We start from the raw sequence: 55,514 nt of genomic DNA, 5'->3' as shown, positions 1-55,514 counted from the left end.
CCGCCATACCCATAATGAGGTCTTCTGCGTCTTCTACGCCTTCCTAAAAGTTCTCTAACTAATAATATTCTAAATAAATCATTTAGAGCTCTTCTTCTTCCATAGCGGCGTTGTCTGCTATAACATTTGTTATCCTTATCTTCATCCTTTTCATCCATTTCTTCTAAGTAATCTTTAATATTTTCATACATATCTTTGCAAGCATCATCTAGGTCATTATCACTTGGTACATACATCCAACCATATTTTCTTTCCATCATGTCACAATGCATTGTAACCATAGGATAAATTTTATGATAGATTCTAGGGTACATTCTTTCTAAATCTTCATTGTCATCGTACATGTTCATATACGGCATGCAAGGCCAATAACAATTATACATAAAAGTCCTCCATAGAAATTTGCTCTTCCATAAAATTATATGATTTAACTATAGATACTGTTACTAAAAATTAGTTATTTAACTTTCAGAGTTGTAAAATGAAAATTGAGAAATTAAGAAATTCCTTTGAAATTTTAATATTCATTTTAAATTTTGCATTTTAAATTAAAATATACTTAAGATTGCAAGATGCAGAATTTGCATGAAGCAAGCTTAAATTGGTATAATAAATACATATGATTTGATATAAAGAGAAGGTGAAAAGATGGATTTTCAATATGTGGAAGAATTAAAAGGTAGAGTAATTATAAAAAATGTTAGGAATTTCGAACTTACTCATGTGTTTGATTGCGGACAGTGTTTTAGGTGGATTCAGCAGGAAGATGGCAATTATATAGGTGTGGCTATGGGTAAAGTAGTTGAAGTTGAAAAAGCAGGAGATGACATTATAATATACAATTCTACTGAAAGGGAATTTAAAGATATTTGGGTAGAATACTTTGATTTATACAGGGATTATGGCACTATAAAGGAAATTCTAAAAAAGGATCCAGTGTTAAGGGAAGCAGTAGATTTTGGGGAAGGTATAAGAATTTTAAAGCAGGAGCCTTTTGAAATGCTTATTTCATTTATTATATCTGCTAATAATAGAATACCTATGATTAAAAGAGCAATAAATAACATAAGCAAAAAATATGGGGAAGAATTGCAATATAAAGGACAAAAATATTATGCTTTTCCTAATTTAGAAAAACTTCATGAAGCCACCATAGAAGATTTGGAGGAATGTGGAGTTGGATTTAGAGGAAAATATATTGTAGATACAGTTGAAAAATTGCATAGTGGAGAATTAAATTTAGAGGAAATAAAAAGTTTAAGTGATGATAAATGCCATGAAGAAATTCAAAAATTTTCTGGCGTAGGACCTAAAGTAGGGGATTGTGTTATGTTATTTTCTATGCAAAAGTATTCAGCATTTCCTGTAGATGTTTGGGTTAAAAGAGCAATGCATTATTTCTATTTAGCGCCAGATGTATCTTTAAAGAAAATAAGAGAGTTTGCTAGAGAAAAATTTCATGAATTCTCGGGATTTGCTCAGCAATATTTATTTTACTACGCTAGGGAAAATAAAATAGACATATAATATCTTTGATTTATCAAGGCTTAATGGGCTTGAAGGGTGATTTGTCAAAAGATTCGTCAAAAATAAAAGCGTTGGTAATATAATACCGATGCTTTTATTTTTATGTCAATAATACCAGGATTAATTAGAAAAATGTTTAAAAAAGGTGTAAACTATTTTTAACTTTTTACATTTAAATAAGTTATATAATATTTAATAGAAGTGTAGTGAGTTTTTTTATAGTATTATGCATTGGTAAAGTTTTTGTTTTATGGAGTTTTACTCTAACTGAAACTTACAAATTAAATATTAAATTCTTCTAAATATAAAGTATAGTATTTAGAAAAATCTTAAAACTATATAATGAGTAAGAATATAGCAGTTACATACTAATTTATTTGATGATTACTTATGGTGTGCTGCGGTAGGTATCTATGAAGTAAATTATATGGTTTAAGGCACATTTAAATAAATAATAAGTCAGTATGCTAGTCTATTTTGCGTTATATTGCGTCAGCAGAACTCGCCGATAGTCCTTCTAGTACGGAACCTGTTTCCTTGTTTCGCGCAAAATATACTAGCATCTTTAAATTGTTATTTCTTTTAATGTACCTAAGTCTATTAGGAAAGTTGGAGAGCTTATGAAAAAGATAAATGGAAGTTTAAGAAAAATTTTAGATTTTTTAATAAAATATAAGAAGACAACTGTGTCCATAATATTTCTGGTTATATTTGGATATATAACATATGAGTATTATAAGTATTTTTCCATTTTAAAAGATCCGGTGAAGATAAAAAAGGCCATATTATCCTATGGAAACTACAGTGTATTAGTTTTTTTGACATTACAGATAATTCAAGTGGTGGTTTTTTTTATACCAGGAGAAATAATACAAATTGCAGGAGGATATATATATGGAACTGTATTAGGAGGAGCGTTCTCCATATTAGGCATATTAATTGGAAGCTTTATGGTTTATTATATATCTAGATATTTAGGAAGAGACATAGTTCAAAAAATGGTCTCCAAGGATAAATTTAAACTTTTTCATAAAATATTAGATGCAAGCAGCCATGTGAAGATTATATTTTTATTATATTTAATACCAGGGATTCCTAAAGATGCATTGGCATATATATGCGGCATAGCAGATGTTTCCTTTAAGGATTTTATAATATTTTCTACCATTGGAAGAATACCAGCTATATTTTTATCTACATATTTTGGCAATAGAATAGAAGTTGGAGAGATGGGTTCTATTGTAGTTATAGCTATTGTAGTGGTGATAATATTTATTGTAAGCACTATTAAAGGCAATAGTATATTAAAAAAAATGTCAAAGAAAAAGAAAATTAATTAGTCTTTTTACTAAAAATAAGCATTATTATGGAATTTATGGATATCAATAATAATATGAAGAAAAAGCATAAGGCAAAAAAATTTTCTGGGAGTATGTTTATTATTGGATCTTTCTCAGGGGAGAAGATCCAATAATTATTTTTAAAAATAATTTTATGAAAAATGTCAAAAAACTTTTGAAAATTAATAAATATTAGGGCTATAGTTCCCATAAAACTTAATAGAAATGCAGAGGAAAGCTTTAAAGTTTCCCTTATAATAATTATTTTTTTATTTAATAATAAAAGATATATCCATAGAAAACCAAAATAAAATATATAAAAAACAGTGGTTATACTTTGAAAAATAGTCTTTACATCAATAAAGTGCTGAATTCCTTCCTTAGAAGATGAAAAAGAAGGTAGATTCAATTCATTATTATCAGAGTACACTAAATAATCTATTAGATAATCATAATTATTTTTTATTTCATTCTTTTCTAAAGAAGAAGCCTTAGGAATTTCAAATTTATCAATACAAAAATAATAAATAGGTCTAAAATTTATGGTAAACAATATACTCCATAAAATCACAATAAGGCATATTAATGTAGAGATTATAGTTTTATAAATAGTTTTCACCTAGAAACCACCTTCCAATATGAAGTATTAAATATAGTATATAATTTAATGAGTTATATGAAAACTCATAGTTTATTATGTAAATAATACATTAAAATATGCTTAAAGTATATGAAAAATTTAATACTATCTATAAATAGAAAAGTTTTATAAAGAAAAGTTTCAAAACTTCTGTTGTTTATATTTCAGGATTAAAAGTCTTTAATAAATATTAATTATTGTATACAATAGATAAAAGAAGAAAAAGTATGAAAAATACAAATATATATTTATAAATCCATATATCGTGGGGAAAATGCCAATTTTAAGAAGTTTATGAGATTTGATATTATTAACTTCATTAACTATCATAATAATTGTATTAGCACTCGATATTAATGAGTGCTAACAGATAAAGATAAATAATATGTTTAAATATAATAAGGAGGGGTTTAAATGAATATTAGACCACTTGGAGACAGAGTTGTTATTAAAAGATTAGAAGCAGAAGAAACTACTAAAAGCGGAATAGTGCTACCAGGTTCAGCACAGGAGAAACCACAAATGGCAGAAATTGTGGCAGTAGGTCCAGGAATGTATAAGGATGGACAAAAAATCGAAATGGAAGTAAAAGTAGGTGATAAAGTTATCTTCTCTAAATATTCAGGTAATGAAGTTAAATTCGAAGGAGAAGAATACACTATATTAAAACAAGAAGATATATTAGCAGTAGTTGAATAATAAATATTATTGTAGTTAAAAAAATAAAACTACATACAGGAGGGATTTATAATGGCAAAAAGTATTACATTTGGCGAAGAAGCTAGAAGAGCTATGCAAGCTGGTGTTGATAAATTAGCTGACACTGTAAAAGTTACATTAGGACCTAAGGGAAGAAATGTTGTATTAGATAAAAAATTTGGTTCACCACTTATAACAAATGATGGTGTTACTATTGCAAGAGAAATAGAATTAGAAGATCCATACGAAAATATGGGAGCTCAACTGGTTAAGGAAGTTGCTACTAAAACTAATGATGTAGCAGGAGATGGAACTACTACAGCTACACTTCTTGCTCAAGCAATTATAAGAGAAGGATTAAAGAATGTAACAGCTGGAGCTAACCCAATTCTTATAAGAAACGGTATAAGAATAGCTGTAGAAAAAGCTGTAGAAGAAATAAAGAAAATATCAAAACCTATAAATGGAAAAGAAGACATAGCTAGAGTTGCAGCTATATCTGCAGCAGATGAAGAAATAGGAAAGCTAATAGCAGATGCTATGGAAAAGGTAGGCAATGAGGGAGTTATTACAATAGAAGAATCTAAATCAATGCTTACTGAATTAGATGTAGTTGAAGGTATGCAATTTGATAGAGGATATTTAAGCCCATACATGGTAACAGATCCAGAAAAAATGGAAGCTGCATTAGATGATGTATATATCTTGATTACAGATAAAAAGATATCAAATATACAAGAAATACTTCCAGTACTTGAACAAATAGTTCAACAAGGTAAAAAACTATTAATAATAGCTGAAGATGTAGAAGGCGAAGCTTTAGCTACATTAGTTGTAAATAAATTAAGAGGAACATTTACTTGTGTTGCTGTAAAAGCACCAGGTTTTGGAGATAGAAGAAAAGAAATGCTTCAAGATATAGCTATATTAACTGGTGGTACAGTTATTTCAGAAGAATTAGGAAGAGATCTAAAAGATGTTACTTTAGATATGCTTGGAACAGCTGAAAGTGTTAAGATAAGTAAGGAAAACACTACAGTAGTTAATGGAAGAGGAAATAAGGAAGCAATCCATGATAGAGTAGCACAAATAAGAAGACAAATTGAAGAAACTACTTCAGACTTTGACAGAGAAAAACTTCAAGAAAGACTTGCAAAACTTGCAGGTGGAGTTGCTGTAATTAAAGTTGGAGCAGCTACTGAAACAGAATTAAAAGAAAGAAAATTAAGAATAGAAGACGCTCTAGCAGCTACAAAAGCAGCTGTAGAAGAAGGTATAGTTCCAGGTGGTGGAACAGCATATGTTGATGTAATACCAGAAGTAGCTAAATTAGAGAATGGAGTACAAGATGTTCAAATTGGTATTAACATCATAAGAAGAGCTCTTGAAGAACCAGTAAGACAAATAGCTACTAATGCTGGAGTTGAAGGTTCAGTAATAATAGAAAAGGTTAAAGAAAGTGCAGCTAATATAGGATTCGATGCTTTAAATGGTGATTATGTAGATATGATGAAAAAAGGCATAGTTGACCCAACTAAGGTTACTAGATCAGCACTTCAAAATGCAGCTTCAGTAGCATCTACATTTTTAACAACAGAAGCAGCAGTAGCAGATATGCCAGAAAAGAATCCAGCACCAGCAATGCCAGCACCAGGAATGGGCATGGACGGAATGTACTAATAGCATAAATTACAAGTAATTTATGGCTATAGGGCGGCCAGTATAGTGGGCCAGTGTGTCAGAGGGCTAGAGGGCCAAAACAGTGGGCTAGAGGGTCAGTTGGCTAGTGGGCTAGGGGAGGAAAATTTTCCTTTGCTTTGCTCAGAAAATATTTTATAGAATTGCGGTAAAAAAGTCTTTTACTTGAATAGTTGATAATTTACTAATCAAAAAACAAGGTTGTAGAATATAGAAACTAGAGTTATTCCATTGAATGGAAGGCTCTAGTTTTTAATATTTATAAATAAATTTGTAAGTTTCACATAATATTTTTATTTTGAATACAATTTAGAAATTAGTGGATTTTTTATTGATGTTTGAAATATATAATTTAGTGTTAGCATATTATATATGAAACTTATTTTATTAAAAGTATTATAATTGATACTAATGTTTCATAAAACGTTGCAAATTTGCAATTTTACATGCAAAAAAATAAAAACATGCAATTTTATTTTAATTAATTGTTGACAAATAGATTATTTTTAAATAGAATGTTAATAATAAGTTTTTATCCGATGACTACCTGCCGTAACACTCCCACTTCTAACAAAGTGGGAGATAACGGCAGCTACGTCCCTGGATAACGATCTCTAACCTTCAGTTGGAGTAAAAACTCCATCTGAAGCTAAGAGCTCTGTTTATGAATCGTGTAAAAAAACATGAATATTCGCTCATATATCCCTTAAATATGGTGAGGAGTTTCTACCGGGGGCCGTAAATTCCCGACTATGAGTGATTATGGTAAGCGAAAGCATACTATTTTCACTCGTACCGTTGACGTGATTTAGTGTGCTTTTTTTATTAAAGGGATATAAAACTATACCATTTTGGCTATTATAAATGTAAGTATAAATTATAAACTTGTTAAATATTATGAGTAATTATATAAAATATAAAAATTATGAAAGGGTGTGCATAAAGTGGCAATTATATTAAAGACAGGATATACTTTTGACGACGTTTTATTAATGCCAAATAAATCAGAGGTTTTACCAAAGGAAGTTATTTTAAAGACAAATTTAACAAAAACTATAAAGCTAAGCATTCCTCTTATGAGTGCAGGCATGGACACTGTTACAGAATCTAAAATGGCTATTGCTATGGCAAGAGAAGGTGGCATAGGAATAATACACAAGAATATGAGTATAGAAAGACAAGCATATGAAGTGGATAGAGTAAAAAGACAGGAAAATGGCGTAATATCTGATCCATTCTCATTATCACCAGATAATACTATAGAGGATGCCTTATCTTTAATGAGTCAATATAGAATATCAGGAGTGCCTATTACAGTAAACGGAAAACTTCAAGGGATAATAACTAATAGGGATATATTATTTGAAAATGATTATTCTAAAAAAATATCACAAGTCATGACTAAAGAGAACCTTATAACAGCTCCAGAAGGAACTACAGTAGAAGAAGCTAAGGATATACTTAAAAAGCATAAAATAGAAAAACTTCCATTAGTGGATAATGACAACAATTTAGTTGGACTTATTACTATTAAAGATATAGAAAAAGTTAAAAAATATCCAAATGCTGCAAAGGACTCAAAAGGAAGACTTTTATGTGGTGCTGCAGTAGGAGTTACTAAAGACATGATGGTTAGAGTAGATGCTTTAGTTAAAGCTAATGTAGATGTTATAACTTTAGATACAGCTCATGGACATTCTAAAGGGGTTTTAGATGCAGTAAAGACTATAAAGGCTAAGTATCCAGAACTACAAGTAATAGCTGGTAATGTGGCTACAGCAGAAGCAGTTAAGGATTTAATAGAAGCTGGAGCAGATTGTATTAAAGTAGGTATAGGACCTGGATCTATATGTACTACAAGAGTAGTAGCTGGAGTAGGAGTTCCACAACTTACAGCAGTAATGGATTGTGTAGAAGAAGCTAATAAATACAATGTACCTATAATTGCTGATGGTGGATTAAAATACTCTGGAGACGTGGTTAAAGCCCTTGCAGCAGGAGCTAAAATATGTATGATGGGATCTATGTTTGCAGGTTGTGAAGAATCACCAGGAGAAACTGAAATATATAAAGGAAGAAGCTATAAGGTTTATAGAGGTATGGGTTCCATGGCAGCAATGCAGTGTGGAAGTAAAGATAGGTATTTCCAAGAGGATAGCAAGAAATTAGTTCCAGAAGGCATAGAAGGAAGAGTCCCATATAAAGGATATGTATCTGAGACTATATTCCAAATGCTTGGAGGAATACGTTCAGGCATGGGATACCTAGGAGCTAAGACTTTAGATGATTTATATAAAAATGCAAGATTTGTAGTTCAAACCTCTGCAGGACTAAGAGAAAGTCATCCACATGATATTAATATGACAAAAGAAGCACCAAATTATAGTGTAAATAGATAATTGGAGGTAACTTATGAAAAGAGAATTAGTATTAGTTGTAGATTTTGGAGGGCAATACAATCAATTAATAGCTAGAAGAGTGAGAGAAAATGGAGTTTATTGCGAAATAATTCCCTATGATTATTCTATAGAAAAGATAAAAGAAAAGAATCCTAAAGGAATAATATTTACAGGCGGGCCCAACAGTGTGTATGCAGAAGGTGCTCCTAGAGTGGATGAAGGAATATTTAGCTTAGGTGTTCCAATACTTGGCATATGCTATGGTGATCAACTTATGGCTCACAGTTTAGGCGGTGAGGTTACAAGTCCTGACAAGAGAGAGTATGGAAAAACAGAATTAGATATAAGCAAGGATAATTTATTATTTGATGGTGTAAAGGAAAAAGATCAATGTTGGATGAGCCACACAGACTATATTTCTAAAACACCAGAAGGATTTAAAGTTATAGCTACTACAAAAGAATGCCCTTGTGCAGCTATGGCTAATGAAGAGAAAAAATTATATGGAGTGCAGTTCCACCCAGAAGTAGAACACACTTTATTCGGAAAACAAATGCTTCACAATTTTTTATTTAACATTTGTAATTTAAAAGGCGACTGGTCTATGTCTTCTTTTGCAGAAGAACAAATAAGCAAGATAAAGGAAATAGTTGGAGATAGAAAAGTTATATGCGCTCTTTCTGGTGGTGTAGATTCATCAGTGGCAGCAGTACTTGTGCATAAAGCTATTGGAAAACAATTAACTTGTATATTTGTAGACCATGGTCTTCTTAGAAAAGACGAGGGAGATCAAGTAGAGACAATATTTAAAAAGCAATTTGACATGAATTTAATTCGTGTAAATGCTCAAGATAGATTTCTTGGAAAGTTAAAAGGAGTTTCTGATCCTGAAAAGAAGAGAAAAATAATAGGTGAAGAATTCATAAGAGTATTTGAAGAAGAAGCTAATAAGCTTGGAGACATAGATTTTCTAGTACAAGGAACTATTTATCCAGACGTAGTAGAAAGCGGAACAAAAACTTCTGCTACGATAAAAAGCCATCACAATGTAGGTGGACTTCCAGAGGATATGCAATTTGAATTAATTGAACCTCTAAGAGAGTTATTTAAAGACGAAGTAAGAGCCGTAGGAGAGGAGCTAGGCATTCCACATAAATTAGTTTGGAGACAGCCATTCCCAGGCCCAGGTCTTGCTATAAGAGTTTTAGGAGAGATTACAGAAGATAAACTAGAAATAGTTAGAGAAGCAGATGCAATTTTCAGAGAAGAAATAGCTAATGCTGCTTTAGACGAGACTATATGGCAATACTTTGCATGTCTCCCAAATATCCAATCTGTTGGAGTTATGGGAGATGAAAGAACCTATTGCCACACTATAGCCCTAAGAGCAGTAACCTCTTCTGACGCTATGACTTCAGATTGGGCAAGAATCCCATATGAAGTTTTAGATCTAGTTTCTCGTAGGATAGTTAACGAAGTTAAAGGAGTAAACAGAATTGTTTACGATGTAACGAGTAAACCACCAGCAACTATTGAGTGGGAATAGAAATCAAAATTTATATAAGCCTTATATATAAATGTGTTTGATAATTATAAATTTAAAAACGTACTGAAAACGTACTAATATAAATCGTTAAGCTTATTTGCAACAACATCACCTTTATTGGGATATAAATGAGAGTAAGTGTCAAGAGTAGTTTGTACTTTCTCATGTCCTAGTCTTTCAGAAATTAGAAGTGGAGTAAAACCAAGTTCGATTAAAAGAGAAGCATGTGAGTGCCTTAAATCATGTATTCGGATTTGTTTTACCCCACTTTTTTTACATACTCTTTGCATTTCATGTTTTAGAAAAAATTTTGTAAAGTTGAAAATCCTATCAGTTTCCTTATAATCATATAATTTATCTTTATATTCTTTTATATCTTCACATAAAGAATCAGATATAGCAATTACTCTTTTACTCTTAGGAGTTTTAGGTTCATTTATTATATCTTCACCATTAAGTCTTGTATAAGTTTTATTAATACTTAACGTTTTATTAACTAAATCAATATCTTTGAATGTGAGAGCCATTAATTCTCCACTTCTTATCCCGGTCCAAAATAATACTTTAAAGGCTAATGCTGATATAGGTTTATTATTAAATTCTATAAATTTTTTAAATTCATCAACTGTCCAAAATTGCATACTTTCAGCATTCTTTTTTCCCATAGAACCAGCTTTTAGTGCTGGACTAGAACTTAAATTGTAATATTTAATTGCAAAATTAAATATAGCACTTATTTGATTATTTATAAGTCTTAAATACGTTGATGAATATCCTTCTTTAATAAGCTTGTTTTGCCACTTCCTAATGTGATTTGGTGTAATATCATTAACATTCATTTTTTCAAAATAAGGTAGTATTTTTAAATTAATAATATATTTTTTATTTTCTAATGTAGTAATTCTAACTCTTGTGGAAGCATCTTCTAAATATAATTCCACAAGAGATTTAAAACTTATACCACAATCATTTTGTTGCTTTGACAAAAATTCTCTTTCAAATTTTTTAGCTTCACTTTCTTTTTTAAATCCCTCCTTCTTTTTTCTTTTTTTGGCACCAGTCCAGTCGGTGTAGTAAAAACTGCAATAATAGGTACCCCTTTTTTTGTCCTTATAAGTAGGCATAAAAACTCTCCTTTCAAGTGTTTGTTTTTATAATATTTATAAAATAGACAGCTATATTATAAGATTAATATAACTGTCTAAAACTTTTTAACAACAATAAGTGATGGCTCAAAGTACACTAGATATTCATCTATTTCCATGTAGATACCATATTTTTGTTTATAATGCTGTATAGCTTTTTCTAAAAATTCTTCTGTAATATTTAGGTGTTCAGCCATTTCATGTTTGGTTCTAATACCTAAATTAAATGCATTAATTATATCTATAATTCCTACAAGCTTTTCATATCCCCAATTTCTAGCTGTAAGCTCCTGTTTTCTATTTTTAATTTTAGTTTGGTCAGTAATATCACCTACAGTTAAATAATAGTGACCAAGCTCTTCTGCTAATATACAACATTTTTCTTTATCTGTTTTTAAATTTTTATTAATAGCTATTCTATTAGTTCTGCATAAACCATCTTTGGATCTTAATTCAATTTCTTTAACTTTTATGTCATTCTCATATGCTTCTTGAAGCAAAGTATCATATTTCATAAAATCACCATGCATTAATCCCAAAACTTATCATTTTTCATAATATCTAAATCATGCTGCATATCTTCATCCGGAAAAATACCATCTTTATCATGTGCTGCCAATGGAGTCAGATAATCTTCTTTAGTTGCAGATATTTCATTTTTGTTTCTAGATATCCAATTAGGCAATGCATCAACCCAATCAGTCAGAGATTTTATTTTTTGCTCTAATTCTTGTTTGAAAAATAATTCCATAATTTTTTCATCTGATAATCTGTCCTTGTAGATAGTTTTATAATCTCCTTTTGAATTTTTCCAATGAATTGTTGCATATACATAGGACTCTATCAAATCTTTATACCTAAGCAATAAATCACTAAAATGTTCCCTTAATATGATAGTGTCATTTTCGCTTAAAAGTTTATCTTCACTCCACTTCATTACACCTTGAAAATATATATTTGATAGATAAGTTACTTGTTCATATTCTGCACTATGCATTTCCTTAATATTGACTTCTCCTATAATCCACATTGGATTTACTTGAAGAGCTTTGGCAATAGATTCAATTACTGGTATTTTAATATCCTTTATATTCCCAGTCTCGTATCTTTGAATAGTAGATTTATGAACTTTAACTTTATCGGCTATATATTGAATAGTTAGACCTAATTCCTCTCTTCTTTCTTTAATTCTTTTACCTATTTCAATATTGTTTATCATTTTTAATCACCTCTGTAAAAAATAATAACACAATTATTTGCGTTATGCAACTTATAAAAAGGAATTGTATAAAAAAAGTTGTATAATGCTATTGACATTAAAATAAATTTAATGTATATTAGGTATTATAAAGTTGCATAACGCGACAAAATATACGTATAAGGAGGTAGAAACATGGTAAATACATTAAAATTAAAAGCAAGAATAATGGAGCTTGGATTAACTCAAAAAGATATAGCAGAAAAATTAAATCTTGCAGCGCCAACCGTTAGTCAAAAGATTAATAACATTAGAGCCATGAGCTTAGAAGAAGCATTCACATTATCTAAAATATTAAAAATTGACATCTCAGAATTCGACAAATATTTTTTTTGTAATGGTGTTGCATAATGCAACAAAGTTATTTGAAATGAAGGTGAATTTATGAATAAAATAACAATGTTTGAAGGTCAGGAGGTAAAAGTAAAAACTGACAAAGGAGTAACACTTATTAATTTAGTGTGTACCGCTAAAAGTTGTGGGCTTATTGGAGTTTCCACCAAGGTTGGTGGAAAGTATGAATTTGTAAGATGGGACAGAATTAAAGAGAAACTTAAACTTATTGGTAAAAATTGTGTGGACAAACCTTCGTCCAAGGAAATTTATTACATCTTAGATGAGATTGAAAACACAGATGATAGGAACACAATTTATATGAGTAGCTGGTTAAGTAAAAGATTAGCCTTAGAATGTCATAGCGATAAAGCAATGAGGTATAAGAACTTTTTAGTGACATTAGATGAAGCTAGAGAGAATGGACAACTACGAATGAATAATGGAGTACTGCAAGTTTTATCTACATCGCTACCAACATTAAATCAAATACTAACAAATTTAGTACCAGCAATGAATAACATAGAAAATCAAGTTAATAGCATGAGTAAGTTAATGTATGACCAATCAGTTATTTACGACCAAGATAGAGAAGATTTAAAGTCATTAATAGGCTTTAGGGCAGTTAATACTAAAAGACTTTCTGACAAGCTTAAAGAGGAACTAAGCGAAAAATTAGGCATTACGGTGACTGCAAATACTAATGCTTATAGAAAAGCCAAAGGTAAAATTTTTAAAGAGTTTGGAGTTGTTAAGTGGGAAGACATACCCGCAAGTAAATACAATGCGGTACATGCTTTTATTGAGGAAGTTGTAGAGGAAATAATATAGGTGATGAAAATGAGTAGTTTTTATAGAGTTGATGACGTGAGAGAAATTTTAGGTATCTCTGAATCTAAAGCTTATAAGATTATACAACAGTTAAATAAGGAGTTAAAAGAAAAAGGATATATAACAATAGCAGGGAGAGTTCCAATTAAGTATTTTAAAGAGAAATATTACTGTTAACTTAAAATTAAAGTTTGCTTATTAGGAAATAAGTATAAAAGTTCATGGATTACCAATACTAACCTAATAATAAAAACTAGGAGGTATTGAAAGTATGAAAAAGAACAAGCAAAAAATAACTGTAAGGATAACCAATAAGAGTGGCAGAGATATAAGTAAGGTTTACACAGAAGTAATTGCTAGGTTGTACATGGAAGGAAAGTTAAAAATATAGGAGGGATAATTTGAAGCATCCAAAGAGATTGACCCTTAAAGAAAAACAATTGTTATATGGACAAGGATATGATCCTAACAACTATTTAAGAATAAAAAGTTTAGCAGATAAAATCCAGGTTATAAATATTGAAACTGAACAAATAATAGAAGTTTGGAGGTAGCCATGGAAGAGTTAAGAGAAAAGCTTTATGTATCTGTAGAGAAGTATAGAGATTTAACAAATGAAAAGGTTCTGCAGGTAAGCCAAGAGTTGGACAAGCTGATAGTAGAGGAGATGAAAGACAGTGTCAAAATGCTTTAGAAGAGGTCTTAAATATGTATTTAGTGAAAAGAAATTTAAAAAGGATATGGGGTTTAAAAGTGATTTTTTAAAATATTGCAATGGTCAGATGGAGACATAAAAGACATAAAGAAATTTAGGCAAGAAGGACTTAATTGCAGCGAGATAGCAGAAATATATTTTACAAAGAAACAAGCTATTTATGCAGCTTTAAGAAAAAAATAAAAAGAGCTGCCGAAGCAGCCAAATAAAAAATTAAGAAAAAATTCGTTAACTAAATTTTAAATGAGATTGGAGGATTTGTAAAGATGGATAAAAAGACAATTGAATATATGGAACGTAGGGTTAAAAGATATAGGGAGTTAGAGGGTGAGGTTAGAGAAGCTCAAAAGCTAACTGAAAAATTAGAGGGAGTTAAGGATGATAGGTCTTTAATAATTTACATTGATGGTAAACAATTTGCTTTAACGCCAAGAATGATTAAAGCAGTTAAGAACACTATGGGAAATGAATATAACTTAGTGGTATTGGAAAGCGAAAAGGAAATGGAGGATTTGTAAAGATGCCAGAGTTTTATGGATATACCTTTTAAAAATGCTGAAAATGCTATGACATGGCTTAGAACTCAGAGTAAATCGCCTTTTTGGAAGAGAGTAATATTAACTGATACTGATGATTTTTGTGTTGCAGAGATAATAGATCATAAAGCTATATTTCCTCCAGAGCTAGTTAAGACTCAGGAGGAAGGAAGATTTTAATAAGAGCGGAGGAACCGTAAAGATGAAACAAGCAATAATTGGTTATATAAATGCAATGATAAACGAACATATTAGAGCTGATAAAAGAGCAAAAACGATAACTGACAGTGATACGACAAAGATACTTAATAAGAGAGTGATATTGAGTCTAGAAGATTTACTTGACTATGTGGCAGATATTCCAGAAGTGAAATCACCTGTAACAGTTGTTTTAAATGAAGGAAATTGCAAGTGTGAAATATATAAACAAGTGTTAGGAGAAGTATTATCTAATCTTAGGTCAATAGATAGTCCTAATCCAGCGGATAGTTATATTGATGAATCAATAGAAATAATAAAAAAAGTTATGGAGGAAACAAAGTGAAATGAAAAGCAGTGAGCTATATATAAAGCTTCATGAAAGAGATATTTTGACCTTGAAAATAATTAATGTACAACTCCAAAAACGTATTGATAAGAATAATAAAAAGATAGAGCAATTAAGAAAATACAATAGAGAGTTAAAGGGGAGAAAATAATGGTAAATTCAATATTTTTAAAAAGCTTAAGCCTTAAAAATTTTAAGGGCATAAAAGAGCAGAATATAAATTTTGGTAAGGTAACAAATGTATTTGGAGAAAATGGAACAGGGAAGACTACTATTCAGGATTCATTTACTTTTCTTTTATTTGATAAAGATTCTAAAGATAGCACTAAGTTTGATGTACAACCATTGGATAAAGATAATAATCCAATTCATAACTTAGAGACAGTTATAGAAGCAACATTAGATATAGATGGTAAGGAAGCAGTTTTAAAAAGAGTATATAAAGAAAAATATAGTAAGGTAAGAGGTACTGCTAAATTAGATTTTAAAGGATATGAGAGCCAGTATTATGCTAATGAAGTACCCAATAAGGTAAATGAGTATAAAGCATTTATAAGTGAATTATTAGATGAAAAGCTATTTAAATTAATAACTAACCCTCAATACTTTGCAAACCTTCCATGGAAGGAAAGGAGAGCCATTATAACAGAGATTGTTGGGGATATGGATTGCAATAGTGTAATTGATTCTAAAAAGGACTTAGAGCCATTAAGGAAGCACCTAACGGATAATACAGTTGATGATTTTGTAAAAGCTAATAAATCAAAGATAAATAAATTAAAAAAAGATAGAGACCAAATACCTTCAAGAATAGACGAGGTAAGCAATAGTATTCAGGAACTTGACTTTGATGGATTAGATATACAAAGAAGAGGAGTAACTGCAGGTATTAAAAACATAGATGAACAACTCCAGGATAAAAGTAAAGCCAATGAAGGGCTATTTAAATTAAAGACAGCTTTACTGGAAAAAAGACAAGAGTTAACAGAGGTTGAATATAAATTTAAGGCAAATGCAAATAAGCCAAAAATGGAGCTTGAAGGAAGTATTAGAAGTACAGAAACTAATATAAGACATTTAAAGATGACCATAGATGAACTTCAGGAAGAAATAAAAAGGAATCAGGAATATACAGAAAATGCACTTTTGAAAAGAAAAGATTTATTAAAGGCATATAACGAGATTAAAAATTCTAAATTTGAGTTTAATGATTCAACTTGTATATGTCCAACTTGTAAAAGAAAATTTGAAGCAAGTGATATTGAAGCTAAAAGAAAAGAGCTAGAAGGGAATTTTAACTCCAATAAAGCTGAAAAATCAAAGGAGAATATATCAGAAGGTAAAGCTATTGCGGTTAAGATAGAAGAATTAAAAAATAAAAATGAGAGCTTAAATAAGAAAATAGAAGATGAAAAAAATATGTTAGAGGCAGCTCAAAAATCATTGGAAGCACTTCAAGATAAGCTAAATAATTTTAAAACAGATATAGAAGAACCAGAAGAAATTAAATATATAAAACAAGAAATTTATAATCTTGAAAGCCAAATTCAGTCCTATAAGAAAGAAGATGTTACACAATTAAATAATAAAAAGGAAGAATTACAAGAGCAACTAAGAGAATTGGACAAGCAATTAGCATTTAAAGAAGCAAATGAAAAGGCTAAGGACAGAATTAAGGAACTTGAAGAAGAAGAAACAAAATTGAGTGAAAAAATAGCTGAATTAGAAGGTTTAGAAATATTAAGTGAAGAGTTTATAAGAACTAAAGTTGAGTTATTAGAAGAGAAGGTAAATTCAAAATTCAAATATGTAAAATTTAAAATGTTTAAAAATCAAATTAATGGCGGTTTAGAAGAAACCTGCGAACCTTGTATAAACGGGGTACCATACAGCAGTAACTTAAATAGTGCTGCCAAAATTAATGCAGGATTGGACATAATTAATACACTATGTAGCCATTATGGAGTACAAGCTCCAATATTCATAGATAACCGTGAAAGTATAAATGAAATTATTCCAGTAGAAAGTCAAGTTATTAATTTGATAGTAAGTAAAGATAAAGAATTGAAAGTGGAGGTAATTTAGTATGGGTCAATTAGCAAAAGTAGAAAATGTAAAATCAATTTTAGAGAGTGGAAAAGGAGTTCAAATAAAAGAAAGGCTAAATGAAATTTTAGGCAAAAAAACACCTGGATTCATAAGCTCAATGATAAATGTTTCAAATAGCCCTGCATTAAAAGAATGTGAGCCAATGACAGTTATTAGTTCTGCAGTTGTTGCAGCTACATTAGATTTACCAATAGACCCCAACATAGGGTTTGCTTATGTAGTGCCTTATAATTGTAAAGATAAAAAAAGTGGGAAGTGGATTAAGAAAGCACAGTTTCAACTTGGTTACAGAGGGTATGTTCAATTAGCTTTAAGGACTTCACAATATAAAAATATAAATGTAGTTGAAGTATACAAAGGACAATTAAAATCATGGAATCCACTTACAGAAGAACTAGAATTTAATTTTGAAAATAAAGAAAGTGAAGATGTTATAGGTTATGCTGGATTTTTTAGACTTACAAATGGATTTGAAAAAGTTGTTTATTGGAGAAAAGAAGATGTATTAAGCCATGCTAAAAAATATTCAAAAACCTTTAGTAGTGGCCCTTGGAAGGATGATTTTGATTCTATGGCCAAGAAAACTGTACTTAAAGATATGATAAAAAAATGGGGTATCTTAAGTATAGAAATGCAAACAGGAATTAAAGCAGATCAAGCAGTAATAAAAGAAGGAATTGTAAATAAAAATAGTGGATTAGATGAAAATATTGATTATGTAGACAACCCCCAAAATGCAAAAGATGTTGATTTTGAGGAGATAAAAGAAGAGATAAAAGAAGAAGCCAATAAGGAAAGTATTGATATTGAGGAAAATGAACCCAAACAAGACAAGGCTCCAGTTGTTGAAGCTGAGATAGTTGAATCAAAAGATGATGAAGAGGAGACTCCATACTAATGATTAAGGTATTAGCAAGTGGATCCAAAGGTAATTGTTACATAATTCAAACGGGAGAAGAAAAACTCCTGCTTGAGTGTGGCATAGGATATAAAGAAATATTGAAAGGCTTAAATTATAGCATTAAAGGGGTTGTTGGGTGTTTGATAACTCATGTGCACAATGACCATTGTAAAAGTTTTAAAAAAGTATTTGAGGGTTTTCCTAAAGTATGTGCTCCGTTAGAAGTACTGGAGAAATTCAAGTGTAAAGACCTCCATAAAAGTGTTTTGATGCAAAATTTAGATAAAGTTAAGCTAGGAGAATTTACAATAATGCCATTTAAGGCAGAACATACAAATTCAGATGCAACAGAATGTGAGTGTTTAGGTTATTTAATACATCATCCTAAACTAGGAAAAATAGTGTTTGCAACGGACACATATTACTTGAAATATAAATTCAAGAATGTGGACCATATATTAATTGAGTGCAACTACTCAGAAAAGTATATGGAAGACCTAGAATTATACCAAGCGAGAACATTTAAATCTCACATGAGTTTAGAAACATTGAAAGAGACTTTAAAAACTTGGGATTTATCAAAAACTAAGACAATAACATTAATTCACTTGTCAGAGAATAATGGAAATCCAGAAGGGTTTAAAAAAGAGATAGAAGCTTTAACTGGTATACCAACGTATGTTGCAGTACCTGGATTAGAAATAAGTTAGGAGAGTAGAGAAAATGAAAGATATTTTTGAGGTTAAAGAAAGAATAATTAATCTTTTGAAAAGCACTGAAAGAGAGGGGATAGATAAAGTTATTAAATACCTGGAGGAAACCGATTTCTTTGTAGCTCCAGCAAGTACAAAATACCACGGAAACTATGAAGGAGGATTGGCAGAACATAGCTTAAATGTATGCATTTTATTGGAAAAAAAGAATAGACAATTTGATTTAGGGCTTGCGCCAGATACTATAGCGATAACAGCATTACTTCATGATATATGTAAAGTTAATTTATATCATAAGTGCACTAAGAATAGAAAGAATGAGAAAACTCAAAAATGGGAGAGTTATCAAGGATATGGATTTGAAGATACTTTTCCAGTAGGGCATGGTGAAAAATCCATTATAAAATTACAACAATTTATAAGGCTATCTAAAGATGAAAATCTAATGATTAGATGGCACATGGGAGCGGCTAATGAGAATTGGGCCAATATGAATGCAATGAGTGCTTCATTTAATATGTGTAGAGGAGCCTTAGCTTTACATACTGCAGATATGGAAGCAAGCTATTTATTAGAAGAACATTTTGAACCTGGTGAAGACAGAAACCAAATGAAGATTAAAGGAGTGTAATGCATGAATAAAATACAACTTGTTGGAAGACTAACTAAGGATCCAGAATTAGCTTTTGCTTCAGGAACGGGTACCGCAGTAACAAAATTTATATTAGCAGTAAATAGACCACAGTTTGACAAGTCCAAGCCACAGGAGGCAGATTTTATTCCATGTGTATGCTTTGGGAAGAGAGCTGAAGCAATAGCAAATTATGTTTTTAAAGGACACAGATTTGGGCTTAGTGGAAGGCTTCAAATAAATAAATATGTAGATAAAGAAGGTCAAAACAGATGGAGTACTGATGTTGTTGTCGAAGATTTTGAATTTATGCAAGATAAAGGTGCAACAAATAATTCTGGTACTCAAAATAAAACTGATGATTCATATATAAATGAAGATGCAACCCTTATAGATGATGATGGAGATATTCCATTCTAAAAAAATAAAATAATAAAGCTTATTTTGCCCTTAAAATTTATATAGAAAAAATAAAGCTATATATTGTACAGGTTTTAAGGGCGTTTTTTAAAGGGGTGATAACAATAAAGAATAAAATTAGGTATTATGCAAATGGATTTACTTATAAACTAGAGCAAGAGAATGACAATTGGTGGTCTATATATAAATATAATGATGATACAGGCGAATATTATCCGCAACTACAGGCCAAGGACTTAAAACATGCTCAGAGTTGGTGCGATTTGCATGAAAGGGTACCAGTAGCTATAAATAGATTATGCTAATTTAGTCAACAATTTAAATATTGGAGGTATGTAATGAGTTTAAAATGCGTATGCGAAAGTATATTAGGAGTAATAGAATACTCCGATTTATCTACCACTAAAATCAAAACAATAAAAAAGCTTTGTAATAAAAATATTCCAAAAGAAATTAAATTTGATGAAAATGATTTAAATATATGTCCCTTGTGTAGAATGCATGTAAGAACAGATGATAAATATTGTTGGAATTGTGGTCAAAGAATTAAATGGGATAAAGACACAATTTGAAATTAATGTGAAGGTAGAAGGAGGTAATTTGAAATGTTAAGTAGATATGATTATAACGAGCTTATGGGGATACCTAATCATCCTCCATGTGATTGTTGTGGTAAAGAAAATGGAGGAATTTGTAGTGGCTCATTTATCGGAAATTATAAGGTTTGTAGTGATATATGTTACAAAAGGCTAAGAATGAGAATAGATAATGGACTAGTACCTCGTAATAAAGAAAACCAAAATACGGAAGAGTTAATGAGAATTAGAATTAAACAGCTTGAGCATAAATTAAAATCTGTTGGAATAAAGGCTAAGAAAACTTCAATTTGATAGTACGCATTTCAAAGATATTGTAATTATAAGAGGTGATTTAAATGAGAATGCCAATACTGGAACAACCTAAATTTCTTGATTTAGAATTTTGGAGATGTAAGTTGCAAGAGGAAACTAAAGAGGTATTACTAGCAAAGGATATTGATAATTTATTAGAAGAGTATTTAGATGTAATTCAAGTGTGTGTAGGAGCACTCGAACATTTAAAAAATGAATTTGATATTGATATTTCTAAGGAATTAAATAAACATGAGGAAAAGTTAAATAATAGAGGATGGGAAACTAAAGAAGTGTTAGAAATCAAGTTTATAGATGAGAACATAAATGATCATATATGTTGTGGTAAACCACCCTTTTAATGAAATGATTCAAAGAAAAAAATAGGAGGGCAAAAATGTATTATAAATTTACAGATACAGAAATAAGGAAACTTATGAAGGAAAATTTTATGATTATATATGATACAAGGGAACAGCAGAACAAGCATGTGTTAGAGTATTTTGATAGTAAAAAAGTACCTTACAAGAGAAGGAAAATTGATGAAGGAGATTATACTGCAATAATAACTAAAAGGGCAGATATGGGAATATACAGAGATATATATTTCCCAGTAGCGATTGAAAGAAAGAATAGCGTTGATGAACTTGCGGGAAATTTAGCAGAAAAGACAGATACCAGGGATGACATAAGATTGATAAGAGAGCTCCAAAGAGCAAAAACAAAAGGTATTAAAATTTCTTTAATAATAGAGGATAAGAATGGTATGGAGAATATAAAGAAAGGAAACTATAGAAGCTTATACACACCAAAAGCTTTCTTAGGAAGGTTGTCAAGTATTCAAGATTTATATCTTCAGGACACTATATTTACTGATAATCAAAATACTGGTTTTGAGATATATAGAAAGCTATATTATAGTGTTAGAAATTATCTAAAAGAATTAAGCGCAGATATAGGACCAGCAGTGGAAAATGAGTAATGATAGCTTCAACAAAAGGAGGAGGTGAGAAGGTGGAACTGCAGGATATAGACTTAAGAGACTTAATAGAAAATGAAACAGGAGAAAAATTTAACAGGCAAGGGTACATTAAGTGCCCTTTTCATTCAGAAAAAACACCTTCTTTAAGTATTAAGTTTAACTCAAATACTAATAAAGATTTTTTTAAATGTTTTGGTTGTGGCGAATGTGGGGATGCAATAGACTTTATTTCTAAATATAAAAATATGGATTATGTTAAGGCTAGAGAATATTTAGGATTCCCAATAGAAAAAACAGAGAAGGAAAAGGATAAAGACAAAATATTAAATAGAATTGAATGGGAACTTAGTGAATTTAGAAGAGGACAAAAGTTTTTAGGAGTATTTGAGTTTACTGGGGAAAAAGGAGAAGTACTTTATTATAAAGCTAAATTTGATATAGGAGAAGGAAAAAAAGAATTATCTTATTACCATATTCAAGATGGGAAAGTTATAAATAAGCGTGGAGTTGATGAAGTACCATACAACCTACATAATGCCTTAAGTGCTATAAAAAAAGATGATGTGTTAATTATAGTTGAAGGTGAAAAGGATGCTAACACAATAAATTCTATGTTTAAAAATAAGGATTATGTGTCTACAAGCTTAAAAGGATGTAAAGAATTAGATATTTTAAAAAAGGATAGAATGAGAATCTATGTAATAGGAGATACTGGACAAGCTGGGGAGCAATATAAGTGGAATGTTTATAAAGAATTTAAAGAATATGCTAGAGAATTTAAGTTTATAAATCTCCCAGGATTAAAATCTTTAGGGGATAACAAGGATGTAACTGATTGGATTGAAGCTGGCCATAATAAAAAAGATTTATTAGATTCCTTTGGTAGATCCTTAGATATAAAAAATAAATATGAGTTGCAGCAAGATGCAGGTGGAATATATAAGATAATGTTTAAAGAAAAGGCTGATGAAGTAATTGAAACTAAAAAGTATATTACAGATTTTAGATTATTAAAGGCAACTAGGATAAAGTTTATAGATGATGAAACAGAAGGGGTAAGCATAGTACTTAAAAGTATTACTGGAGATACAATTGAAAGAACAGGAATAAGTACTGTATTTGATGATGTAAAAAGCTTTAAAAATTTTCTTGGAACAATGGATCTTTGTTTTACTGGAAGAATTGAAGATTTAAACAGGTTAAAGGGATGGATAAATAAATATTTTGCAATAGAGAACCAAGAAGTTTATGGCGGCGTTAAATTTATAGAAAAAAATGAGAAGTTAGTTTTTATTGAAAATCAAGGGAGTATATCCAAAGATGGCATTGATATAAATATAAAAAGTGATGGCCGAAATAATGCAGATGTTTTACAAGTGGATCCAATAACAAAAGAGGAGCTAAAAGAACTTATTAAACATATTTTTAAGTTTGCAGGGACAGAAAAATCTATAAGTATAATTGGAACTGTAATAAATAATTTGGCGGTATACCAATGCCAGGAGTTAAAACAAAAGTTGCATCACTTACTTATAGTAGGAGAAAGTGGTTCTGGTAAATCTACAATACTTGAAAATGTAATTGCACCACTTTTAAATTATCCTAAAAAAGATATTAAGTCTATTGGATTAATCAGTAATTTTGCATTAATGAAAGGATTGAGTGACGGGAATTACCCCGCACTATTTGATGAATTTAAGCCTTCCATGATGGATCGATATAAAGTAAACAATATATCTGAAACACTAAGAAATCTATATGATAGGGCTACAATTTCAAAAGGTAATAAAAGTTTGAAAACTACGGATTTTAACTTATACAGGCCTATCATTTTAGCAGGAGAAGAAAGCTATCCTAACCAAGAAAAAGCTTTAATAGAAAGAAGTTGTATTATATATTTATCTAGACGAGAAAGAACTCCAAAGAATACAGAGGCTATGGAGTGGCTAATAAAAAATGAAGAATTATTAAATAAGTTAGGTAGAAGTTTAATAGAAACTGTATTACAAACGCCAGTAGAAGAGTATGAGCAGCTAAGAGAGAAGGCTAAGGAAGATACAAAAGTTCTTAAGAATAGAACTCAAAACACTGCAATTAATGCTTCATGTGGTATGAGGATATTAAATAAATTGTTAGAGAAACATGGCTTGAGTCAACTAACTGATTTTGATGATTATATAACTCAAAATATTAAGGTTGAAGTGTTGGAGGATACTGAAAATGTTCGTAGTTTAGTTGAAAGAATGTTAATTTTATTTAACGATATGATAAATGACGGAAGAGCTATAGGTTGGGAAGATGTTATAAAAAATAGAGGGGATGGACTTTTTATTAAAACATCTGAAATGATTAATAAAATACATGAGCATGTTATAAGAGTTGGAGCTGATTTAATTCCATTAAACTATAATGATTTTAAAAAGCAAGCTAAGAAAGCTGGGTATATGGTTAAAGCTTCAGGAAAAGTTATAAAAATAGATGGAAAATCAATAAAATTTGATATTTATGATAAGAAGATGTTACAAACTTTAAAAGTGGACTCAATAGCTCCTCCAGATTATGAAGAAGTCGAAGGGGAAGAGGCAAAAATTTTCCCATTTAAGCAGGTTACCTAAAAAATAAAAAGGTAGCCGAAGGTAACTAAAAAGGTAACCTATGTAAAGTATTGATATTACTATATTCTTAATATAAATATATATATAAGTTACCAAGTTACCTAAATATAAAAATAATATACGTACGTGTATATTATTTTAAATTATATATATAAAAGATAGGCACATTGTTTTTACAAAAAGGTAACCTTCAAAAAAACATTTATAAAGTTAGTTATATCAATGGGTTAAATGGTTACTTTTCTATGGTAACCAAAAAGGTAACCTAAACTATAAGATAAGTAATAACCAAAATAAGGAGTGAAAATATAATGAATGAATTAATTAAAATAACAACAAATGAAGATGGAGAGCAATTAATTAGTGCTAGGGAATTACATGAGTTTTTAGGCAATAAGAGACAGTTTGCTGACTGGATAAAGCAAAGAATAGAGCAGTATGGATTTATAGAAAATGAGGATTATTCCACATTTCACAAATTTGTGAATCGTGAGAGTAGTAATTTAAAATCTAAAACTACTGAATATGTAATTACATTAGATATGGCAAAAGAATTAAGTATGGTAGAAAATAATGAAAAAGGTAAGCAGGTAAGAAAGTATTTCATAAATATAGAAAAGAACTATAAAAATGAATTACTTAAAATTCAAAATAATGCATATAGAAAAATAGGACAACTTGAAATGAAGGTACAAGCTCTTAAAGAGAAAATACCTAAACCAGTTTTAATTGCTAAAAGAGAAATAGATGTGATAGCTCTATTTAATTATATAAATGAAATATCAGGGGATGGACTATTGTTTGATGAAATGTATTATAAAATTGATAGAACCAAAGGAACTCTTTCAATTGATATAAGAAAAGTTTATAAAGTACTGAGAGAAACTTATAAAGAAGTAGAAATGTTTAAGTCACAACCAGTTGCAATAGAAAGAGCGTTGGAGCAACAAGACTTTTGTTATGGAGCTTACTTTGTGACAAATCTTTTAAATAATAAATATGAAATGAAGCCAACTCATGTTGCAATTATAGATATTAAAAAATTAGAAGAGGCAGGAGGGTGTATTGATAATCTACACTAGGAGGAATATGCATGGAAGAAAATAAATATAAAAAAGTAGAAGCTATGTTATATAATTATAAAAAAACAGTAATAGAAATAAAAAATATAGAACTTGATATTGAAGAAATAAGTAATGATTACAGAGGATGTGGGGCAATAGATTATCAAGAAAGAACTGGCCAAACTTATAAGATAAATGATCCAGTTGCTAATGAAATAGAATCTAAAGAGAAAAAAATAGAATATCTTAATAAATTAAAGAGGGCTAAAGAAATTAAAATTGAAAGAGTAGATAATATGTTATCAATATTAACCGACTTAGAATATAGATTGATAGAGCTTAGATATTTTAGAAATCTTCAATTTAAGGATATTTCTAGTATATTAAATATGTCTGATATATATTTAATATCATTAAGGAAAAAAATAATATTAGATAAATTAATACCTCTTATAAAAAACTAAGTTAAATATAATAAAAAACTAATATTTATGATATTGTATTTATTAGTTTATAAGGGTTATTATAGTATTATAAGATTAATGAAGAAAGCAAAGGACACTTAGTTATTAACTAGGTGTCTTTTTTATTGTAAAGAAGTAAAGGAGTGATAACTGTAAATATGGATAATAAAGAATTAAGTCAACAACAATTAAAAGCAATTGAGTTATTACTCAAAGGTACGAGTATTAACGATATTGCAACTATCACTGGTGTTAGCAGGCAAACGATATCAACATGGAAGAATAAGAATGAAGTGTTTAAGGCTGAGCTTGACAAAAGCTTACAGGCCTTAAAATCCGAGGTTAATAACAGAATACTACTTAACATAGAGCCATTAGTGGATAAGCTTGTTAGGATAGCTCTTAAAAGCAAGAGTGATAAGACTTCACTGGATGCTATCATATACGCCATTAACAGGCTATGTGGAACACCTACCAATAAGATGCAAGATGTTACAGATACTAAAGATGATAACAATCCTATTAATATAGATGATATGCTAAAGGAAATAAAAGAAGATAATGTTATTGAGTTACCTAACGGTAAAGCTAAATAAGGATAGTATTGAAAGGTATACTTATGATACTATTGTTATTGTAACGTAGTTAAGCCATTCAAAGCTATTTAAAATAAATAAAAAGGTATTGAAAATATATGTTGACATTTTGATACTATATTAATATAATAAGAGTATAGAAAGAGTTCGCAAGGGGGTAGGTTCTAATTTGGGACTTGCATTTTCCTTGTCGCTGGGCTCCATAAAATTTTATTATATTTTTATAGTCAAAGGAGAGTTGTCAATATGTTATATTTTGCATACCATAGAACTTCAACAGAGGATCAACATTTAGATAGAGGTCTTAAAGAAATAAATGAGTTTACCACTAATCATAATATTGAATTGGTAGGAGAAATATATACGGACCAATGCACAGGTAAAAATTTCGATAGACCACAATATAAGGACTTGATAAAAGCTATGGATTTGGCTGGACAAATTAATCCTAATGAAAAAGTTTCTTTAATAGTTACTGAGCTTGATAGATTAGGTAGAAATAAGCAACTTACATTAAAAGAAATTAGAAAGATGCAGGACAAGGGCATAAGGTTAATGGTTTTAGAAATTCCTACAACATTAACTGAACTTCCAAAAGATAATTCTATAGCAACTATGATAATGGAAACAATAAATAATATGCTTATAGAAATGTATGCTTCATTTGCCCAAGCTGAATTGGAGAAAAAAGAGAAGAGACAACGTGAAGGAATTGCAGCTAAAAAAGCTAGGGGTGAATGGGATGATTATGGAAGACCTAGAGCGTTGGCTTTTGATAAGTTTGCTAAAGAATACAAAAGAGTTCTTGATGGAGCTATTAAGCCAGTTGAATGTATGAAACTTTTAGGAATTACTAAACCAACTTATTATAGATATAGAAAAGAGTATGAAGAAAACAAATAAATTAGAATTAAGCACTTAGGGTTATTATCTTTATTATCTAGGTGCTTTTATTATGTTTATAAACTGGAGGTGTGAAGATGATTTACTTTGATGATTTAGGATTTAATACAGAACTTAAGTATGAAGTTTATTTACTAAGTAAGTACTTAACTAAGCATTATGATAGTGAAACATCTAAAGCACTCTTAAAAGCGAATAATAGTAATCTAGATAAATTAGCAAGGGCATTAGGTGAAAGAGATATAGAGTTTTTCTGTTTGTATTTTATGAGTGATACATTTGTTGTAAAAGATTCTAATGTAGCTAGACAATTATCTGAGGGGCATTATGAACTTTGGAATATAGCGAATGACATTTTTATAAAAGATAAATATGATAAAGCCACTATTATAGAACCCAGAGGATTTGCTAAAACAACTATATTTGATATGGCGGTATCTGTTTGGCTTCACTGTTATAAGAAATCCGTATTTACTTTGTTAGGGGCTAAAACTGATACAGATGCCACTCAATTTTTAGATTCAATTAAGAAGGTATTTAATGAAAACCAAAAGATAATTAAATGTTTCGGTAAACTAATTAATATTAAAGCCATAAAATCAAACGGTGAAAGATATACTGTGAATTCAAACGAAGTTGAGTTAATTAATGGAACTTATATAAAAACCGTAGGTTCTGGTACTTCTGTAAGGGGTAATAACTGGGGTGGGGTTAGGCCTACTGTATTTATCGGTGATGACTTCCAGGATGAAAAAAATATACTTACTGATGCAGCAAGAGAAAAGCAATATTCCAAGTGGACAAAAGAAATTGAAGAGGTTGGCGATAAAGCCGTATTTAGAAATGGTAAAAAGATTAAAGCGGCCACTAAGATAATTGCTATAGGTACAGTATTACATATAGATTGCCTTATGAGTAAATTAAGTAGAAATAATGATTATTTTACTATTTTAAGGCGTGCAATAATATTAAAGTCAGGACAAACAGTAGAAGATATATTTGAAAGTGATCTTTGGCAGCAATGTCATGATATTTATTTTAATGAAAAATTAAATAAAGAAGAAAGAAAAGAAAAAGCTAAGCAATTTTATGAGGACCATAAAGAAGAAATGCAATTTCCAGTATGGTGGCCAGAAAAATGGGACTGCTTTAATGATTTGGCGGTTAAGTACTGGGAAGATAGAAAGGCATTTATGTCAGAATTAATGAATGATGCAAGTTCTATAGGGGAAAAGTGGTTTAAAAGTGTTAGAACTCAAACCAAAGAAGAAATTGAAAATCATGAGTTTGTTAAAACAATGCTATGCGTGGATCCTGCATCAACAACCAATAAAAAATCTGATTTTACTGCAATGGCAGTTGGCTCTAAAGCTACTAACGATTTCACTTACGTAAGAGATTTACTTATGAAAAAATTAAGTTTCGAGCAATATTGTGCAAAAGTGGTTGAAATGCTTGAAAGAAATCTTGATGTAACACATATAAGTATTGAAAAAAACACATATCAGGGGGCTGATGTTGTTAAAATTAAAGAGTTAATAGAGAAGAGTCCAATATTGAAGAATAATCATTATGAGTGGATTAATGAAATGCAAAGAAAAAATAAAGATGAAAAGATTTCTACTGTGATAGATCCAATTAATAATGGGCAAATAATTATTTGTTCTGAATGTGAAGATAGTAAAGCTGCAGTTGAACAAATTAAAGATTTTCAGGGGCAATTATATACGTTACATGATGATATGATAGATTGTATTTCTGAACTTGAAAATAAAATAAAAACTATTGAGACTATTGAAAATGTAGTCTTATTGGATAGAAGAAAATTTGGAATTTAGGGGGTGATTGAAATAATAGATATAGACTTATTAAAAAAGGCATATGATGAATACGTAAGTAATAAAGCTATTTACGATAAAATGTATAACTACTATAAGGGTAATACAGATGCTATTGCTAATTATCAAATGGTAACAGAGCGTAGTAATAATAAGATAAATACTAACTTTATTAAAAAATTTATCAAGGAAGAGGTTAGTTATTCTGTAGGAAATGATGTAACCTATATAAGTAAATCCGGTAATGAAAATATAGTTAATGACATAGATTATTATTTAGACCACTGGAGTGAGGGACATGATAGTAATTTAGCTAAAAATATGCTTATATACAGTTTAGCTTATGAACTCTATTATGTAGATAGGGAAGGTCAATTCAGTTCTAAAATAATAAGTCCACGAGAAGGATATGCTGCCATAGATGATTTTGGTAATATATCTTTTTTCATTCACATTTTTAAATTAAGCTTTGATGATAAAACTTATATTGATGTGTATACAGACAGAGAAATATTACATTTCAACGATGAATTTGAGGAAATCAAACCAACTACTAAACATATTTTTGGAACTGTTCCAGTTGGATTATGTAAGTTATCAAATGAAGGTAAGGACGATACGTTATTTAAGGATTTAAAGGGGCTGCAGGATGCTTATGAAACTAATTTAAGTGATATATCCAATGAAATAAGTGACTTTAGAAATGCTTACATGGTTCTTACTGGGGTGGGTATAGATGAAGATGATATTCCACAAATGAAAAAACTAGGAGTAATGCAGATTAAAGATAAAAATGGAAGTGCGGCATGGCTTATAAAAAATATAAATGATACTTTTATACAAAACACATTAAACACTATGGAAGATAAAATGTATCAACTTAGTTCTCACATAAATCATAATGAGAAAATGCAAAGTAATACAAGCTCTCTAGCTCTTCGAGCTAGGTTAATATCTTTAGAGGAAAAATGTAAGCTTAATCAAAAAGCTATAGCGGATTGTATTAAAACTAGACTTAAATTTCTATTTATATACCTAGAAGTTATCAAAAATATCAAATATGACTTTAGAGATATAAAAATTAAGTTTACTCCTAATATTCCACAGGATGATTTAATGACAGCTCAAGTTATTAGCCAGTTGGGAGATAAATTAAGTACTGAAACTGGATTATCATTATTGAGTTTTATAGAGAATCCAAAGAATGAACTTGAGAAACTTAAAAATGAGAATCCAATAGACTTAGATGATTTGGTTCATGAAGGTGATGAATAATGACTAGAGAAGAGAAATTTATTGAAAGTCTTTATGATGAAGCTGACGAAGATTTAAAAGAAGTCTACAAAGAACAAAAGCAGAATAGAGATGAGTTATTACAGGCCATAGCCATGATAATCTTAACCTATACTGTTTTAGATGGGTTAATGAGCCTTAAGAGCAAAGATAAACGTAAGGAATATAAAAGGTTGTCCAAGCTAATTATTAACGGTACACAAAGCCAAAAGGGCACACAAACACGTGCTATAAATAATATTTTAGGTAACACTGTAAAAAATACTTTTAACTTCTATTCTTACAATGCTAATCTAAAAGATGTTAAAAAAATAGTGGATGCTAATTTTAAAGGAAAGCATTTCTCTGAACGTGTTTGGACTAATGAGAAAGCAGTGGGAGAGCATTTGCATAAGCAGGTTAAACAGTTTCTAGATGGTAAGATAAATGTGAATCAAATAAAAAAAGATATAGAAAAAACATTTAATACTAATGCTTATAACGCTAAAAGACTTGTGGAAACGGAAGTTGCTAGATGTTCTAGTAATGCTTTTGATAGATTTTGTATTGAAACTGGAGTTAAAAAAGTAAGATATAATGCTACTTTAGATAAGCGTCTATGTGCTGATTGTGAAAAGCACCATGACCAAGTTTTTGATTTTGATAAAAAAATCGAATTACCAAGGCACGCGCTGTGTAGATGTTTTTATACTATTGAAGATGATAGTTATAAAAAAGATGTTTCAAAAATAGAAAATAGTGGTATAATTAGTAATGAGGAGTTATTTAGAAGAGAATATGATATAAGAGAAAATTTAAAATTTGTTAGTGACACTACATTTGACAAATTAACTATCAAAGCTAGAAAAAATGGTGCTCTTATAGTTAGAGGAAATGAAGAAGTAGAAGAACATCTTAATGATTTAGAAGCAGCCGCTGCTAACATTGGCGATGTATTATTATTTAGAAAAGATGTATGTATAAGTGAAGTGTTAGAAGAAACATATCATTTTGAACAAAATTTAAAGAAACAAAATGATGATAAAGCCGAACCGTTAAGAAGTATTTTAAATGAAATAGATGCTAAGGAATACTTACTTAATAACTCTAAAAAATATAAAATTCCTAGAAATGAAATAACAATGACAAAGAAACAATTAGAGTATTATAAAAATAAATTAAAAGAAGTTATGAGGGGTGAATAATATGTGCACTGTAATTTCAGAGTTTAGAATTAAAAATTATGTTGTGTTAAAATTAAATCAAGATAAACCGTTAAAAAAATATTCTAAGTATTCTATAGATGGATTAGAATTTGAGATTGTACCAGTGTATGACGCTCCAAGGTGTATAGCAATAGAATCCGAAAAAAGTTTTTTAAATAAAGAAGTTAAGTTTATTTAAAAGCACTTACTAAGTAAAAAATAGTAGGTGCTTTTATTATGTAAAAAAATTAAAATTAGGTGAGCATTTGTGTTATAAAAATGAAAGCACCTAAATGCATAGGTGCTTTTTGATTAGTAGAATCGATATCTATATTCTTCGCCATTATCGACAATTAAATATAGTCTACCCGATTCGTTGACAGATATTTTTACTGGAGTATGGTCATAGTAACCACCGTAGTAACTAAAGGATTCGCCAGATTGATATCTTTGAAAGTTTATACTATTAACTAAGAAAACATTTGATGAATGATTTAATTGTACCTCGACAGTTACATGTCCAGAACTATCTACATAAGGAATTTGAGCCATAAGTTTCACCCCCCTTTTCTTATGATTAATTATAGCAAAAAATGTAGTATAATGTAAATAGGATAAATTTTAGGAAGAATTGGGTAATAGTGAAATGATTAAACATACTATTGGATGATGTTATCAAAGCTGCTAAAAACATGTATGGTGAAGAAAAATAGTTAATTAAGTCTTAGAAATAAGGCTTTTTTATTTTATAAAAAATTAATTGTGTTAGTAGTCTTACAAAGGTTACTAGGACAAAATGGAGGTAATGAAATGTTAAAAAGTGAATTATTAGAACTTATAAAAGATATTGCAGATGATAAGGATGTAGATGAAACCTTGGCAACTTCTGAACTGGCAACTAAGTTTGGTGGTTTAGATATGTTTAAACAAAAAATAAATACTGATAAGGACTTTAAATCTTTTATAGATTCTTTGAAGGATACTCATTTAACTAAAGGATTAGAAACTTGGAAGGCTAATAACTTACAAAATTTAATTGACGAAAAAATTAAAGAGTTATACCCAGAAGATGATCCAAAGGATAATGAATTAAAAAAGTTAAAACAAGAAATGGAGAATATGAAGAAAGAAAAAATAAAAGAGCAGCTAACTAATAAAGCTCTTAAAATAGCTACTGAAAAAGGTCTACCAGCTGATTTGGTAGATTATTTTATTGGACAAGATGAAGAAACTACAAATAAGAATTTAGAAACTTTAGAAAAAGTATTTACTGATAAGTTAGAAACTACAGTAAAAGAAAGACTTAAGGATAATTCTTATACTCCACCAGCTGGGGGAACTCCTACAACTAATAATCCATGGAGTAAGGAACATTTTAATTTGACTAAACAAGCACAAATATTAAAAGAAAATCCAGAGCTTGCTGCACAATTAAAAAATGCAGCTAATAATTAAATTTTAGGAGGAATGAGAAATGGCAACAAAAATAAGTGATATTATAGTACCAGAGGTTTTTAACCCATATGTGATTCAAGAAACAAATAGACTAGATGCTTTTGTTTCTTGTGGAATAATAGCAAATGATCCAGAATTAGATGTGTTAGCCTCTAGTGGAGGTATAATTGTTAATATGCCTTTCTGGAATGATTTAGATGGAGATTCAGAGGAACTTTCTGACGATAAATCATTAACGGTAAATAAAATTACTGCTGGGCAAGATAGAGCTAGATTACACATGAGAGGTAAGGCTTGGGGTGTAAATGACTTAGCTAAGGCTTTAAGTGGTGATGATCCGATGGGAGTTATAGCTTCAAAAGTAGCTAAATATTGGGTTGGTGAAAGAAGTAAAATGTTGTTCAAGTCTTTAGCTGGAATTGAAACTACTGCTAAAGATAACGTACATGATATTAGCAGTGAAACTGGTGAAGCTGCAGTAATTAGCGTTAGAAATGCTTTAGATGCTAAACAAAAATTAGGGGATAATGCATCTAAGTTAACTGGTATAGCAATGCATTCAGCGGTTTATACCAAGTTACAAAAGAATAATGAAATTCAGTTTATTCCAGATTCTGAAACAAAGGTTAATATACCAACCTATTTAGGATATAGAGTTATAGTGGATGATCAATGTCCAAATGATTCCGGAGTTTATACTACTTATTTATTTGGGCAAGGTGCGTTTGGTTTAGGTAACGGACAAGCACCAGTACCAACTGAAACTGATAGAGATAGCTTAGCTGGAGAAGATGTGTTAATTAATAGACAACACTTCTTACTTCACCCTAGAGGAATAAAATGGACTGAAACAACTGTAACCGGTAAAACTCCGACTTTTGCTGAAATTGCAACTGCTGGAAACTGGTCTAAAGTTTATGACACTAAGAACATTAGAATAGTAATATTCAAACATAAAATAGCATAGTGAAGGGGGATTGTTCTCCCTTTATTTTTTATTTCAAGGAGGGATATGAGTGGGATTAGCTGCATTTAATAGAATGAGAAAACAACAGGAAGAATTAAAAGTTAATAAAATTAACTTAGAAGAATTAACAGTTAAAGAGTTAAAAGAAAAATGTGAAGAGTTAGGCTTAGAAGATTATAAAAGTTTAAAGAAAGAGGAATTGCTTGAATTGTTAAAGGGTGATAAATAATGACTATAGAAGAAAGAAAAGCTATTTTAGTTATTAGAAATTATCTAAATAAGGATTTAACCGATGAGTATATATTAACTAATTATGATTTAGCAGTAGACCAATTAATTAATAATGCTGCTAAACTAGAAAATTTAAAACCAACTGGAGTAAAATCTATGAGTGAAGGTAACCAGAGCATTAGTTTTGATAGTAATCCATGGACTATAACGGATGATGTAAAAGCTTTATTACCTATACCATACGTAAGGATGTGGTAACATGGGAGTTCTATTTAAAAATGCAGACATAACTATTTATAACAAGTATTATGATGCTGCTAATGATGTAGATAAGTACCAAATGACAGTTATCAAAGGCGTAAACTGGCAAGGTAAAAGAAATGGTACTGTAAGTGATAAGGGATTACTCTTGGCAGATAGTACCCTTATTTTTATAGATAAGTTAGATAATTATGTTAGTCCTAAGAGATTTGCTAGATTAAACGATACTGAAAGAACTAATTATTTTACATTGGCTCCAGGAGATAAAATTGTAAAGGGTAAGATAAACTTTGAAATTACAGGAATTAAGCCTTATAGGGTAGCTGACTTGGAAAATGAATTTGATGATGTGATAAATATTAAATCTGTAAATATATTAACTGACCATATAGAAGTTGAGGGGGTATAAAGTATATGGTTAATGTACGAATTAACATGGACAAGACACAAAAAATACTCCTAAAGCGGCACCTAGGTAAAAATGGGAAAGCACAAATTAAATTTACCAAGGAAGTTGCGAAAAACTGTAATAATTATGTTCCATTTCTTACTGGTAGATTAAAGGACATGAGTGTTGAATTAAAAACAGATAAAATAATTTATAATGCTCCATATGCAGCAAGGCAGTATTACACCAATAAAGGTGGAAATAAAGGAGCTTTAAGAGGTAAGTTTTGGGATAGAAGAATGTGGAGTGATAAAGGCAATGGTATAGTAAAAACAATAGCCGAATTTGTAGGGGGTAAAGTTAAGTGATAATAGATAGCTTAAGAAATTATATAAGAAAATGCCCTCACTTGGACACGTTTAATAATGCAATAAGGGTGAATGTAAATTACTTAGCTCCGGATGCAGACACTTATTCCATAGAAGAAATACCAATAGAACCTATAGTTAAAAAATATGTCAATGGAGATTCTATAAGGCAGTATGCTTTTATATTTACTTCTCGGAAACCTTATGGAGCAGATGTATTACAGAATATAGATAACAGTGGATTTTACGAAAGATTTGCTGATTGGATTGAAAATAATGACATATTGCCAGTACTGGATGAAGGGTTAGAACCTTTAGAAATTAAAGTTACCAGTACTGGTTATGCTTTTGCCGTTACAGAGGATACGGCACAATTTCAAATACAGTTAAAACTAAAATATTTTAAGAAAGGAAGTAGGTAAAATGGCAGTTAGAAAGAGAAAGATACAAGCTAATTACTTAAAAATTAAAGATGCTTTTGAGTTACTAGGTACAGGCTTTACGGAGTTAAATGAAAGTCCTTCAGCTCAAACAACTTCTAAAAGATATATAAATCAATCAAGTGCATCACAGAGTGTTACTGGTTATGAGTGGGCAAGTGAATTTACTGCTGACCAGATAAATTCCGAGAAAGCTATTGAATATATAAGAGAAATTGGAGAACTGCAAAAGACAGGTCCAGATACAGAAACAGAGTATCTTATTGTGGATTTAGACAAGCCTGCTGCAACTGAAGGAAGTTATAGGGCAAGGCAAATAAAAGTTGCAATATCTATAGATTCATTTGAAGATAATGACGGTGATTTAGGTATTAACGGAAGTTTCTTAGGAATAAGTGATCCAGTAGAAGGTACATTTGATACATCAACTAAAACATTTACTGAAGGTTTTACACCTAAAACAACACAGGAGGGTAAATAATGAAAATTAATGGCGTGGAATTAGAGGATTTAGATATATTTGAAGCTGATACCGTGGAAAAATATGAAGGTGCATTAGAAAAGGTTGTTAATGGTGCGAAAGAAACTGAATCTTTAAAATCATCCGTTGCAATAAGAGAACAGTGCAATCTGGTATTTGATTGCTTTAACACTTTATTTGGTGAAGGTACTGACAAGAAGATATTCGGGAATAAGGTTAATTTATTAACATGTTTAAAAGCTTTTGAAGAATTAGTGGAGTATACTGGTGAACAGAAAAAAGAATTAGAAAAGTTTACAAGTAAATATTCTCCTAATAGAGCTGCTAGAAGAAAGAAAAAATAATGAATATCTTAATTGATTTATTACCAACTTTCGTAGAAATAGAGGGGAAAGAGTTTGAGATTAATACAGACTTTAGAACTTCTATTTTATTTGAATTACTTATGCAGGATGATAATGTAAATGAGGAAGAAAAAATATACATGGCTTTAGAACTTTATTATCCGGAGATACCACCTAATATTAATGAAGCTATAGACCAGATGTTGTGGTTTTATCGTTGTGGTAAAGACATAAAAGAGTCTAAAGGTACTGGAAAAGGAAAGAGTACACAAATATATAATTTTGAATATGATGATGATTATATCTATAGTGCATTTTTAGACCAGTACGGAGTTGATTTACAAGACGTGAATTATCTTCATTGGTGGAAGTTTAAAGCAATGTTTAAGAGTCTTAAAGAGGATAATGAGATAGTTAAAATAATGGGGTATAGAGCTATGGATTTATCTAAAATAAAAGATAAAGAACAGAAATTATATTATAAGCAGATGCAAGACTTATATAAAATACCGTTACCACAAGATGAACAGGATAAATTGGAAAAAATAAATAATATCTTATTAAATGGTGGAGATATTAGCGAAGTATTGTGATATATTCCTAATATACTGTATAATAATGTTGTATTAGGAGGGATTGCAATGGGATTATTTAGAAAGAAAGATAAATGTAATAAAGAAAAGAAATCAGCGAAAGAAGTTGCTGTCACAATGTCTAATAATGTGTTTAAAAATACATTGCTAGATGGTGAAACTATAGAACATGCTATTCAAGGAAAAGGGGAAGCAAAAAACTTAATTTTTTCAGCGGGTATTTTAGGTGCTACGGATAAAAGATTATTATATTACTTTCAAGATGGAAGTGAAACCGGTGTAGAAACAATAATGTATGATAAAATAATATCTATTACAAATATCAGTGGCTTTGAAAGTAAAATGGGAAATTTTATTGGTGTAGCAGTAGAACTTGCTAACGGAAATAAAAGAATAGTTAGATGCTTAGATAATGACGATCAAAAGAAATTGATAAATGAATTGATATTTTATGTAGAAAGTAAAAGATAATTAAAATTAGATTTCAAGCACTTACATTAGTAAGTGCTATTTTTATGTATAAAAGAAGGTGATTAATATTGAAGAGATAAGATGCCCTTATTGTAATCAGCTTTTACTAAAAGCTGATTACATTAAAGGTGAAATAAAATGCACTAGATGTAAAAGAATAATTAAATTAAAGATTAAGGAAAAGACAGAGCTTAGAGCCACACCTTAGAGTAGTGAGCCAATGCCTGCTTTTTTTATTTTGTAAATAAAAAGGCAGGTGAAATTATGTCTGATGGAAGAATTGTAATTGATACAAAAGTTGACAGTTCTGGAGCAGAAAAAGGAATAAATAAGCTTAGTGGTATTGCTAGTAAAGGATTAAAAGGATTTACTACTACTGTTGGAAAAACAAGTGGTGTAATTACCGCTATTATGGGCTCTGTTGGTGTTATTTATAATTCACAGATGGAACAATATATGGCAGGCTTTACCACTATGTTAGGAAGTGCTGATAAAGCTACAAAACACATTAACGAATTAAAAGAGTTTGCCGCAAAAACTCCTTTTGAAATGTCAGACTTAGCTCAAGCTTCTACAACACTACAGGCGTTTGGAGTTGATGTTAAAGAAGTTACACCGGATTTGAAAATGTTAGGTGACATATCTCTAGGAAATAAAGAGAAATTTAACGGCTTAGCATTGGTATTTGGGCAGGTTAAATCTCAAGGAAAACTTATGGGACAAGATTTAATGCAAATGATTAATAATGGATTTAATCCATTGCAAGTAATATCTGAAAAAACAGGTAAATCTATGTCTCAACTTAAGGATGAAATGTCAAAAGGAAAGATAACATATGAAATGGTTGCCGATGCAATGAAAATAGCTACCTCTGAAGGGGGTATGTTTGCGGGTGCTATGGATAAACAGAGTCAAACTATGTCAGGTTTATTATCCACACTAAAGGATAACTTAGGTGCATTGGCTGGTAAATTAGCTGAACCGATTTTTAAGCTTGCTAAAAAAGGAATGGAAGACTTTTTACCAGTTCTAGATAATGTAAGTGCTGCGGTTGACAAAATGTTTCAAAAAATTGAAGAGGGAAAAAGCGTGGGTCAATCTATGTATGAAGCTTTTCAAGGATTAATACCAGAAAATATTCTTTTTAGTATTACGTCTGTAATAGACGGAATTATTTTTGCTATAAAAGGATTAGTAGCTTTTATAAAGGGAGATACTGAAAAAGCTAGAGATATGTTTTATACCATGTTTCCTACTGATGACATTGGCAATGAAAAATATGTTGACATGATTATGGGCGTTTTGGATGTTATAAAAAAACTTTTTAATTTTGTAATTGATAATAAAGATTCAATTATTGCCGCATTTGTAGGAATAGGTGTTGCAATGGAAGTTTTTAAAGCAGTGGAACTTGTTCAAAAATTTATTAAGGCTTATAAAGCTTGGAAAATTGCAACTGAAGGCATGACGGTAGCTCAATGGTTACTCAATACTGCAATGGCCGCTAATCCTGTAGGTATAATTATAGCAGCAATAGCTGGACTAGTAGCTGGTATAGTTGTTCTTTGGAATGCAAATGAAGGTTTTAGAGATGCAGTTATAAATATATTCACCCAGATAGGTGAATTTTTTAAGAATTTATGGAATACCATAGTTATCTTTTTTACAGAAACAATTCCCAATGCTTTTATGCAATTTATAACCTTTATGTCAGAACTGCCGGGGAAAATATGGAGTGTAATAACTCAAATATTTAACTTCTTTGTACAACTTGGAATAGACTTAGTTAACTGGGTTGTTACTGCAATACCACAATTTATATCTAGCTTTATAAGTTTTATATGTTCCCTTCCAGGTAAAATAGGATATGTAATAGGAGCCATACTTGGTACATTTGCAAGATTTGCAGTAGATTTAATTACTTGGGCAGTAACTAATATACCTAAGTTTGTAGTTAGTGTAGTTACATTTATAGCACAGTTACCAGGCAGGATATGGACTTGGTTATGTAATGTCATATCTAAGGTAGTAACTTGGGGTGTTGAAATGGTTTCAAAAGGAATAACTGCAGCTATTAATTTTGTAAGTAATGTTATAAAATTTGTTGCATCTTTACCAAGCAAAATTTGGGAGTGGTTAAAACAAGCAGCGGGTAAAGTTTTATCTTGGGGAGCAAATTTAGCATCTGCAGGTGCAAGGGCAGCTGGTGAATTAGTTAAAAGTGCAGTAGATGGTATAAAATCATTACCGGAAAAATTTCTTGAAATAGGGGTAAATCTTGTTAAGGGACTTTGGAATGGTATAAAAAGTGTAAAGGATTGGATTTGGGGTAAAATTAAAGACTTTTGTGGTGGAATAGTAGATGGATTTAAGGATTTCTTCGGAATACATTCTCCTTCAAGACTTATGAGAGACATGATAGGTAAAAACTTAGTTCGAGGTATTGGAATAGGTTTTGATATTGAGACTCCAAACTTACAAAAAGATATAGATTCTAATTTATCTAGCCTAACCGCTAAAATGCAGGCTACAGTAGATTATGAAACTTCTAAGACATCAAGAGCAATGACTTCTGGTAACAAAACTATAAATAATAGTAACACAGTAACTAATAATGATAATGGGGTAACTCAAAATATTCATATAAACCAACCAGTAAAATCTCCTGCTGAAACCGCAAGAGCTCTTAAAAAAGTTGGGAGGGATTTAGTACTTGGATGTTAAATTTTTAAATTTAAAATTTGAAAGTGGTAATAAAACCTTAAATATAGAAAAAGATAGTGATTATAAATTGATAAAAATCGAAGGATTGGAAAGCTCTGACTACGAGGTAAATATAGAGCAAAATAACAATTATGATGGTGGTTATATAAATAAAAAAAGAGTATTACCAAGAGATGTGTTTATAGAAGTTGATTATAAGGGACTTAATAAGGAACTTGAAAGGCAAAAACTAATAGGATTTTTCAATCCAAAACAACAAGGCATTTTAACAACTAATTACTGTGGAATTGAAAGATTTATATTATATGAAGTAGAAAGTTTTAAGGCTCCTATGGATAATTTATATGCACCTTTAAACTTTAAGGTTGATTTAGTTTGTCCGGACCCATACTTAAAAGATTATATAACCGGTGAAGAAATAAGTACCTGGATTGGTGGTTGGAAGTTTAAATTTAAACTTCCTTTTAGATTTAAGCAAAAGGGAGAAACAAAGAAAAATATTTATAATAGTGGGCATGTAGAAACACCAATGGAAGTTAGATTTAAAGGTCCAGCAGTTAATCCTAGCGTTATAAACCATACAACTAGGGAATTTATTAAAGTGAATCGGGAGTTAACCTCTGATGATACTCTTTATATAACAACAGGGTTTGGTAACAAGAAAGTAGAAATTGAAAGAGAAGGTAAAAGGGTTAATGCATTTAACTATATAGACTTAGATAGCACTTTTTTTAGTTTAGTAGTAGGAGACAACCTTATGGAATATACTACAGAGAGCTTAGAACCGCAGAGTGTAGAAATTAGGTATAGAAATAGATATTTGGGAGTATAGGAGGTGTTAGATTGGAATACTATGGCTTTTTTAATGGTGATGCAGAATATGGACAAGAGGAGTTTTCTAGGTACTTTGATAATGGCTTTGAAAGCGGTGTAAGTATAGAAAATAACAATATGACTTTAGATGTTAGTAAAGCAAGCACTGGAGTTACAGTGGCTAAAGGATTTTCTATTATAAGAGGATTTTATCTTTATAACGATAACTTAAAAACTATTAGCATAGCTAGAGACAGTAATTATGACAGGATAGATAGAGTAGTTATTAGATTAAACTTATCTACCAGAAAAGTATCTATAGAGCTTAAGCAAGGTACTCCAGGAAGTTCTCCAGTAGCTCCAGGACTACAAAGAGATAATCTTATATGGGAGTTGTCTTTGGCACAAATAAAAGTCCCTAAGAGCGGTGATTTTGTTGTTATAGATGAAAGATTTAGAAAGGATTTATGCGGAGCTATAAGACCTAAAAATCTTACTGAATTTAATAACATGATAAAGGGTCTACAAAAACAGTTTGATGATTGGTTTAATAGTCAACAAACCAAAGGTTGGAGAAATATCTATATACAAGATACAGAACCAACAGGGGCGGTGGTAGGTAGCATATGGATATAAAAATTTTTGATAGAGATATAAATTTCATTGGAGAAGTGGATAAATTTACTTCTTTTTTTTATATCTCTAAATGGGAGACCTATGGAGAATTTGAATTCCATGTTACAGATTTTAATAAAGAACTAATTCAAAAAGGTAATATTATAATGATCGACAGAGATGGTTATAGAGCTGGAGTCATAGAACATATAGAAGTTGACACGGAGGACACAGAAGATATTACTATTAAGGGTTTTAGTTTAGGTTATTGGCTTACTAATAGGATTACTGTGCCACCTACTGGCTACGCTTACCATGCTTTTAATACTAATGTAGAAGATATAATGTTAGCTTTAGTTAAAGCCAATGCAATAGATCCATTAGACACTAACAGGAAAATACCAAATTTAATTACAGAACCTTCTAAAACTAGAGGAATAAAATTAGAATTTCAAACTAGATATAAAAATCTAGATGAAGAATTAACTAAGCTGTCTAAAACAAGCGGTTTAGGTTGGACTATAACTTTAGATTATAGAACTAAAAAATTTGTGTTTAAGGTATTAGAAGGAAAGAATTTAAGTACAGAACAAAGTATTAACCCCCCACAAATTTTTAGTGTTGATTATGACAATATCCGTAAAAGAAATTACCTAGATTCTAACATAGGTTATAAGAATATGGCATATGTTGCAGGACAAGGAGAGGGTAAAGATAGAGAGATTCAACCACTTAACAATACGCTTAGCGGTTTTGATAGAAGGGAAACATTTATTGATGCTAGAGACATAGAAGAAGGAGGAAATCTAGTAGATAGAGGAAAAATAAAACTAGCTGAAACACCACAAATAGCTAGTTTTGAGTGTGAAGTAGACCCTGTAGCCTATAGGGTTAATTGGAATCTTGGGGATATTGTAACTACATTAGATAAAAAATTAGGACTAATAAAACATAATAGAGTTACAGAAGTAAAAGAAATATGGGAAGATAGTTATAAAATTGAGCCTACTTTTGGGACTACTATTCCCACACTTGGGGAAAAAATAAAACAAACACAAGATACTCCACTCCAAGAATCCGTACAAGGTCCTCCAGGAGAAGCTGGAACACCAGGAGATAGAGGCCCTCAAGGATATAGTGTGCAATATCTTTGGAATGGAACTAAGTTAGGAGTTAAGAGAGAAGATGAAAGCACATATATTTTTGCAGATTTAAAAGGTGACAGGGGTGATATAGGCCCTAAAGGAGAACAAGGTATTCCAGGAATTAAAGGTGACGCTGGTCCTCAAGGGTTACGAGGAGCAACTGGTCCCAAGGGTGATAACGGAATAACACCAACTATAGGAGTGAATGGTAATTGGTTTTTAGGGAGTACGGACACTGGAAAACCTTCTAGGGGGCAACAAGGACCTAAAGGTGATACTGGATTAACTGGCCCAAGAGGTTTACAAGGGCCGCAAGGTTTAAAGGGAGATATTGGTCCACAGGGGGTGCAAGGTATTCAAGGCCCTAGGGGAGAACAGGGTATACAAGGGCCCCCTGGTAAAGATGGAAAAGATGGAACACAAATAATTTCTTCTGCCACGGAACCAGTTAATGTAGTAGAAGGTACAGTATGGATATAAGGGAGGTATAAATAATGGATGTAACAAAAATAATAAAAAGACCTTTTCAAATTAGAATTCCAGGAGGATGGGAGAAACATTATTTTGAAACTAGTGAAGACATGATTGTTAATATAATTCAATCTCTAGAAACCACTGGTTATAGAAAACTACCTGGAGGATTAATTCTTCAATTTGGACAAGGTCTTGCAAGGTTTGTAGGTGGAGCTAGTGGGTATGTAAGTGAAAGAGATGTAGTTTTCCCAGTTGCTTTTCAATCGAGGGCTTATTTTATAATTCCAAGTTGCAATAATATAACAGCATACCCTAGTGGTAGCCAACCTGGCTCTGGTGGTTACAAGACTGGTTGTAAATTACTTTTTAGAAGTACAGGCGGAGCAGACTCAGAATATCAGTGGTTTGCAATAGGATATTAATAGGATATTAAGAGGTGTAGAAAAATGAAATATATATTTGGAAGCGGAGAAAACTTCGGATTTAAAGATGAAGCTATAAATGAAATTTTAGAAACAGATATACCAATATCTAATGAAATATATAACAAGTTCTTTGAGCTGCAGAGCCAAGGAAAACAGTTTAAAATAAAAAATCTCCAGGGTAAAACCTTTGAGGAAATATTCGAGGAAGTTATTCCAGAACCAATAGAACCACTACCACAAGAACCAAGTCCAATAGAAAAGATGCAGGCAGAAAACAAGCAATTAAAACAAGATATGGACGATATGAAACAAAACATGCAGCAGACAATAGCTGAATTAACAATGATGATAGCAACACCTCAATAAGGGGTGATTTTTTATGTTTAAATTTATTAAATGATTTTATGGGAGAGTGGTAAATATGTTTAAATTAACAAAAGAAAGTGGATTAGTAAAAAATGTTTGGGTGCCATTAATATTGAATGGTACTTATACATATGAGCAAGTACCAGCACTTTTGAACCTTAGAGAGTGTGTAGGAGAAGTATTAAAGGAAATGGGAGCTATAGAACAAATTTAAATTTGTAATAGAATGTTTGTAATAATATGACTTAGTTTTAAAATAGAACTTTTCATGTTTTTTTTATAACATGAATTTATAGGATTATGAAGCATATATTAATAATAAAAAATATTGGAGTTGATATATGTTGAAGGAAAAAATAGAGTTTTTAATTAATAAATATGGTAATGTAAAGGATTTTTCAATTAATAATAAGATAATGTACCCAAAAATGAAAGAAAATATTAAAATACCAGAACATGATGTTTATGGTAAAGGTATAAGAGTTCAGGACTTACCAGATAATATAAAACTAAATATGTGTTGTGCAGTCATTGGAGCACAACCATTTGCTAGAGATGATATTATCGCATACTCTTTAATTAAAGTAGGAAAAAATAAAATGAAAGTCCTATTTAACGAGGGGCGAGATGAAGATGTTGAAGTGATGGGTTTTGACGCAGTATATTATTATAAAAGACTTAAAGACGTGGTAATAAAGAGGGAAGTTGAAATAGGGGATGTATTTTTTCAAGAAATAAAAAGAATTGAGAATTCTGTTTTTATCACTTTCTATTCGGAAATTGAAAGTGATTTATTAGATAATGTTCTAGATTTTGCGCAAGAAATATCTGAGGAGATAATGGATAACTTAAGGTCATCATTAGGTTATAACATAAGATATATTGGAGGTGTAAAGAATGAAAAGGAACTTACTAAAGAGATAATTATTCCCTTACTTAGAAAACTAGGTTTTATTAATGTTCGATACAATCATGGTACTTATGAACATGGGAGAGATATTATATTTTCTAGAAAAACAGAATTTGATGATATGGAATATTATAGTGCACAAGTGAAATTTGGAGATGTTTCAGGTGATATTAGGTCACGACAAACAATTGAACTTCTTGAACAAATAAAACAAGCGTTTGAAATTAGTTTTAGAGATATATACGGGAAAACTATTGAAGGAATTTCAAAACTAATAGTTATAATATCGGGTAAATTTTCTAAACCAGCATTAGATCAGCTTAATGATGGATTAAAAAACAATGAAGCAATAAAGAATAATGTGATATTTATTGATAGACAAAAATTAGAGGGGTTAATAGAAAAGGTAGAGCATATTTAAAATGGAGAAAGAAGTTACATTAATTAAGTCCTTTTTTATATTATTTTTTGGAGGTGCATTTTGGAAAATGAAATAATTAAAATGGTTGCTAGCCAGGGAGTGTTTGCGATTTTTTTCGCTTACCTCCTTTTTTATGTGCTAAAAGAAAATTCGAAGAGGGAAGGGAAATACCAGGAGATTATATCAGATCTAACACAGAAATTTAATATCCTAGATGATGTTAAAAAAAGTGTAGACAAAATAGAAGAAAAATTAGAAAGGTAGGAGATTATATATGAAAATAGCAGTAAGAGGTGGACATAATTTTTTAGCAAAAGGTGCAAGTGGTTTAATTGATGAAACAACGGAGGATAGAAAGGTTAAAGATGCAGTAATTAAATATTTGAAGCAAGCAGGACATTCGGTTTTAGATGTCACACCAGGAAATATGGATTCTAGTTCAGATTTGGCGTATGGAGTTAACAAGGCTAATAATTGGCGTGCAGAACTATTTATATCTATACATTTTAACAACGCATATGATAGTTATAATGGTGCAATAGGTTCAGAAGTGTGTGTATACAATACTTTTGATATAGCACAAAGAGTTGTAAATAAATTAGGTGCATTAGGATTTAAAAATAGAGGACAAAAGGTTAGACAAGGTTTATATGAATTAAGAAAAACTGCATGTAAAGCAATTATATGTGAAGTTTGTTTCTGTGAAGCAACAGAGGATGTAACACTATATAAAAAATTAGGTGCTGATGTAATAGGCAAAGCTATAGCAGAAGGTTTAACTGGACAAACTGTTAATAGTACACCTTCTACACCAAAACCACAAGCTAAAGTAAAGAAAACTTGGGAAATTAATATTCAAGGACAAATAATTAAAGACTTACAGTATCAGTTAAACGTTCAATGCAACGCAAATTTAAAAGTAGATGGTTATTGTGGAGATAATACTGTAAATAAGTTAATAACCGTTCGTAAAGGAGCTAGGGGTAATATAACTAAGATAATACAAAAACTACTTATAAGAAAAGGATATTCGGTTGGTAGTTATGGAGCAGACAGTGTATTTGGAAATGGCACTTATAACGCTGTTTGTGCAATACAAAAGGCAAATGGATTAAGTGTAGATGGTGTGGTAGGTAAGAATACTTGGAAAGTTTTATTAAAGAAATAGGAGGGATGGATAATATGAGTATATTAAGTTTAATAGTATTAGCATTAATAGGAGAATCAGTTTGGGAAACATTAAAGATGTTATGGCAGCAAGGGAAGGTATCTGTAGATAGAATAGGGGCACTTATAGTTGGCTTGTTACTTTCTTTAGGTACAGGCATAGATATTATGTCTATGGTGGGCATTCCAATGAAATACAGTATACTAGGTGTTATTTTAACTGGTATATTAATAAGTCGTGGAGCAAACTTCATGCACGATATATTAGCAAGTATAAATAATATACAAACTAATTCTAAATTAAATGCTCCAAAAGAAATAGATCCAGTAAGTATAACAGAATTTAGAGATTAACTTTTAGGCAGCAAGCGGGGAAAACTCTGTTTGCTACCTTTTTTATTTTTTGCCTTGTTGATAACATGTTAATAACATACCATCAATGGGGTATTTTTATATACCATGGATATACCACCATAGGGGTATAAAACTATATACTGGTAAGCTATATACTAGTAACCATATACGTATAATAAGACTATATTTAATAAGACTTATATAATAAGAGATATATAAAATACTATAGTATAAACAACTAAGTATTATATACCTAAAGGTATACTATAAAATAATCGTTGGCGGTTGTTTTGTCAAGTATAAATTTAAATAAAAAGGTAACTATAATTAAATTTAGTTACCTTTTTCCATATTCTTTTAATAACAATTCTAAAGCTTTATCAAATAATTTTGAGATTGGAATAGAAGTTTCAGCTGACAACTCTTTAAATTCTTTTAATAGCTCTTTATCAAATGTACTTGAATAACGTTCTCTATTAACTAAAGTATCTTTTTTATTTTCCATAAAAACCTCCTAGATTTGATTATATCTATATTATACCATATAAATTAATTAATTATAAGCAATATTAATTAACTTTTTTCAAAAAAATAGTTGATTAATGTTAATCAATGTTGTATACTAAAATAAATTAATCAATATTAATTAACATTAATCAATAAGGAGGTCAACTATGAGTAACGGATTTACTAAAATAGACAATTCTATATTAGAAGACCAAAGCATATCTTTTGATGCAAAAGGCATTTATGCAATTCTATCAAGATATATTTCAATTCCAGGATTTAAAATAAACAAATCTCATATAAAATCTGTTACTGGATTAGGGCTTATTAGGTTTAATAGAGCATGGAAAGAACTTAAAGAAAAAGGCTTATTAATACAGACTAAAACAAGTGTTAATGGTAGATTTGAATATACTTATAGCCTGGGTAAAGAAAAATCTACTGCTCCAGTAGAAGAAAAACTTAATAAAAAACCAGTGGACAGTGATGGTAATGCTCCAATAGAGGGACAAATTTATATTGATGAAGTTATAGAACCAGTAGATAAAGATGTAGATATAGTAACTAAAGAAACTGGATTTAATAAAGGAAATGCTATGGAGCTATTAAGGGCTGCTAGTAATAATATTTTAAAAATAATACAAGCTTATAAATATGCTTTGCAGCAGAGCAATGTTAAAAATCTTTTCAAATATACATTATGGTGTATAAAAAACAATGTATGCCATAAAGAAAATAAGGTGAAGACAAGTACATTTAATGATTATGCACAACGGAAATATGATTATGACAAACTTGAAAAGGCATTACTCTACGGAGAAGAATATGAGTTGCCAGTATAGGAGGGTGATTTAAATGAATATTGAACTTATAATAAAGATTTTAAAAAAATCAGTAGAGTCAAGCGAAAGGGATTACAATAGGAATTTAGAGTTATTCGGTGAAGAAAGTGAATTAACTAGTTACCATAAAGGGCAATTAGAGGCGTATAAATTACTACTAGAATTTATTGAAGTTAATAATAAAATAGATGGGGGTATGTAAGAATGAGTAATTCTTATGATGTTACAGAAGTATACGAGATTGTAGAGTTTTTTAAAACTTTAAATAAGAATGACCATAGAAGATTTGAGAGTAGAAAAAATATAAGTTTAGAGTTGAATAAAATAGAATGTACTGAAAAAGAAAATTATACGAAAGAAGATATCTTGAAGATATTAAGAAATATTCTATAAATATAAAAACTGGAGGTAATTAAAATGAGTAAAATAACAGTTGTAGATTTAGGAAATTACTACATTAAATATATAGGTGAAAACAAAGGTAGTTTTAGCTCAAAATACACTACAGATTATCAAAGTTATCAAGAAAGTTTTCAAAGGGTGGAGATAGATGGATTTATAACATACTTAACTATAGGAGAATTTTCAAAGGAGTATGATAAAACTAATAAGGAGAATTTCATTCCTCAACTAATGTATGCTATATGCAAGGCTAACAAAGAAGATGTTATAAAAACTAATTTATGTCTAATGTTGCCTATAATGCAGATGGCCAATAAAAACAAGCTATTGGATATAATAAATAAACATAAGAATACTAAATTAAAGTTTAATGGCCAGGATAAGAATATTAATATAGAAGATGCTTTAATTTTACCTGAAGGTTATAGTTCTTATTTTAGTTTAACAAAAGAACAGAGGCAGGGCGACATATGTTTAATAGATTGTGGAAGTAGAACAATAAATTTAAGCGTTTTTGAAAATGGAAAAGTAGTAAAATTGCAAACCGTTAAGCTTGGATCATATGACTTCTATACTAAAATTAAAAATATAGAGAATAAAGATTACAGTGAGGAAGATATTCAAAGGCTTATAAATAATAAAATAATTACAGTAAATCCAAAAGAGTATAATTTATTTTTAAATAATATACTAAATGCTATAAAGCCATATGTTAACCTATCAACTTACAAAGTATATTGGACTGGTGGTACAAGCTTAATGTTAAAAGACTATATAAAACAATTGAAACTGCCAAGTAATACTATATTAGAAAATGCAAGTACCAGTAATGCAGATGGGGCGCTTGAAGCAACTAAGAAGGTGTGGAATAATAATGGCAATAAGTAAGAATAGCAGAAGGGTACAATTCACACTTAATAACTCCAAAGATAAAGAAAAACAGATAATACAATTCCTTGATGGCTGCTTAAATCCTAATGCAGCCATCAAGGAGATTATTTTTAGCTATATAGTGAGTAACTGTGATACACCATTACTCAAAGTTACTCAATCAGAAGTAACTCAAGGTGATACAAAGTCACCACAAGTGAGTAACATTGACAATAATATAGTGAGTGATAGTGATGATAAGTTAGTAGAAGTGAGTAACTGCGAGGAGAAGTCACTAGAAGTGAGTGAACTTGAAAAAAATGAAATGGATGAATTAAGTAAGTTTTTATAGAGTAGATAAAATTACCCTGTTTTTCATATGTTTACAAATTGTACAAGCTATTGTATAATTTAATGGTAGAATTACATATTAGGAGGTAAATGTTATGAAAAAAGTTGTAGGAATTATCAGTATTGTTCTTTTCTTCATAGTTACATTTCAGTCATGTGCAGCGGGATTAGGAAATGCCATGTCAAATTCAAAAGAGGTGAGTGGTTCAGCTGGACTTATTTTAAGCATATGTATGCTTATAGGTGGAATAGTTGTATTAGTATCTAAGAAACACAAAGGAATGGTCATTACTTCTATAGTATTTTATGTATTAGGCGGAGTAATAGGATTTGCTAATGCAGGTACATTTTCAGATTTAAAAATTTGGTCAACATTAAATTTAATATTTGCTGCTCTATTGATTTTTCATTTAGTTAAAAATAAAGAATTATATTTAAAAGAAGCTGAATAGGAAGTAAAGAAGCTCTAGTTTACCTAGAGCTTTTTCCGTACTAAAATCGTACTAATATTTTTTAATAACCTATAAAATACAATATAATATGTATAATTAATATAATGAAAGTAAGGAATATCAACGTTTGATAAACCTTACTTAAATAATGTGATTGAGTGGGAATAGAAATCAAAATTTATATAAGCCTTATATATAAATGTGTTTGATAATTATAAATTTAAAAACGTACTGAAAACGTACTAATATAAATCGTTAAGCTTATTTGCAACAACATCACCTTTATTGGGATATAAATGAGAGTAAGTGTCAAGAGTAGTTTGTACTTTCTCATGTCCTAGTCTTTCAGAAATTAGAAGTGGAGTAAAACCAAGTTCGATTAAAAGAGAAGCATGTGAGTGCCTTAAATCATGTATTCGGATTTGTTTTACCCCACTTTTTTTACATACTCTTTGCATTTCATGTTTTAGAAAAAATTTTGTAAAGTTGAAAATCCTATCAGTTTCCTTATAATCATATAATTTATCTTTATATTCTTTTATATCTTCACATAAAGAATCAGATATAGCAATTACTCTTTTACTCTTAGGAGTTTTAGGTTCATTTATTATATCTTCACCATTAAGTCTTGTATAAGTTTTATTAATACTTAACGTTTTATTAACTAAATCAATATCTTTGAATGTGAGAGCCATTAATTCTCCACTTCTTATCCCGGTCCAAAATAATACTTTAAAGGCTAATGCTGATATAGGTTTATTATTAAATTCTATAAATTTTTTAAATTCATCAACTGTCCAAAATTGCATACTTTCAGCATTCTTTTTTCCCATAGAACCAGCTTTTAGTGCTGGACTAGAACTTAAATTGTAATATTTAATTGCAAAATTAAATATAGCACTTATTTGATTATTTATAAGTCTTAAATACGTTGATGAATATCCTTCTTTAATAAGCTTGTTTTGCCACTTCCTAATGTGATTTGGTGTAATATCATTAACATTCATTTTTTCAAAATAAGGTAGTATTTTTAAATTAATAATATATTTTTTATTTTCTAATGTAGTAATTCTAACTCTTGTGGAAGCATCTTCTAAATATAATTCCACAAGAGATTTAAAACTTATACCACAATCATTTTGTTGCTTTGACAAAAATTCTCTTTCAAATTTTTTAGCTTCACTTTCTTTTTTAAATCCCTCCTTCTTTTTTCTTTTTTTGGCACCAGTCCAGTCGGTGTAGTAAAAACTGCAATAATAGGTACCCCTTTTTTTGTCCTTATAAGTAGGCATAAAAACTCTCCTTTCAAGTGTTTGTTTTTATAATATTTATAAAATAGACAGCTATATTATAAGATTAATATAACTGTCTAAAACTTTTTAACAACAATAAGTGATGGCTCAAAGTACACTAGATATTCATCTATTTCCATGTAGATACCATATTTTTGTTTATAATGCTGTATAGCTTTTTCTAAAAATTCTTCTGTAATATTTAGGTGTTCAGCCATTTCATGTTTGGTTCTAATACCTAAATTAAATGCATTAATTATATCTATAATTCCTACAAGCTTTTCATATCCCCAATTTCTAGCTGTAAGCTCCTGTTTTCTATTTTTAATTTTAGTTTGGTCAGTAATATCACCTACAGTTAAATAATAGTGACCAAGCTCTTCTGCTAATATACAACATTTTTCTTTATCTGTTTTTAAATTTTTATTAATAGCTATTCTATTAGTTCTGCATAAACCATCTTTGGATCTTAATTCAATTTCTTTAACTTTTATGTCATTCTCATATGCTTCTTGAAGCAAAGTATCATATTTCATAAAATCACCATGCATTAATCCCAAAACTTATCATTTTTCATAATATCTAAATCATGCTGCATATCTTCATCCGGAAAAATACCATCTTTATCATGTGCTGCCAATGGAGTCAGATAATCTTCTTTAGTTGCAGATATTTCATTTTTGTTTCTAGATATCCAATTAGGCAATGCATCAACCCAATCAGTCAGAGATTTTATTTTTTGCTCTAATTCTTGTTTGAAAAATAATTCCATAATTTTTTCATCTGATAATCTGTCCTTGTAGATAGTTTTATAATCTCCTTTTGAATTTTTCCAATGAATTGTTGCATATACATAGGACTCTATCAAATCTTTATACCTAAGCAATAAATCACTAAAATGTTCCCTTAATATGATAGTGTCATTTTCGCTTAAAAGTTATCTTCACTCCACTTCATTACACCTTGAAAATATATATTTGATAGATAAGTTACTTGTTCATATTCTGCACTATGCATTTCCTTAATATTGACTTCTCCTATAATCCACATTGGATTTACTTGAAGAGCTTTGGCAATAGATTCAATTACTGGTATTTTAATATCCTTTATATTCCCAGTCTCGTATCTTTGAATAGTAGATTTATGAACTTTAACTTTATCGGCTATATATTGAATAGTTAGACCTAATTCCTCTCTTCTTTCTTTAATTCTTTTACCTATTTCAATATTGTTTATCATTTTTAATCACCTCTGTAAAAAATAATAACACAATTATTTGCGTTATGCAACTTATAAAAAGGAATTGTATAAAAAAAGTTGTATAATGCTATTGACATTAAAATAAATTTAATGTATATTAGGTATTATAAAGTTGCATAACGCGACAAAATATACGTATAAGGAGGTAGAAACATGGTAAATACATTAAAATTAAAAGCAAGAATAATGGAGCTTGGATTAAACTCAAAAAGATATAGCAGAAAAATTAAATCTTGCAGCGCCAACCGTTAGTCAAAAGATTAATAACATTAGAGCCATGAGCTTAGAAGAAGCATTCACATTATCTAAAATATAAAAATTGACATCTCAGAATTCGACAAATATTTTTTTTGTAATGGTGTTGCATAATGCAACAAAGTTATTTGAAATGAAGGTGAATTTATGAATAAAATAACAATGTTTGAAGGTCAGGAGGTAAAAGTAAAAACTGACAAAGGAGTAACACTTATTAATTTAGTGTGTACCGCTAAAAGTTGTGGGCTTATTGGAGTTTCCACCAAGGTTGGTGGAAAGTATGAATTTGTAAGATGGGACAGAATTAAAGAGAAACTTAAACTTATTGGTAAAAATTGTGTGGACAAACCTTCGTCCAAGGAAATTTATTACATCTTAGATGAGATTGAAAACACAGATGATAGGAACACAATTTATATGAGTAGCTGGTTAAGTAAAAGATTAGCCTTAGAATGTCATAGCGATAAAGCAATGAGGTATAAGAACTTTTTAGTGACATTAGATGAAGCTAGAGAGAATGGACAACTACGAATGAATAATGGAGTACTGCAAGTTTTATCTACATCGCTACCAACATTAAATCAAATACTAACAAATTTAGTACCAGCAATGAATAACATAGAAAATCAAGTTAATAGCATGAGTAAGTTAATGTATGACCAATCAGTTATTTACGACCAAGATAGAGAAGATTTAAAGTCATTAATAGGCTTTAGGGCAGTTAATACTAAAAGACTTTCTGACAAGCTTAAAGAGGAACTAAGCGAAAAATTAGGCATTACGGTGACTGCAAATACTAATGCTTATAGAAAAGCCAAAGGTAAAATTTTTAAAGAGTTTGGAGTTGTTAAGTGGGAAGACATACCCGCAAGTAAATACAATGCGGTACATGCTTTTATTGAGGAAGTTGTAGAGGAAATAATATAGGTGATGAAAATGAGTAGTTTTTATAGAGTTGATGACGTGAGAGAAATTTTAGGTATCTCTGAATCTAAAGCTTATAAGATTATACAACAGTTAAATAAGGAGTTAAAAGAAAAAGGATATATAACAATAGCAGGGAGAGTTCCAATTAAGTATTTTAAAGAGAAATATTACTGTTAACTTAAATTAAAGTTTGCTTATTAGGAAATAAGTATAAAAGTTCATGGATTACCAATACTAACCTATAATAAAAACTAGGAGGTATTGAAAGTATGAAAAAGAACAAGCAAAAATAACTGTAAGGATAACCAATAAGAGTGGCAGAGATATAAGTAAGGTTTACACAGAAGTAAATTGCTAGGTTGTACATGGAAGGAAAGTTAAAAATATAGGAGGGATAATTTGAAGCATCCAAAGAGATTGACCCTTAAAGAAAAACAATTGTTATATGGACAAGGATATGATCCTAACAACTATTTAAGAATAAAAAGTTTAGCAGATAAAATCCAGGTTATAAATATTGAAACTGAACAAATAATAGAAGTTTGGAGGTAGCCATGGAAGAGTTAAGAGAAAAGCTTTATGTATCTGTAGAGAAGTATAGAGATTTAACAAATGAAAAGGTTCTGCAGGTAAGCCAAGAGTTGGACAAGCTGATAGTAGAGGAGATGAAAGACAGTGTCAAAATGCTTTAGAAGAGGTCTTAAATATGTATTTAGTGAAAAGAAATTTAAAAAGGATATGGGGTTTAAAAGTGATTTTTTAAAATATTGCAATGGTCAGATGGAGACATAAAAGACATAAAGAAATTTAGGCAAGAAGGACTTAATTGCAGCGAGATAGCAGAAATATATTTTACAAAGAAACAAGCTATTTATGCAGCTTTAAGAAAAAAATAAAAAGAGCTGCCGAAGCAGCCAAATAAAAAATTAAGAAAAAATTCGTTAACTAAATTTTAAATGAGATTGGAGGATTTGTAAAGATGGATAAAAAGACAATTGAATATATGGAACGTAGGGTTAAAAGATATAGGGAGTTAGAGGGTGAGGTTAGAGAAGCTCAAAAGCTAACTGAAAAATTAGAGGGAGTTAAGGATGATAGGTCTTTAATAATTTACATTGATGGTAAA

General features: G+C 30.1%; 80 protein-coding genes and 1 riboswitch (1 of these 81 running past the window's edge). Of the genes, 69 read left to right on the top strand and 11 right to left on the bottom strand.

The genetic code is table 11. From position 1 onward, the window contains the following. Positions 1-383 carry the 5' portion of a hypothetical protein gene (locus CC89_RS15815; protein ID WP_051931892.1) on the bottom strand. 16 nt of this gene lie to the left of the window's left edge, so 383 of the gene's 399 nt are visible here — the first part of the coding sequence; it begins with the start codon at positions 381-383; its stop codon lies off the left edge, out of view. Positions 384-648: 265 nt separating this feature from the next. Between CC89_RS15815 and CC89_RS15810 the strand changes: the two genes are divergently transcribed. Both CC89_RS15810 and CC89_RS15805 read left to right on the top strand, forming a co-directional pair. Further along, positions 649-1,527 (top strand): DNA-3-methyladenine glycosylase family protein, encoded by an 879-nt coding sequence (locus CC89_RS15810; protein WP_035293835.1) that lies wholly within the window; start codon positions 649-651, stop codon positions 1,525-1,527. A 620-nt stretch (positions 1,528-2,147) separates the two neighbouring features. Further along, complete coding sequence (locus CC89_RS15805) at positions 2,148-2,867, top strand: TVP38/TMEM64 family protein (RefSeq protein WP_035293833.1); 720 nt, start codon at positions 2,148-2,150, stop codon at positions 2,865-2,867. Here the strand turns inward: CC89_RS15805 and CC89_RS15800 are convergent. Beyond that, complete coding sequence (locus CC89_RS15800) at positions 2,860-3,486, bottom strand: TIGR01906 family membrane protein (RefSeq protein WP_035293831.1); 627 nt, start codon at positions 3,484-3,486, stop codon at positions 2,860-2,862. The genes CC89_RS15805 and CC89_RS15800 overlap by 8 nt on opposite strands. A 435-nt stretch (positions 3,487-3,921) precedes the next feature. On the opposite strand from CC89_RS15800, the gene groES reads away from it, so the two are divergent. From groES to guaA, 4 genes are all read left to right on the top strand, one after another. Next, a complete protein-coding gene (gene groES, locus CC89_RS15795; RefSeq protein WP_035293830.1) occupies positions 3,922-4,206 on the top strand; it encodes a co-chaperone GroES in 285 nt (94 codons plus the stop codon). Between the two features lie 51 nt (positions 4,207-4,257). Further along, the gene (gene groL, locus CC89_RS15790) at positions 4,258-5,886 is read left to right on the top strand and encodes a chaperonin GroEL (protein ID WP_035293828.1); all 1,629 of its coding nucleotides are present in this window, start codon (positions 4,258-4,260) and stop codon (positions 5,884-5,886) included. 693 nt (positions 5,887-6,579) lie between these two features. Further along, positions 6,580-6,677, top strand: a riboswitch (purine riboswitch). Between the two features lie 171 nt (positions 6,678-6,848). Next, on the top strand, positions 6,849-8,303 hold the full coding sequence (guaB, locus tag CC89_RS15785) for an IMP dehydrogenase (protein ID WP_035293827.1): 1,455 nt from the start codon (positions 6,849-6,851) through the stop codon (positions 8,301-8,303). 13 nt (positions 8,304-8,316) lie between these two features. After that, the gene (gene guaA, locus CC89_RS15780; RefSeq protein ID WP_035293825.1) at positions 8,317-9,849 is read left to right on the top strand and encodes a glutamine-hydrolyzing GMP synthase; all 1,533 of its coding nucleotides are present in this window, start codon (positions 8,317-8,319) and stop codon (positions 9,847-9,849) included. Positions 9,850-9,923: 74 nt separating this feature from the next. On the opposite strand, the gene CC89_RS15775 is transcribed toward guaA, so the two are convergent. The 3 genes from CC89_RS15775 to CC89_RS19640 form a co-directional block, all read right to left on the bottom strand. Continuing rightward, positions 9,924-10,973, bottom strand: coding sequence for a site-specific integrase (locus tag CC89_RS15775; protein ID WP_035293753.1), 1,050 nt, complete (start codon positions 10,971-10,973; stop codon positions 9,924-9,926). Between the two features lie 77 nt (positions 10,974-11,050). Further along, positions 11,051-11,509, bottom strand: a complete 459-nt coding sequence (locus tag CC89_RS15770; protein WP_035293751.1) for an ImmA/IrrE family metallo-endopeptidase — start codon at positions 11,507-11,509, stop codon at positions 11,051-11,053. 14 nt (positions 11,510-11,523) lie between these two features. Then, positions 11,524-12,213 (bottom strand): helix-turn-helix domain-containing protein, encoded by a 690-nt coding sequence (locus CC89_RS19640; RefSeq protein ID WP_051931890.1) that lies wholly within the window; start codon positions 12,211-12,213, stop codon positions 11,524-11,526. A 174-nt stretch (positions 12,214-12,387) separates the two neighbouring features. On the opposite strand from CC89_RS19640, the gene CC89_RS15760 reads away from it, so the two are divergent. The 29 genes from CC89_RS15760 to CC89_RS15635 all read left to right on the top strand — a co-directional run bounded on the left by CC89_RS15760 (position 12,388) and on the right by CC89_RS15635 (position 32,016). Next, positions 12,388-12,603: a helix-turn-helix domain-containing protein gene (locus tag CC89_RS15760; protein WP_035293824.1), complete on the top strand. Its 216-nt coding sequence runs from the start codon at positions 12,388-12,390 to the stop codon at positions 12,601-12,603. Positions 12,604-12,636: 33 nt separating this feature from the next. Beyond that, positions 12,637-13,416 (top strand): hypothetical protein, encoded by a 780-nt coding sequence (locus tag CC89_RS15755; RefSeq protein ID WP_035293747.1) that lies wholly within the window; start codon positions 12,637-12,639, stop codon positions 13,414-13,416. A 9-nt stretch (positions 13,417-13,425) separates the two neighbouring features. Next, positions 13,426-13,593 (top strand): helix-turn-helix domain-containing protein, encoded by a 168-nt coding sequence (locus CC89_RS15750; RefSeq protein ID WP_035294615.1) that lies wholly within the window; start codon positions 13,426-13,428, stop codon positions 13,591-13,593. Positions 13,594-13,817: 224 nt separating this feature from the next. Beyond that, positions 13,818-13,970 carry a DUF6906 family protein gene (locus tag CC89_RS20680; RefSeq protein WP_185750785.1) on the top strand — a complete coding sequence of 51 codons (153 nt, stop codon included), beginning with the start codon at positions 13,818-13,820 and terminating at the stop codon, positions 13,968-13,970. Positions 13,971-13,972: 2 nt separating this feature from the next. After that, positions 13,973-14,110: an aspartyl-phosphate phosphatase Spo0E family protein gene (locus tag CC89_RS20085; RefSeq protein WP_081897086.1), complete on the top strand. Its 138-nt coding sequence runs from the start codon at positions 13,973-13,975 to the stop codon at positions 14,108-14,110. A 75-nt stretch (positions 14,111-14,185) separates the two neighbouring features. Then, on the top strand, positions 14,186-14,314 hold the full coding sequence (locus CC89_RS21225) for a hypothetical protein (RefSeq protein ID WP_286161375.1): 129 nt from the start codon (positions 14,186-14,188) through the stop codon (positions 14,312-14,314). An 83-nt stretch (positions 14,315-14,397) separates the two neighbouring features. Then, positions 14,398-14,649, top strand: a complete 252-nt coding sequence (locus CC89_RS15745) for a hypothetical protein (RefSeq protein WP_035293823.1) — start codon at positions 14,398-14,400, stop codon at positions 14,647-14,649. 15 nt (positions 14,650-14,664) lie between these two features. Continuing rightward, a complete protein-coding gene (locus CC89_RS15740) occupies positions 14,665-14,847 on the top strand; it encodes a hypothetical protein (RefSeq protein ID WP_035293822.1) in 183 nt (60 codons plus the stop codon). 22 nt (positions 14,848-14,869) lie between these two features. Next, a complete protein-coding gene (locus CC89_RS15735) occupies positions 14,870-15,211 on the top strand; it encodes a hypothetical protein (protein ID WP_035293820.1) in 342 nt (113 codons plus the stop codon). Position 15,212: 1 nt separating this feature from the next. Continuing rightward, positions 15,213-15,365, top strand: a complete 153-nt coding sequence (locus tag CC89_RS15730; protein ID WP_035293818.1) for a hypothetical protein — start codon at positions 15,213-15,215, stop codon at positions 15,363-15,365. Then, positions 15,365-17,299, top strand: coding sequence for an AAA family ATPase (locus tag CC89_RS15725; protein WP_035293816.1), 1,935 nt, complete (start codon positions 15,365-15,367; stop codon positions 17,297-17,299). Before CC89_RS15730 ends, CC89_RS15725 begins: the two co-directional genes overlap by 1 nt. Position 17,300: 1 nt before the next feature. Beyond that, the gene (locus tag CC89_RS15720; protein WP_035293814.1) at positions 17,301-18,221 is read left to right on the top strand and encodes a recombinase RecT; all 921 of its coding nucleotides are present in this window, start codon (positions 17,301-17,303) and stop codon (positions 18,219-18,221) included. Continuing rightward, positions 18,221-18,934: an MBL fold metallo-hydrolase gene (locus CC89_RS15715; RefSeq protein ID WP_035293811.1), complete on the top strand. Its 714-nt coding sequence runs from the start codon at positions 18,221-18,223 to the stop codon at positions 18,932-18,934. Before CC89_RS15720 ends, CC89_RS15715 begins: the two co-directional genes overlap by 1 nt. A 13-nt stretch (positions 18,935-18,947) precedes the next feature. Beyond that, entirely contained in the window at positions 18,948-19,568 is a 621-nt protein-coding gene (locus tag CC89_RS15710; protein WP_035293809.1) for an HD domain-containing protein, read from the top strand. A 3-nt stretch (positions 19,569-19,571) separates the two neighbouring features. Beyond that, positions 19,572-19,988 carry a single-stranded DNA-binding protein gene (locus CC89_RS15705; RefSeq protein ID WP_035293808.1) on the top strand — a complete coding sequence of 139 codons (417 nt, stop codon included), beginning with the start codon at positions 19,572-19,574 and terminating at the stop codon, positions 19,986-19,988. 95 nt (positions 19,989-20,083) lie between these two features. Further along, positions 20,084-20,293 (top strand): hypothetical protein, encoded by a 210-nt coding sequence (locus CC89_RS15700; protein ID WP_035293807.1) that lies wholly within the window; start codon positions 20,084-20,086, stop codon positions 20,291-20,293. 33 nt (positions 20,294-20,326) lie between these two features. After that, positions 20,327-20,560 carry a hypothetical protein gene (locus CC89_RS15695; RefSeq protein WP_035293806.1) on the top strand — a complete coding sequence of 78 codons (234 nt, stop codon included), beginning with the start codon at positions 20,327-20,329 and terminating at the stop codon, positions 20,558-20,560. A 33-nt stretch (positions 20,561-20,593) separates the two neighbouring features. Further along, a complete protein-coding gene (locus CC89_RS15690; protein WP_035293804.1) occupies positions 20,594-20,878 on the top strand; it encodes a hypothetical protein in 285 nt (94 codons plus the stop codon). Positions 20,879-20,922: 44 nt separating this feature from the next. Next, entirely contained in the window at positions 20,923-21,240 is a 318-nt protein-coding gene (locus CC89_RS15685) for a nucleoside triphosphate pyrophosphohydrolase family protein (protein WP_051931888.1), read from the top strand. A 35-nt stretch (positions 21,241-21,275) separates the two neighbouring features. Beyond that, on the top strand, positions 21,276-21,860 hold the full coding sequence (locus tag CC89_RS15680) for an ERCC4 domain-containing protein (RefSeq protein ID WP_035293803.1): 585 nt from the start codon (positions 21,276-21,278) through the stop codon (positions 21,858-21,860). A 32-nt stretch (positions 21,861-21,892) separates the two neighbouring features. Further along, positions 21,893-24,475 (top strand): CHC2 zinc finger domain-containing protein, encoded by a 2,583-nt coding sequence (locus CC89_RS15675; RefSeq protein ID WP_035294626.1) that lies wholly within the window; start codon positions 21,893-21,895, stop codon positions 24,473-24,475. A 311-nt stretch (positions 24,476-24,786) separates the two neighbouring features. After that, on the top strand, positions 24,787-25,557 hold the full coding sequence (locus CC89_RS19635) for an antA/AntB antirepressor family protein (protein WP_051931886.1): 771 nt from the start codon (positions 24,787-24,789) through the stop codon (positions 25,555-25,557). Between the two features lie 11 nt (positions 25,558-25,568). Beyond that, the gene (locus CC89_RS15665; protein ID WP_035293801.1) at positions 25,569-26,003 is read left to right on the top strand and encodes a hypothetical protein; all 435 of its coding nucleotides are present in this window, start codon (positions 25,569-25,571) and stop codon (positions 26,001-26,003) included. A 158-nt stretch (positions 26,004-26,161) separates the two neighbouring features. Beyond that, positions 26,162-26,599, top strand: a complete 438-nt coding sequence (locus CC89_RS15660) for a helix-turn-helix domain-containing protein (protein WP_035293800.1) — start codon at positions 26,162-26,164, stop codon at positions 26,597-26,599. A 246-nt stretch (positions 26,600-26,845) separates the two neighbouring features. Next, positions 26,846-27,502 carry a recombinase family protein gene (locus tag CC89_RS15655; RefSeq protein ID WP_035293799.1) on the top strand — a complete coding sequence of 219 codons (657 nt, stop codon included), beginning with the start codon at positions 26,846-26,848 and terminating at the stop codon, positions 27,500-27,502. A gap of 77 nt (positions 27,503-27,579) precedes the next feature. Further along, positions 27,580-29,340 (top strand): phage terminase large subunit family protein, encoded by a 1,761-nt coding sequence (locus CC89_RS15650; RefSeq protein WP_035293798.1) that lies wholly within the window; start codon positions 27,580-27,582, stop codon positions 29,338-29,340. Between the two features lie 3 nt (positions 29,341-29,343). Continuing rightward, positions 29,344-30,615, top strand: coding sequence for a phage portal protein (locus CC89_RS15645; RefSeq protein WP_081897088.1), 1,272 nt, complete (start codon positions 29,344-29,346; stop codon positions 30,613-30,615). After that, the gene (locus CC89_RS20080) at positions 30,615-31,817 is read left to right on the top strand and encodes a phage minor head protein (protein WP_081897087.1); all 1,203 of its coding nucleotides are present in this window, start codon (positions 30,615-30,617) and stop codon (positions 31,815-31,817) included. The genes CC89_RS15645 and CC89_RS20080 overlap by 1 nt, the downstream gene beginning before the upstream one ends. 1 nt (position 31,818) lies before the next feature. Beyond that, a complete protein-coding gene (locus tag CC89_RS15635) occupies positions 31,819-32,016 on the top strand; it encodes a hypothetical protein (protein ID WP_035293796.1) in 198 nt (65 codons plus the stop codon). Positions 32,017-32,129: 113 nt separating this feature from the next. On the opposite strand, the gene CC89_RS15630 is transcribed toward CC89_RS15635, so the two are convergent. Continuing rightward, the gene (locus tag CC89_RS15630) at positions 32,130-32,369 is read right to left on the bottom strand and encodes a DUF1883 domain-containing protein (RefSeq protein WP_035293794.1); all 240 of its coding nucleotides are present in this window, start codon (positions 32,367-32,369) and stop codon (positions 32,130-32,132) included. Between the two features lie 258 nt (positions 32,370-32,627). Between CC89_RS15630 and CC89_RS15625 the strand changes: the two genes are divergently transcribed. The 23 genes from CC89_RS15625 (at position 32,628) to CC89_RS15520 (ending at position 47,230) form a co-directional block, all read left to right on the top strand. Continuing rightward, positions 32,628-33,272: a DUF4355 domain-containing protein gene (locus tag CC89_RS15625; protein ID WP_035293792.1), complete on the top strand. Its 645-nt coding sequence runs from the start codon at positions 32,628-32,630 to the stop codon at positions 33,270-33,272. A gap of 19 nt (positions 33,273-33,291) precedes the next feature. Next, on the top strand, positions 33,292-34,239 hold the full coding sequence (locus tag CC89_RS15620) for a major capsid protein (RefSeq protein ID WP_035293790.1): 948 nt from the start codon (positions 33,292-33,294) through the stop codon (positions 34,237-34,239). A 49-nt stretch (positions 34,240-34,288) separates the two neighbouring features. After that, positions 34,289-34,468, top strand: a complete 180-nt coding sequence (locus tag CC89_RS15615; RefSeq protein ID WP_035293788.1) for a Rho termination factor N-terminal domain-containing protein — start codon at positions 34,289-34,291, stop codon at positions 34,466-34,468. Beyond that, positions 34,468-34,728: a hypothetical protein gene (locus CC89_RS15610; protein WP_035293786.1), complete on the top strand. Its 261-nt coding sequence runs from the start codon at positions 34,468-34,470 to the stop codon at positions 34,726-34,728. Before CC89_RS15615 ends, CC89_RS15610 begins: the two co-directional genes overlap by 1 nt. A 1-nt stretch (position 34,729) precedes the next feature. Continuing rightward, the gene (locus CC89_RS15605; RefSeq protein ID WP_035293785.1) at positions 34,730-35,140 is read left to right on the top strand and encodes a DUF6751 family protein; all 411 of its coding nucleotides are present in this window, start codon (positions 34,730-34,732) and stop codon (positions 35,138-35,140) included. A 5-nt stretch (positions 35,141-35,145) separates the two neighbouring features. Then, the gene (locus CC89_RS15600; RefSeq protein WP_035293782.1) at positions 35,146-35,487 is read left to right on the top strand and encodes a minor capsid protein; all 342 of its coding nucleotides are present in this window, start codon (positions 35,146-35,148) and stop codon (positions 35,485-35,487) included. Beyond that, a complete protein-coding gene (locus CC89_RS15595; protein WP_035293779.1) occupies positions 35,484-35,909 on the top strand; it encodes a chloramphenicol resistance protein in 426 nt (141 codons plus the stop codon). The genes CC89_RS15600 and CC89_RS15595 overlap by 4 nt, the downstream gene beginning before the upstream one ends. A 1-nt stretch (position 35,910) precedes the next feature. Continuing rightward, positions 35,911-36,408 (top strand): hypothetical protein, encoded by a 498-nt coding sequence (locus CC89_RS15590; RefSeq protein ID WP_035293776.1) that lies wholly within the window; start codon positions 35,911-35,913, stop codon positions 36,406-36,408. Continuing rightward, positions 36,408-36,752, top strand: coding sequence for a DUF6673 family protein (locus tag CC89_RS15585; protein WP_035293773.1), 345 nt, complete (start codon positions 36,408-36,410; stop codon positions 36,750-36,752). Before CC89_RS15590 ends, CC89_RS15585 begins: the two co-directional genes overlap by 1 nt. Next, positions 36,752-37,345 carry a bacteriophage Gp15 family protein gene (locus tag CC89_RS15580; RefSeq protein ID WP_035293770.1) on the top strand — a complete coding sequence of 198 codons (594 nt, stop codon included), beginning with the start codon at positions 36,752-36,754 and terminating at the stop codon, positions 37,343-37,345. Before CC89_RS15585 ends, CC89_RS15580 begins: the two co-directional genes overlap by 1 nt. Before the next feature lie 48 nt (positions 37,346-37,393). Next, positions 37,394-37,816, top strand: a complete 423-nt coding sequence (locus CC89_RS15575) for a hypothetical protein (RefSeq protein ID WP_035293768.1) — start codon at positions 37,394-37,396, stop codon at positions 37,814-37,816. A gap of 58 nt (positions 37,817-37,874) precedes the next feature. Next, positions 37,875-38,024, top strand: a complete 150-nt coding sequence (locus CC89_RS20675) for a Com family DNA-binding transcriptional regulator (RefSeq protein ID WP_185750788.1) — start codon at positions 37,875-37,877, stop codon at positions 38,022-38,024. A 56-nt stretch (positions 38,025-38,080) separates the two neighbouring features. Further along, a complete protein-coding gene (locus CC89_RS15570) occupies positions 38,081-40,540 on the top strand; it encodes a tape measure protein (protein ID WP_035293766.1) in 2,460 nt (819 codons plus the stop codon). Then, positions 40,530-41,372: a phage distal tail protein gene (locus CC89_RS15565; protein ID WP_035293764.1), complete on the top strand. Its 843-nt coding sequence runs from the start codon at positions 40,530-40,532 to the stop codon at positions 41,370-41,372. The genes CC89_RS15570 and CC89_RS15565 overlap by 11 nt, the downstream gene beginning before the upstream one ends. Positions 41,373-41,383: 11 nt before the next feature. Next, positions 41,384-41,989, top strand: coding sequence for a hypothetical protein (locus CC89_RS15560; RefSeq protein WP_035293762.1), 606 nt, complete (start codon positions 41,384-41,386; stop codon positions 41,987-41,989). Then, complete coding sequence (locus CC89_RS15555; RefSeq protein WP_051931885.1) at positions 41,980-43,593, top strand: Gp37-like protein; 1,614 nt, start codon at positions 41,980-41,982, stop codon at positions 43,591-43,593. The genes CC89_RS15560 and CC89_RS15555 overlap by 10 nt, the downstream gene beginning before the upstream one ends. A 14-nt stretch (positions 43,594-43,607) precedes the next feature. After that, entirely contained in the window at positions 43,608-44,009 is a 402-nt protein-coding gene (locus CC89_RS15550) for a gp53-like domain-containing protein (RefSeq protein WP_035293760.1), read from the top strand. Positions 44,010-44,033: 24 nt separating this feature from the next. Beyond that, on the top strand, positions 44,034-44,378 hold the full coding sequence (locus CC89_RS15545) for a hypothetical protein (protein WP_035293758.1): 345 nt from the start codon (positions 44,034-44,036) through the stop codon (positions 44,376-44,378). A 55-nt stretch (positions 44,379-44,433) separates the two neighbouring features. After that, positions 44,434-44,592 (top strand): hypothetical protein, encoded by a 159-nt coding sequence (locus CC89_RS20670; RefSeq protein WP_185750787.1) that lies wholly within the window; start codon positions 44,434-44,436, stop codon positions 44,590-44,592. Between the two features lie 127 nt (positions 44,593-44,719). Beyond that, positions 44,720-45,709, top strand: coding sequence for a hypothetical protein (locus CC89_RS15540; protein ID WP_035293756.1), 990 nt, complete (start codon positions 44,720-44,722; stop codon positions 45,707-45,709). Between the two features lie 60 nt (positions 45,710-45,769). Beyond that, the gene (locus CC89_RS15535; protein ID WP_035288741.1) at positions 45,770-45,973 is read left to right on the top strand and encodes a BhlA/UviB family holin-like peptide; all 204 of its coding nucleotides are present in this window, start codon (positions 45,770-45,772) and stop codon (positions 45,971-45,973) included. A gap of 10 nt (positions 45,974-45,983) precedes the next feature. Then, positions 45,984-46,877, top strand: a complete 894-nt coding sequence (locus tag CC89_RS21220) for an N-acetylmuramoyl-L-alanine amidase (protein ID WP_051931422.1) — start codon at positions 45,984-45,986, stop codon at positions 46,875-46,877. A 14-nt stretch (positions 46,878-46,891) separates the two neighbouring features. Next, positions 46,892-47,230 carry a hypothetical protein gene (locus tag CC89_RS15520; RefSeq protein WP_035291102.1) on the top strand — a complete coding sequence of 113 codons (339 nt, stop codon included), beginning with the start codon at positions 46,892-46,894 and terminating at the stop codon, positions 47,228-47,230. Between the two features lie 337 nt (positions 47,231-47,567). Here the strand turns inward: CC89_RS15520 and CC89_RS20070 are convergent, their stop codons facing one another. Beyond that, positions 47,568-47,735, bottom strand: a complete 168-nt coding sequence (locus CC89_RS20070; RefSeq protein WP_081896941.1) for a ribbon-helix-helix domain-containing protein — start codon at positions 47,733-47,735, stop codon at positions 47,568-47,570. 169 nt (positions 47,736-47,904) lie between these two features. On the opposite strand from CC89_RS20070, the gene CC89_RS15515 reads away from it, so the two are divergent. From CC89_RS15515 to CC89_RS15490, 6 genes are all read left to right on the top strand, one after another. Beyond that, positions 47,905-48,579 (top strand): hypothetical protein, encoded by a 675-nt coding sequence (locus CC89_RS15515; protein ID WP_035288744.1) that lies wholly within the window; start codon positions 47,905-47,907, stop codon positions 48,577-48,579. A 13-nt stretch (positions 48,580-48,592) separates the two neighbouring features. Further along, positions 48,593-48,781 (top strand): hypothetical protein, encoded by a 189-nt coding sequence (locus tag CC89_RS15510; RefSeq protein WP_035288747.1) that lies wholly within the window; start codon positions 48,593-48,595, stop codon positions 48,779-48,781. Positions 48,782-48,783: 2 nt separating this feature from the next. Then, complete coding sequence (locus tag CC89_RS15505) at positions 48,784-48,972, top strand: hypothetical protein (RefSeq protein ID WP_035288750.1); 189 nt, start codon at positions 48,784-48,786, stop codon at positions 48,970-48,972. 24 nt (positions 48,973-48,996) lie between these two features. Further along, entirely contained in the window at positions 48,997-49,869 is an 873-nt protein-coding gene (locus CC89_RS15500) for a ParM/StbA family protein (protein WP_035288753.1), read from the top strand. Next, entirely contained in the window at positions 49,856-50,203 is a 348-nt protein-coding gene (locus CC89_RS15495) for a hypothetical protein (RefSeq protein WP_035288756.1), read from the top strand. The genes CC89_RS15500 and CC89_RS15495 overlap by 14 nt, the downstream gene beginning before the upstream one ends. Before the next feature lie 94 nt (positions 50,204-50,297). Continuing rightward, the gene (locus CC89_RS15490) at positions 50,298-50,654 is read left to right on the top strand and encodes a hypothetical protein (RefSeq protein ID WP_035288759.1); all 357 of its coding nucleotides are present in this window, start codon (positions 50,298-50,300) and stop codon (positions 50,652-50,654) included. A 242-nt stretch (positions 50,655-50,896) separates the two neighbouring features. Here CC89_RS15490 and CC89_RS15485 read toward each other — a convergent pair whose 3' ends face one another. The 4 genes from CC89_RS15485 to CC89_RS15470 all read right to left on the bottom strand — a co-directional run bounded on the left by CC89_RS15485 (position 50,897) and on the right by CC89_RS15470 (position 53,185). Continuing rightward, positions 50,897-51,946: a site-specific integrase gene (locus tag CC89_RS15485; protein WP_035293753.1), complete on the bottom strand. Its 1,050-nt coding sequence runs from the start codon at positions 51,944-51,946 to the stop codon at positions 50,897-50,899. Between the two features lie 77 nt (positions 51,947-52,023). Next, entirely contained in the window at positions 52,024-52,482 is a 459-nt protein-coding gene (locus CC89_RS15480) for an ImmA/IrrE family metallo-endopeptidase (RefSeq protein WP_035293751.1), read from the bottom strand. Positions 52,483-52,496: 14 nt separating this feature from the next. After that, positions 52,497-52,814: a hypothetical protein gene (locus tag CC89_RS15475; protein WP_185750786.1), complete on the bottom strand. Its 318-nt coding sequence runs from the start codon at positions 52,812-52,814 to the stop codon at positions 52,497-52,499. A gap of 62 nt (positions 52,815-52,876) precedes the next feature. After that, positions 52,877-53,185, bottom strand: coding sequence for a helix-turn-helix domain-containing protein (locus CC89_RS15470; protein WP_051931883.1), 309 nt, complete (start codon positions 53,183-53,185; stop codon positions 52,877-52,879). Positions 53,186-53,608: 423 nt separating this feature from the next. Here CC89_RS15470 and CC89_RS15465 point away from each other — a divergent pair, with 423 nt between their 5' ends. The 5 genes from CC89_RS15465 to CC89_RS21215 all read left to right on the top strand — a co-directional run bounded on the left by CC89_RS15465 (position 53,609) and on the right by CC89_RS21215 (position 55,284). After that, on the top strand, positions 53,609-54,388 hold the full coding sequence (locus tag CC89_RS15465; protein WP_035293747.1) for a hypothetical protein: 780 nt from the start codon (positions 53,609-53,611) through the stop codon (positions 54,386-54,388). A gap of 9 nt (positions 54,389-54,397) precedes the next feature. Beyond that, a complete protein-coding gene (locus tag CC89_RS15460; RefSeq protein WP_035294615.1) occupies positions 54,398-54,565 on the top strand; it encodes a helix-turn-helix domain-containing protein in 168 nt (55 codons plus the stop codon). Between the two features lie 222 nt (positions 54,566-54,787). Further along, on the top strand, positions 54,788-54,940 hold the full coding sequence (locus CC89_RS20660; RefSeq protein WP_185750785.1) for a DUF6906 family protein: 153 nt from the start codon (positions 54,788-54,790) through the stop codon (positions 54,938-54,940). A 2-nt stretch (positions 54,941-54,942) separates the two neighbouring features. After that, complete coding sequence (locus CC89_RS20065; protein ID WP_081897086.1) at positions 54,943-55,080, top strand: aspartyl-phosphate phosphatase Spo0E family protein; 138 nt, start codon at positions 54,943-54,945, stop codon at positions 55,078-55,080. Between the two features lie 75 nt (positions 55,081-55,155). Next, positions 55,156-55,284, top strand: coding sequence for a hypothetical protein (locus tag CC89_RS21215; protein WP_286161375.1), 129 nt, complete (start codon positions 55,156-55,158; stop codon positions 55,282-55,284). Positions 55,285-55,514: the final 230 nt, after the last annotated feature.

Source organism: Clostridium sp. KNHs214 (genome assembly GCF_000744935.1).
In the GTDB taxonomy this organism is placed as follows: domain Bacteria; phylum Bacillota; class Clostridia; order Clostridiales; family Clostridiaceae; genus Haloimpatiens.
This window is presented reverse-complemented; position numbering and strand designations above follow the sequence as displayed.

Bases quoted from the DNA above. Each gene is read 5' to 3' on its own strand.
- CC89_RS15710 (WP_035293809.1), top strand. From the start codon at position 18,948: ATGAAAGATATTTTTGAGGTTAAAGAAAGAATAATTAATCTTTTGAAA.
- CC89_RS15655 (WP_035293799.1), top strand. From the start codon at position 26,846: ATGTTATATTTTGCATACCATAGAACTTCAACAGAGGATCAACATTTA.
- CC89_RS15540 (WP_035293756.1), top strand. From the start codon at position 44,720: ATGTTGAAGGAAAAAATAGAGTTTTTAATTAATAAATATGGTAATGTA.
- CC89_RS15545 (WP_035293758.1), top strand. From the start codon at position 44,034: ATGAAATATATATTTGGAAGCGGAGAAAACTTCGGATTTAAAGATGAA.
- CC89_RS15685 (WP_051931888.1), top strand. From the start codon at position 20,923: ATGAGAATGCCAATACTGGAACAACCTAAATTTCTTGATTTAGAATTT.
- CC89_RS15500 (WP_035288753.1), top strand. From the start codon at position 48,997: ATGAGTAAAATAACAGTTGTAGATTTAGGAAATTACTACATTAAATAT.
- CC89_RS15575 (WP_035293768.1), top strand. From the start codon at position 37,394: ATGGGATTATTTAGAAAGAAAGATAAATGTAATAAAGAAAAGAAATCA.
- CC89_RS20080 (WP_081897087.1), top strand. From the start codon at position 30,615: ATGACTAGAGAAGAGAAATTTATTGAAAGTCTTTATGATGAAGCTGAC.
- CC89_RS15755 (WP_035293747.1), top strand. From the start codon at position 12,637: ATGAATAAAATAACAATGTTTGAAGGTCAGGAGGTAAAAGTAAAAACT.
- CC89_RS15760 (WP_035293824.1), top strand. From the start codon at position 12,388: ATGGTAAATACATTAAAATTAAAAGCAAGAATAATGGAGCTTGGATTA.
- CC89_RS15635 (WP_035293796.1), top strand. From the start codon at position 31,819: ATGTGCACTGTAATTTCAGAGTTTAGAATTAAAAATTATGTTGTGTTA.
- CC89_RS15590 (WP_035293776.1), top strand. From the start codon at position 35,911: ATGGCAGTTAGAAAGAGAAAGATACAAGCTAATTACTTAAAAATTAAA.
- CC89_RS15470 (WP_051931883.1), bottom strand. From the start codon at position 53,185: ATGATAAACAATATTGAAATAGGTAAAAGAATTAAAGAAAGAAGAGAG.
- CC89_RS15555 (WP_051931885.1), top strand. From the start codon at position 41,980: ATGGATATAAAAATTTTTGATAGAGATATAAATTTCATTGGAGAAGTG.
- CC89_RS15730 (WP_035293818.1), top strand. From the start codon at position 15,213: ATGAAAAGCAGTGAGCTATATATAAAGCTTCATGAAAGAGATATTTTG.
- CC89_RS15745 (WP_035293823.1), top strand. From the start codon at position 14,398: ATGGATAAAAAGACAATTGAATATATGGAACGTAGGGTTAAAAGATAT.
- guaA (WP_035293825.1), top strand. From the start codon at position 8,317: ATGAAAAGAGAATTAGTATTAGTTGTAGATTTTGGAGGGCAATACAAT.
- CC89_RS15490 (WP_035288759.1), top strand. From the start codon at position 50,298: ATGAAAAAAGTTGTAGGAATTATCAGTATTGTTCTTTTCTTCATAGTT.
- CC89_RS19640 (WP_051931890.1), bottom strand. From the start codon at position 12,213: ATGATAAACAATATTGAAATAGGTAAAAGAATTAAAGAAAGAAGAGAG.
- CC89_RS15775 (WP_035293753.1), bottom strand. From the start codon at position 10,973: ATGCCTACTTATAAGGACAAAAAAAGGGGTACCTATTATTGCAGTTTT.
- CC89_RS15665 (WP_035293801.1), top strand. From the start codon at position 25,569: ATGGAAGAAAATAAATATAAAAAAGTAGAAGCTATGTTATATAATTAT.
- CC89_RS15505 (WP_035288750.1), top strand. From the start codon at position 48,784: ATGAGTAATTCTTATGATGTTACAGAAGTATACGAGATTGTAGAGTTT.
- CC89_RS15695 (WP_035293806.1), top strand. From the start codon at position 20,327: ATGAGTTTAAAATGCGTATGCGAAAGTATATTAGGAGTAATAGAATAC.
- CC89_RS15740 (WP_035293822.1), top strand. From the start codon at position 14,665: ATGGATATACCTTTTAAAAATGCTGAAAATGCTATGACATGGCTTAGA.
- CC89_RS15625 (WP_035293792.1), top strand. From the start codon at position 32,628: ATGTTAAAAAGTGAATTATTAGAACTTATAAAAGATATTGCAGATGAT.
- CC89_RS19635 (WP_051931886.1), top strand. From the start codon at position 24,787: ATGAATGAATTAATTAAAATAACAACAAATGAAGATGGAGAGCAATTA.
- CC89_RS15465 (WP_035293747.1), top strand. From the start codon at position 53,609: ATGAATAAAATAACAATGTTTGAAGGTCAGGAGGTAAAAGTAAAAACT.
- CC89_RS20670 (WP_185750787.1), top strand. From the start codon at position 44,434: ATGTTTAAATTAACAAAAGAAAGTGGATTAGTAAAAAATGTTTGGGTG.
- CC89_RS15750 (WP_035294615.1), top strand. From the start codon at position 13,426: ATGAGTAGTTTTTATAGAGTTGATGACGTGAGAGAAATTTTAGGTATC.
- CC89_RS15705 (WP_035293808.1), top strand. From the start codon at position 19,572: ATGAATAAAATACAACTTGTTGGAAGACTAACTAAGGATCCAGAATTA.
- CC89_RS15715 (WP_035293811.1), top strand. From the start codon at position 18,221: ATGATTAAGGTATTAGCAAGTGGATCCAAAGGTAATTGTTACATAATT.
- CC89_RS15460 (WP_035294615.1), top strand. From the start codon at position 54,398: ATGAGTAGTTTTTATAGAGTTGATGACGTGAGAGAAATTTTAGGTATC.
- CC89_RS15605 (WP_035293785.1), top strand. From the start codon at position 34,730: ATGGGAGTTCTATTTAAAAATGCAGACATAACTATTTATAACAAGTAT.
- CC89_RS20070 (WP_081896941.1), bottom strand. From the start codon at position 47,735: ATGGAAAATAAAAAAGATACTTTAGTTAATAGAGAACGTTATTCAAGT.
- groL (WP_035293828.1), top strand. From the start codon at position 4,258: ATGGCAAAAAGTATTACATTTGGCGAAGAAGCTAGAAGAGCTATGCAA.
- CC89_RS15580 (WP_035293770.1), top strand. From the start codon at position 36,752: ATGAATATCTTAATTGATTTATTACCAACTTTCGTAGAAATAGAGGGG.
- CC89_RS15480 (WP_035293751.1), bottom strand. From the start codon at position 52,482: ATGAAATATGATACTTTGCTTCAAGAAGCATATGAGAATGACATAAAA.
- CC89_RS20085 (WP_081897086.1), top strand. From the start codon at position 13,973: ATGGAAGAGTTAAGAGAAAAGCTTTATGTATCTGTAGAGAAGTATAGA.
- CC89_RS15630 (WP_035293794.1), bottom strand. From the start codon at position 32,369: ATGGCTCAAATTCCTTATGTAGATAGTTCTGGACATGTAACTGTCGAG.
- CC89_RS15735 (WP_035293820.1), top strand. From the start codon at position 14,870: ATGAAACAAGCAATAATTGGTTATATAAATGCAATGATAAACGAACAT.
- groES (WP_035293830.1), top strand. From the start codon at position 3,922: ATGAATATTAGACCACTTGGAGACAGAGTTGTTATTAAAAGATTAGAA.
- CC89_RS15720 (WP_035293814.1), top strand. From the start codon at position 17,301: ATGGGTCAATTAGCAAAAGTAGAAAATGTAAAATCAATTTTAGAGAGT.
- CC89_RS15810 (WP_035293835.1), top strand. From the start codon at position 649: ATGGATTTTCAATATGTGGAAGAATTAAAAGGTAGAGTAATTATAAAA.
- CC89_RS15680 (WP_035293803.1), top strand. From the start codon at position 21,276: ATGTATTATAAATTTACAGATACAGAAATAAGGAAACTTATGAAGGAA.
- CC89_RS15550 (WP_035293760.1), top strand. From the start codon at position 43,608: ATGGATGTAACAAAAATAATAAAAAGACCTTTTCAAATTAGAATTCCA.
- CC89_RS15805 (WP_035293833.1), top strand. From the start codon at position 2,148: ATGAAAAAGATAAATGGAAGTTTAAGAAAAATTTTAGATTTTTTAATA.
- CC89_RS15510 (WP_035288747.1), top strand. From the start codon at position 48,593: ATGAATATTGAACTTATAATAAAGATTTTAAAAAAATCAGTAGAGTCA.
- CC89_RS15610 (WP_035293786.1), top strand. From the start codon at position 34,468: ATGACTATAGAAGAAAGAAAAGCTATTTTAGTTATTAGAAATTATCTA.
- CC89_RS15485 (WP_035293753.1), bottom strand. From the start codon at position 51,946: ATGCCTACTTATAAGGACAAAAAAAGGGGTACCTATTATTGCAGTTTT.
- CC89_RS15495 (WP_035288756.1), top strand. From the start codon at position 49,856: ATGGCAATAAGTAAGAATAGCAGAAGGGTACAATTCACACTTAATAAC.
- CC89_RS15515 (WP_035288744.1), top strand. From the start codon at position 47,905: ATGAGTAACGGATTTACTAAAATAGACAATTCTATATTAGAAGACCAA.
- CC89_RS20065 (WP_081897086.1), top strand. From the start codon at position 54,943: ATGGAAGAGTTAAGAGAAAAGCTTTATGTATCTGTAGAGAAGTATAGA.
- CC89_RS15770 (WP_035293751.1), bottom strand. From the start codon at position 11,509: ATGAAATATGATACTTTGCTTCAAGAAGCATATGAGAATGACATAAAA.
- CC89_RS15690 (WP_035293804.1), top strand. From the start codon at position 20,594: ATGTTAAGTAGATATGATTATAACGAGCTTATGGGGATACCTAATCAT.
- CC89_RS15725 (WP_035293816.1), top strand. From the start codon at position 15,365: ATGGTAAATTCAATATTTTTAAAAAGCTTAAGCCTTAAAAATTTTAAG.
- CC89_RS15520 (WP_035291102.1), top strand. From the start codon at position 46,892: ATGAGTATATTAAGTTTAATAGTATTAGCATTAATAGGAGAATCAGTT.
- CC89_RS15620 (WP_035293790.1), top strand. From the start codon at position 33,292: ATGGCAACAAAAATAAGTGATATTATAGTACCAGAGGTTTTTAACCCA.
- CC89_RS15660 (WP_035293800.1), top strand. From the start codon at position 26,162: ATGGATAATAAAGAATTAAGTCAACAACAATTAAAAGCAATTGAGTTA.
- CC89_RS21220 (WP_051931422.1), top strand. From the start codon at position 45,984: ATGAAAATAGCAGTAAGAGGTGGACATAATTTTTTAGCAAAAGGTGCA.
- CC89_RS15570 (WP_035293766.1), top strand. From the start codon at position 38,081: ATGTCTGATGGAAGAATTGTAATTGATACAAAAGTTGACAGTTCTGGA.
- CC89_RS15650 (WP_035293798.1), top strand. From the start codon at position 27,580: ATGATTTACTTTGATGATTTAGGATTTAATACAGAACTTAAGTATGAA.
- CC89_RS15600 (WP_035293782.1), top strand. From the start codon at position 35,146: ATGGTTAATGTACGAATTAACATGGACAAGACACAAAAAATACTCCTA.
- CC89_RS15585 (WP_035293773.1), top strand. From the start codon at position 36,408: ATGAAAATTAATGGCGTGGAATTAGAGGATTTAGATATATTTGAAGCT.